Source organism: Sphingomonas sp., assembly GCF_030145815.1.
GTDB lineage: Bacteria > Pseudomonadota > Alphaproteobacteria > Sphingomonadales > Sphingomonadaceae > Sphingomonas.
On sequence record NZ_JAIXHL010000006.1, the window covers coordinates 55,384 to 111,638 of the forward strand.

Annotated in this window: 54 protein-coding genes, 4 tRNA genes and 1 pseudogene (2 of these 59 only partly in view); 40 read left to right on the forward strand and 19 right to left on the reverse strand. The window is 65.4% G+C overall.

Annotated features, from left to right (window positions below; translation table 11 throughout):
* From cydB to KYX69_RS06880, 5 genes are all read left to right on the forward strand, one after another.
* Window positions 1-941 carry the 3' portion of a cytochrome d ubiquinol oxidase subunit II gene (cydB, locus tag KYX69_RS06860; RefSeq protein ID WP_300495346.1) on the forward strand. It extends 208 nt beyond the left edge of the window, so 941 of the gene's 1,149 nt are visible here — the last part of the coding sequence; the start codon falls outside the window, past its left edge; the stop codon is at window positions 939-941.
* 16 nt (window positions 942-957) lie between these two features.
* Window positions 958-1,074: a cytochrome bd-I oxidase subunit CydX gene (cydX, locus tag KYX69_RS06865; RefSeq protein WP_294016637.1), complete on the forward strand. Its 117-nt coding sequence runs from the start codon at window positions 958-960 to the stop codon at window positions 1,072-1,074.
* Window positions 1,075-1,080: 6 nt separating this feature from the next.
* Window positions 1,081-2,427: an oxygen-independent coproporphyrinogen III oxidase gene (hemN, locus tag KYX69_RS06870; RefSeq protein ID WP_300495350.1), complete on the forward strand. Its 1,347-nt coding sequence runs from the start codon at window positions 1,081-1,083 to the stop codon at window positions 2,425-2,427.
* A 78-nt stretch (window positions 2,428-2,505) separates the two neighbouring features.
* Window positions 2,506-3,309 carry a universal stress protein gene (locus tag KYX69_RS06875; protein ID WP_300495352.1) on the forward strand — a complete coding sequence of 268 codons (804 nt, stop codon included), beginning with the start codon at window positions 2,506-2,508 and terminating at the stop codon, window positions 3,307-3,309.
* Window positions 3,310-3,322: 13 nt separating this feature from the next.
* A complete protein-coding gene (locus KYX69_RS06880; protein ID WP_300495355.1) occupies window positions 3,323-3,988 on the forward strand; it encodes an NAD(P)H-dependent oxidoreductase in 666 nt (221 codons plus the stop codon).
* A gap of 59 nt (window positions 3,989-4,047) precedes the next feature.
* On the opposite strand, the gene KYX69_RS06885 is transcribed toward KYX69_RS06880, so the two are convergent.
* Window positions 4,048-4,701 carry an OmpW family protein gene (locus KYX69_RS06885; RefSeq protein WP_300495357.1) on the reverse strand — a complete coding sequence of 218 codons (654 nt, stop codon included), beginning with the start codon at window positions 4,699-4,701 and terminating at the stop codon, window positions 4,048-4,050.
* A gap of 131 nt (window positions 4,702-4,832) precedes the next feature.
* On the opposite strand from KYX69_RS06885, the gene KYX69_RS06890 reads away from it, so the two are divergent.
* From KYX69_RS06890 to tig, 5 genes are all read left to right on the forward strand, one after another.
* Complete coding sequence (locus tag KYX69_RS06890; protein ID WP_300495359.1) at window positions 4,833-6,329, forward strand: PAS domain S-box protein; 1,497 nt, start codon at window positions 4,833-4,835, stop codon at window positions 6,327-6,329.
* The gene (gene fixJ, locus KYX69_RS06895; protein ID WP_300495362.1) at window positions 6,326-6,946 is read left to right on the forward strand and encodes a response regulator FixJ; all 621 of its coding nucleotides are present in this window, start codon (window positions 6,326-6,328) and stop codon (window positions 6,944-6,946) included. The genes KYX69_RS06890 and fixJ overlap by 4 nt, the downstream gene beginning before the upstream one ends.
* 50 nt (window positions 6,947-6,996) lie before the next feature.
* Window positions 6,997-7,389 (forward strand): hypothetical protein, encoded by a 393-nt coding sequence (locus KYX69_RS06900; protein ID WP_300495364.1) that lies wholly within the window; start codon window positions 6,997-6,999, stop codon window positions 7,387-7,389.
* A gap of 111 nt (window positions 7,390-7,500) precedes the next feature.
* Window positions 7,501-7,585, forward strand: a tRNA-Leu gene (locus KYX69_RS06905).
* A gap of 66 nt (window positions 7,586-7,651) precedes the next feature.
* A complete protein-coding gene (gene tig, locus KYX69_RS06910; RefSeq protein WP_300495366.1) occupies window positions 7,652-9,250 on the forward strand; it encodes a trigger factor in 1,599 nt (532 codons plus the stop codon).
* A gap of 60 nt (window positions 9,251-9,310) precedes the next feature.
* Here tig and KYX69_RS06915 read toward each other — a convergent pair whose 3' ends face one another.
* Window positions 9,311-9,904, reverse strand: coding sequence for a DUF4328 domain-containing protein (locus KYX69_RS06915; RefSeq protein ID WP_300495369.1), 594 nt, complete (start codon window positions 9,902-9,904; stop codon window positions 9,311-9,313).
* Window positions 9,905-9,999: 95 nt separating this feature from the next.
* On the opposite strand from KYX69_RS06915, the gene KYX69_RS06920 reads away from it, so the two are divergent.
* Window positions 10,000-10,926, forward strand: coding sequence for a glycosyltransferase family 2 protein (locus tag KYX69_RS06920; protein WP_300495372.1), 927 nt, complete (start codon window positions 10,000-10,002; stop codon window positions 10,924-10,926).
* 7 nt (window positions 10,927-10,933) lie between these two features.
* Here KYX69_RS06920 and KYX69_RS06925 read toward each other — a convergent pair whose 3' ends face one another.
* Window positions 10,934-11,482 carry a hypothetical protein gene (locus KYX69_RS06925; protein ID WP_300495374.1) on the reverse strand — a complete coding sequence of 183 codons (549 nt, stop codon included), beginning with the start codon at window positions 11,480-11,482 and terminating at the stop codon, window positions 10,934-10,936.
* A gap of 177 nt (window positions 11,483-11,659) precedes the next feature.
* On the opposite strand from KYX69_RS06925, the gene clpP reads away from it, so the two are divergent.
* From clpP to KYX69_RS06940, 3 genes are all read left to right on the forward strand, one after another.
* A complete protein-coding gene (gene clpP, locus KYX69_RS06930) occupies window positions 11,660-12,331 on the forward strand; it encodes an ATP-dependent Clp endopeptidase proteolytic subunit ClpP (protein ID WP_300495375.1) in 672 nt (223 codons plus the stop codon).
* A 107-nt stretch (window positions 12,332-12,438) separates the two neighbouring features.
* Window positions 12,439-13,707, forward strand: coding sequence for an ATP-dependent Clp protease ATP-binding subunit ClpX (clpX, locus tag KYX69_RS06935; protein WP_300495377.1), 1,269 nt, complete (start codon window positions 12,439-12,441; stop codon window positions 13,705-13,707).
* A 179-nt stretch (window positions 13,708-13,886) separates the two neighbouring features.
* The gene (locus KYX69_RS06940) at window positions 13,887-14,738 is read left to right on the forward strand and encodes a GGDEF domain-containing protein (RefSeq protein WP_300495378.1); all 852 of its coding nucleotides are present in this window, start codon (window positions 13,887-13,889) and stop codon (window positions 14,736-14,738) included.
* A 4-nt stretch (window positions 14,739-14,742) separates the two neighbouring features.
* On the opposite strand, the gene KYX69_RS06945 is transcribed toward KYX69_RS06940, so the two are convergent.
* The gene (locus tag KYX69_RS06945; protein ID WP_300495381.1) at window positions 14,743-16,407 is read right to left on the reverse strand and encodes a M1 family metallopeptidase; all 1,665 of its coding nucleotides are present in this window, start codon (window positions 16,405-16,407) and stop codon (window positions 14,743-14,745) included.
* Window positions 16,408-16,492: 85 nt separating this feature from the next.
* Here KYX69_RS06945 and lon point away from each other — a divergent pair, with 85 nt between their 5' ends.
* From lon to KYX69_RS06970, 5 genes are all read left to right on the forward strand, one after another.
* Window positions 16,493-18,880 (forward strand): endopeptidase La, encoded by a 2,388-nt coding sequence (gene lon / locus KYX69_RS06950; RefSeq protein ID WP_300495384.1) that lies wholly within the window; start codon window positions 16,493-16,495, stop codon window positions 18,878-18,880.
* Between the two features lie 161 nt (window positions 18,881-19,041).
* Window positions 19,042-19,314, forward strand: a complete 273-nt coding sequence (locus tag KYX69_RS06955) for an HU family DNA-binding protein (protein ID WP_066656000.1) — start codon at window positions 19,042-19,044, stop codon at window positions 19,312-19,314.
* A gap of 142 nt (window positions 19,315-19,456) precedes the next feature.
* A tRNA-Val gene (locus tag KYX69_RS06960) sits at window positions 19,457-19,531 on the forward strand.
* Window positions 19,532-19,914: 383 nt separating this feature from the next.
* Window positions 19,915-21,507, forward strand: a complete 1,593-nt coding sequence (locus KYX69_RS06965; protein ID WP_300495391.1) for a hypothetical protein — start codon at window positions 19,915-19,917, stop codon at window positions 21,505-21,507.
* 126 nt (window positions 21,508-21,633) lie between these two features.
* Window positions 21,634-24,300: a TonB-dependent receptor gene (locus KYX69_RS06970; protein WP_300495393.1), complete on the forward strand. Its 2,667-nt coding sequence runs from the start codon at window positions 21,634-21,636 to the stop codon at window positions 24,298-24,300.
* Window positions 24,301-24,360: 60 nt separating this feature from the next.
* Here KYX69_RS06970 and KYX69_RS06975 read toward each other — a convergent pair whose 3' ends face one another.
* On the reverse strand, window positions 24,361-25,014 hold the full coding sequence (locus tag KYX69_RS06975) for a 2OG-Fe(II) oxygenase (protein WP_300495395.1): 654 nt from the start codon (window positions 25,012-25,014) through the stop codon (window positions 24,361-24,363).
* A gap of 107 nt (window positions 25,015-25,121) precedes the next feature.
* Between KYX69_RS06975 and KYX69_RS06980 the strand changes: the two genes are divergently transcribed.
* The 6 genes from KYX69_RS06980 to KYX69_RS07005 all read left to right on the forward strand — a co-directional run bounded on the left by KYX69_RS06980 (window position 25,122) and on the right by KYX69_RS07005 (window position 29,652).
* Complete coding sequence (locus KYX69_RS06980; RefSeq protein WP_300495397.1) at window positions 25,122-26,150, forward strand: hypothetical protein; 1,029 nt, start codon at window positions 25,122-25,124, stop codon at window positions 26,148-26,150.
* A 51-nt stretch (window positions 26,151-26,201) separates the two neighbouring features.
* Window positions 26,202-26,278 (forward strand) — tRNA-His (locus tag KYX69_RS06985).
* A gap of 89 nt (window positions 26,279-26,367) precedes the next feature.
* A complete protein-coding gene (locus KYX69_RS06990) occupies window positions 26,368-27,420 on the forward strand; it encodes a Glu/Leu/Phe/Val dehydrogenase dimerization domain-containing protein (protein WP_300495400.1) in 1,053 nt (350 codons plus the stop codon).
* A 487-nt stretch (window positions 27,421-27,907) separates the two neighbouring features.
* A complete protein-coding gene (locus tag KYX69_RS06995; protein WP_300495403.1) occupies window positions 27,908-28,468 on the forward strand; it encodes a phage tail protein in 561 nt (186 codons plus the stop codon).
* Window positions 28,469-28,498: 30 nt separating this feature from the next.
* Window positions 28,499-29,038 (forward strand): phage tail protein, encoded by a 540-nt coding sequence (locus tag KYX69_RS07000; RefSeq protein WP_300495405.1) that lies wholly within the window; start codon window positions 28,499-28,501, stop codon window positions 29,036-29,038.
* Between the two features lie 20 nt (window positions 29,039-29,058).
* Window positions 29,059-29,652 carry a phage tail protein gene (locus tag KYX69_RS07005; RefSeq protein ID WP_300495407.1) on the forward strand — a complete coding sequence of 198 codons (594 nt, stop codon included), beginning with the start codon at window positions 29,059-29,061 and terminating at the stop codon, window positions 29,650-29,652.
* 86 nt (window positions 29,653-29,738) lie between these two features.
* Here the strand turns inward: KYX69_RS07005 and KYX69_RS23180 are convergent.
* The 5 genes and pseudogenes from KYX69_RS23180 to KYX69_RS07030 form a co-directional block, all read right to left on the reverse strand.
* Window positions 29,739-29,972 (reverse strand): annotated as a pseudogene (locus tag KYX69_RS23180) (methionine synthase); the annotation flags it as partial.
* 129 nt (window positions 29,973-30,101) lie between these two features.
* Window positions 30,102-30,539 carry a response regulator gene (locus KYX69_RS07015; RefSeq protein WP_300495413.1) on the reverse strand — a complete coding sequence of 146 codons (438 nt, stop codon included), beginning with the start codon at window positions 30,537-30,539 and terminating at the stop codon, window positions 30,102-30,104.
* A gap of 53 nt (window positions 30,540-30,592) precedes the next feature.
* A complete protein-coding gene (locus KYX69_RS07020) occupies window positions 30,593-32,506 on the reverse strand; it encodes an ATP-binding protein (protein ID WP_300495415.1) in 1,914 nt (637 codons plus the stop codon).
* Between the two features lie 6 nt (window positions 32,507-32,512).
* On the reverse strand, window positions 32,513-33,157 hold the full coding sequence (locus tag KYX69_RS07025; RefSeq protein WP_300495417.1) for a response regulator transcription factor: 645 nt from the start codon (window positions 33,155-33,157) through the stop codon (window positions 32,513-32,515).
* Window positions 33,158-33,159: 2 nt separating this feature from the next.
* A complete protein-coding gene (locus KYX69_RS07030) occupies window positions 33,160-34,170 on the reverse strand; it encodes an ATP-binding protein (protein ID WP_300495419.1) in 1,011 nt (336 codons plus the stop codon).
* A 277-nt stretch (window positions 34,171-34,447) separates the two neighbouring features.
* Between KYX69_RS07030 and KYX69_RS07035 the strand changes: the two genes are divergently transcribed.
* The 4 genes from KYX69_RS07035 (at window position 34,448) to KYX69_RS07050 (ending at window position 37,661) form a co-directional block, all read left to right on the forward strand.
* Window positions 34,448-35,050: a hypothetical protein gene (locus tag KYX69_RS07035; RefSeq protein WP_300495422.1), complete on the forward strand. Its 603-nt coding sequence runs from the start codon at window positions 34,448-34,450 to the stop codon at window positions 35,048-35,050.
* A 139-nt stretch (window positions 35,051-35,189) separates the two neighbouring features.
* The gene (locus KYX69_RS07040) at window positions 35,190-35,864 is read left to right on the forward strand and encodes an OmpW family outer membrane protein (protein ID WP_300495425.1); all 675 of its coding nucleotides are present in this window, start codon (window positions 35,190-35,192) and stop codon (window positions 35,862-35,864) included.
* A 105-nt stretch (window positions 35,865-35,969) separates the two neighbouring features.
* Window positions 35,970-36,968, forward strand: coding sequence for a calcium/sodium antiporter (locus KYX69_RS07045; RefSeq protein ID WP_300495427.1), 999 nt, complete (start codon window positions 35,970-35,972; stop codon window positions 36,966-36,968).
* A gap of 33 nt (window positions 36,969-37,001) precedes the next feature.
* Window positions 37,002-37,661: a DUF2490 domain-containing protein gene (locus KYX69_RS07050; RefSeq protein WP_300495430.1), complete on the forward strand. Its 660-nt coding sequence runs from the start codon at window positions 37,002-37,004 to the stop codon at window positions 37,659-37,661.
* A 201-nt stretch (window positions 37,662-37,862) separates the two neighbouring features.
* Here the strand turns inward: KYX69_RS07050 and KYX69_RS07055 are convergent.
* A tRNA-Ser gene (locus tag KYX69_RS07055) sits at window positions 37,863-37,952 on the reverse strand.
* A gap of 105 nt (window positions 37,953-38,057) precedes the next feature.
* Between KYX69_RS07055 and KYX69_RS07060 the strand changes: the two genes are divergently transcribed.
* From KYX69_RS07060 to mazG, 10 genes are read left to right on the forward strand one after another with little or no spacing between them, the layout of a single operon-like run.
* A complete protein-coding gene (locus KYX69_RS07060) occupies window positions 38,058-39,107 on the forward strand; it encodes a lytic transglycosylase domain-containing protein (protein ID WP_300495433.1) in 1,050 nt (349 codons plus the stop codon).
* Window positions 39,091-39,933 carry an SPOR domain-containing protein gene (locus KYX69_RS07065; protein WP_300495436.1) on the forward strand — a complete coding sequence of 281 codons (843 nt, stop codon included), beginning with the start codon at window positions 39,091-39,093 and terminating at the stop codon, window positions 39,931-39,933. The genes KYX69_RS07060 and KYX69_RS07065 overlap by 17 nt, the downstream gene beginning before the upstream one ends.
* A gap of 30 nt (window positions 39,934-39,963) precedes the next feature.
* The gene (locus KYX69_RS07070) at window positions 39,964-41,130 is read left to right on the forward strand and encodes a D-alanyl-D-alanine carboxypeptidase family protein (protein WP_300495679.1); all 1,167 of its coding nucleotides are present in this window, start codon (window positions 39,964-39,966) and stop codon (window positions 41,128-41,130) included.
* A complete protein-coding gene (tmk, locus tag KYX69_RS07075) occupies window positions 41,127-41,750 on the forward strand; it encodes a dTMP kinase (protein ID WP_300495438.1) in 624 nt (207 codons plus the stop codon). The genes KYX69_RS07070 and tmk overlap by 4 nt, the downstream gene beginning before the upstream one ends.
* Complete coding sequence (locus KYX69_RS07080) at window positions 41,747-42,730, forward strand: AAA family ATPase (protein WP_300495440.1); 984 nt, start codon at window positions 41,747-41,749, stop codon at window positions 42,728-42,730. The genes tmk and KYX69_RS07080 overlap by 4 nt, the downstream gene beginning before the upstream one ends.
* A gap of 39 nt (window positions 42,731-42,769) precedes the next feature.
* The gene (metG, locus tag KYX69_RS07085; protein WP_300495441.1) at window positions 42,770-44,326 is read left to right on the forward strand and encodes a methionine--tRNA ligase; all 1,557 of its coding nucleotides are present in this window, start codon (window positions 42,770-42,772) and stop codon (window positions 44,324-44,326) included.
* Entirely contained in the window at window positions 44,323-45,108 is a 786-nt protein-coding gene (locus tag KYX69_RS07090) for a TatD family hydrolase (protein WP_300495444.1), read from the forward strand. The genes metG and KYX69_RS07090 overlap by 4 nt, the downstream gene beginning before the upstream one ends.
* Window positions 45,105-45,869, forward strand: coding sequence for an MBL fold metallo-hydrolase (locus tag KYX69_RS07095; protein WP_300495447.1), 765 nt, complete (start codon window positions 45,105-45,107; stop codon window positions 45,867-45,869). The genes KYX69_RS07090 and KYX69_RS07095 overlap by 4 nt, the downstream gene beginning before the upstream one ends.
* A gap of 5 nt (window positions 45,870-45,874) precedes the next feature.
* Window positions 45,875-46,486: a TIGR02281 family clan AA aspartic protease gene (locus KYX69_RS07100; protein WP_300495682.1), complete on the forward strand. Its 612-nt coding sequence runs from the start codon at window positions 45,875-45,877 to the stop codon at window positions 46,484-46,486.
* 22 nt (window positions 46,487-46,508) lie between these two features.
* Window positions 46,509-47,303: a nucleoside triphosphate pyrophosphohydrolase gene (gene mazG, locus KYX69_RS07105; RefSeq protein ID WP_300495450.1), complete on the forward strand. Its 795-nt coding sequence runs from the start codon at window positions 46,509-46,511 to the stop codon at window positions 47,301-47,303.
* A gap of 3 nt (window positions 47,304-47,306) precedes the next feature.
* Here the strand turns inward: mazG and KYX69_RS07110 are convergent, their stop codons facing one another.
* The 4 genes from KYX69_RS07110 to hfq all read right to left on the reverse strand — a co-directional run bounded on the left by KYX69_RS07110 (window position 47,307) and on the right by hfq (window position 50,191).
* A complete protein-coding gene (locus KYX69_RS07110; RefSeq protein WP_300495452.1) occupies window positions 47,307-47,654 on the reverse strand; it encodes a hypothetical protein in 348 nt (115 codons plus the stop codon).
* A gap of 77 nt (window positions 47,655-47,731) precedes the next feature.
* Window positions 47,732-48,388 carry a peptidylprolyl isomerase gene (locus KYX69_RS07115; RefSeq protein WP_300495454.1) on the reverse strand — a complete coding sequence of 219 codons (657 nt, stop codon included), beginning with the start codon at window positions 48,386-48,388 and terminating at the stop codon, window positions 47,732-47,734.
* Window positions 48,385-49,677 carry a GTPase HflX gene (hflX, locus tag KYX69_RS07120; RefSeq protein WP_300495456.1) on the reverse strand — a complete coding sequence of 431 codons (1,293 nt, stop codon included), beginning with the start codon at window positions 49,675-49,677 and terminating at the stop codon, window positions 48,385-48,387. The genes KYX69_RS07115 and hflX overlap by 4 nt, the downstream gene beginning before the upstream one ends.
* Before the next feature lie 19 nt (window positions 49,678-49,696).
* On the reverse strand, window positions 49,697-50,191 hold the full coding sequence (hfq, locus tag KYX69_RS07125) for an RNA chaperone Hfq (RefSeq protein ID WP_300495458.1): 495 nt from the start codon (window positions 50,189-50,191) through the stop codon (window positions 49,697-49,699).
* A gap of 226 nt (window positions 50,192-50,417) precedes the next feature.
* Between hfq and KYX69_RS07130 the strand changes: the two genes are divergently transcribed.
* Window positions 50,418-50,732, forward strand: a complete 315-nt coding sequence (locus KYX69_RS07130) for a multidrug efflux SMR transporter (protein WP_300495460.1) — start codon at window positions 50,418-50,420, stop codon at window positions 50,730-50,732.
* Between the two features lie 50 nt (window positions 50,733-50,782).
* Here the strand turns inward: KYX69_RS07130 and KYX69_RS07135 are convergent, their stop codons facing one another.
* From KYX69_RS07135 to KYX69_RS07150, 4 genes are all read right to left on the reverse strand, one after another.
* Window positions 50,783-52,153, reverse strand: coding sequence for a sigma-54 dependent transcriptional regulator (locus KYX69_RS07135; RefSeq protein WP_300495463.1), 1,371 nt, complete (start codon window positions 52,151-52,153; stop codon window positions 50,783-50,785).
* Window positions 52,150-54,411, reverse strand: a complete 2,262-nt coding sequence (locus tag KYX69_RS07140; protein ID WP_300495466.1) for an ATP-binding protein — start codon at window positions 54,409-54,411, stop codon at window positions 52,150-52,152. The genes KYX69_RS07135 and KYX69_RS07140 overlap by 4 nt, the downstream gene beginning before the upstream one ends.
* Window positions 54,412-54,491: 80 nt before the next feature.
* Window positions 54,492-55,928: a nitrogen regulation protein NR(I) gene (gene ntrC, locus KYX69_RS07145; RefSeq protein WP_300495469.1), complete on the reverse strand. Its 1,437-nt coding sequence runs from the start codon at window positions 55,926-55,928 to the stop codon at window positions 54,492-54,494.
* Window positions 55,925-56,255: the 3' portion of an ATP-binding protein gene (locus KYX69_RS07150; protein ID WP_300495472.1), read on the reverse strand. The gene runs 773 nt beyond the window's last position; 331 of the gene's 1,104 nt are visible here — the last part of the coding sequence; the start codon falls outside the window, past its right edge; the stop codon is at window positions 55,925-55,927. Before KYX69_RS07150 ends, ntrC begins: the two co-directional genes overlap by 4 nt.

A 56,255-nucleotide genomic window follows, 5' to 3' on the forward strand; every position in this document is an offset into this window, starting at 1 on the left:
GCGGCGGTGCGATCTTTGCCGCTTGGCCCTTCGTCTATGCGGTTAGCTTCTCCGGTTTCTACCTTGCGATGTTCCTGGTCCTCGCCGCGCTGATCCTGCGGCCGGTCGGGTTCAAATATCGCTCGAAGCGGCCCGACCCGAAGTGGCGCGCGCGCTGGGACTGGGCGCTGTTCGTCGGCGGGTTCGTGCCGGCGCTCGTGTTCGGCGTCGCGGTCGGCAACGTCCTGCTGGGCCTGCCCTTCCGCCTCGATAGCGATCTGCGCTCCTTCTATGACGGGACGCTGCTCGGTCTGTTCACCCCGTTCAGCCTGCTCGCCGGGTTGCTCTCGGTCGCGATGCTGGTGCTGCATGGCGCAGGCTGGCTGTCGCTGAAGGCGGAGCAGGGGCCGGTGCTGGACCGGGCGCGGACCATCGGTCAGTTTGCCGCGATTGCCGCAGTCGTCCTGTTCGTTGCTGGCGGACTCTATGTCGCCTGGGGCGGGCTTGGCTTCCGGGTCGAGGGCGTGATCGACACCGCCGGCCCGTCAAACCCCCGGCTTGCCGGGGCGGTCGCGGCACCGGGCGCCTGGCTCGACAATTATGCCGCCTATCCGTGGATGATCGCTGCGCCGGTGATCGGTTTGGTCGGGCCGCTGCTGGCGCTGGCCGGGATCCGTGCGCGCCGCGACGTGCTGGTATTCACCGGCTCCTCGCTCGCCAATATCGGCATCATCGGGACGGTCGGCCTGTCGATGTTCCCGTTCATCCTGCCGAGTGCGATCGATCCGGCGTCGAGCCTGACGGTGTGGAACGCATCGTCGAGCCACACCACGCTGTTCATCATGCTGGGCGTCACGCTCGTCTTCCTGCCGATCGTGCTGCTCTACACCGCATGGGTCTATCGCGTGCTGTTCGGTCGGGTGACGGTCGAGCAGGTCCGCACCAACCCCGATTACTATTGATCGAAAGGAAGCCGCCATGTGGTATTTCGCCTGGATCCTCGGCGTCACGCTGGCCGTCGCCGTCGCCGTGCTCAACGGCATCTGGCACGAGTTCCATTCGCCACCGTCTGAAGACCAAACGGTCGAGGGCTGACGGTCGGTGACCCACCGCTACCTCCCCGTGCTCGCCGCCCGAGCGGTGCCCCGCTACACCAGCTACCCCACCGCCGCCGAGTTCGGGCCGATGGTGGGGGCGGAGGATCAGGCCGCCGCGCTCGACGCCATCGCACCGGGCGCGCCGGTCTCGCTCTACCTCCACATCCCCTATTGCGAGCAGATCTGCTGGTATTGCGGGTGCAATACGGGGGCGGTCGGGCGACCGCAGCGGTTGGACGTGTATCGCGCTGCGATCGAGGCGGAGATCGCCACCGTGTCGGCGCGGATGCGCGGGCAGGTGACCGCGGTGCATTTCGGTGGGGGCAGCCCCAACGCGCTCTCCCCGGAAGCCTTTGCCGAGATCTGCGGCACGCTGCGTCAGCGGTTCGACATCGCGCCCGATGCGCAATGGGCAGCTGAGATCGACCCGCGCTTTTTCGGTCGAGCGCATGCCTATGCGTTCGCGCGGTCGGGGATCGGACGGATCAGCGTCGGTGCGCAGAGTTTTGCGCCGCTGGTGCAGGCGGCAATCGGGCGCATCCAGCCATTTGCCAAGGTAGCGTCTGCCATCGCCGAGGCACGCAACGCCGGGATCGGACAGATCAACCTGGACCTGATGTATGGCCTGCCCGGCCAGACGCTCGACGACATCGCCGCGACGGTGGCGGCGGCGCGGCGGCTCGCGCCCGATCGAGTCGCGATGTTCGGCTATGCCCATCTCCCCGCGATGCTCCCGCGGCAGCGCCAGATCGATGCGTCAAAACTGCCGGGAGCAGAGGCGCGCTTCTGGCAGCGCGCGCTCGCGCATGATCTGTGGATCGAAGCAGGCTATGACGCGATCGGTTTCGACCATTTCGCGCGGCCCGACGACAGCCTCGCGGTCGCTGTACAGGCCGGGGCGCTACGCCGCAATTTTCAGGGCTTCACCGATGACCGCGCGCCCACCCTGATCGGTCTCGGCGCGTCCGCGATCAGCCAGTTCGGCGGTGTGATCGTGCAGAATGAAAAGCATGTCGGACGCTATCGCATGGCTGTCCTGGGCGGTGAGCTGGCCGGCGTCCGCGGCGTGCGGCGTGCTGCCCATGATGTCGCGGCGGGCGACGTGATCGAGCGGTTGTTGTGCGATGGCCATGTCGACGTTGCCGCGATCGCCGCGGCACATGGCATGACCGCCGAGCAGCTCTGCCACGATGCCGCGCTGCTGGACGAATTGGCCGGGCAGGGGGTGATCGGGCGGGACGGCTGGTCGATCGGCGTGACCGCGGCGGGCGCGCCTTATGCCCGGATCGCCGCCGCCGCATTCGACCGGTATCGCGTGGTCAGCCGCGGCCAGTTCAGCGCCGCAGTCTGAACCGGACTACGTATCACTCCTCATATTGAGCAGGTCCGCCGCTGCTTACGCTCTCCCCGATAAATTGGGAGACGAGCCGTGAAAAATGTTGCCGTGCTGATCCACGCCGATGCCGGACAGGAATCGCGGCTTCAGGCCGCGCTGGATCTGGTCCGCGCGCTCCACGGCCACCTGATCGCGATTGACGTCACCGCGATGCCGCCGATTGCCGAGGATCCGATGATCGGCCCGGGCACGCTGGCGGCGCACATTGCCGAAGAGCTCGACGTGCAGGACGCGAACCGCGAGCGGGTCAAGGCCCGCCTGACGATGGAGGATGCGCCCTGGACATTGGCCGAATGCATGGGCGATGTCGCATCCTGCCTCGCTTCGCACACCGCGCTCACCGACCTCGTCGTCATCAATACCGTGTTCGACGGTTTCCCCGGCGGCGAAATGGACGGGGTCGTCGCGTCGATGCTTCGCCTCAACCGACCGGTCCTCGCGGTCCCCCGCGCCACGCGCGGGGTTGCGATGAACGGGACCGCGCTGGTTGCCTGGGACGGCTCCGACGAGGCCGACGCCGCGCTCCGCGCCGCGGTCCCCTTGCTCGGGTTGGCGCGGGAGGTGCGCATCCTCAGCATCGATCGCGGATCGCTCAAGCACCCGCCGGAGCTGGCGGCAAGCTATCTCTCGCGCCACGGCGTCCGCCCCGAGATCATGGTGGTGCCGGCCGAGCCGGGCCGCATCGGGCAACAGATCCTTGCACAGGCGCTCAAGATCGAACCTTCGATGATCGTGATGGGTGGCTATGGCCAGTCGCGCCTGATCGAAACGCTGTTCGGCGGGGTCACGCGCGATCTGCTGCATCACAGCCCCTATCCGGTGTTCCTCGCCCAGTGAAGGAGTCCACGCGATGACCCAGCCCCGCGATCCTGCCTCCCTGCGCCATCTGGTTGTGTTGGGGCATCCCGGCCTCGACAGCTTCAACCACGCCATCGTCCGCGCCTATCGCGAGGAGGTCGAGAGTCTCCACCAGATTGTCGAGGTCGATGATCTCTATGCCCGGAACTTCGATCCGCTGCTGCGGCGCGACGAGCTGCCCGGGCCGGGGTTCAAACCGCGCCCCGATGTCGCGACCTCGCTCGCACAGATCGAGGGCGCGAGCGCAATCGTGCTGGTCTACCCGATCTGGTTCGGCATGCCGCCGGCGATGATCAAGGGCTATGTCGATCGCGTGCTCGGCGCCGATTTCTCGCCCGAGGAGCTGAAGGCGCAGCTGCCCAGCCCGGCGCTGAGGGGCAAGCGGCTCATCATCTTTTCGACCTCGGCGGCGACCCGGCCCTGGCTGGAGGAGCGGGGGCAATGGCTCGCGCTCAAACAGGCGTTCGATATCTATCTGACTCGCGCCTTTGGCCTTGCCGACTGCCACCATGTCCATTTCGACGCTGTCGTGCCGGGATTGGATGGGCGGTTTGTTGCCGAGCATCTCGCGACGGTGCGACAGACCGCGCGCGAACGGGCGACGGTGCTGCGCTATGGCGACCTGCCACCGAAATTGCTGCTCGAACCGAACGTCTGAGGCTGTAAAGCGCGCGCAAAAAAGGGCGGCGATCCAATCGGATCGCCGCCCTTTCTCGTTCAGAAGCGGAAGCCGATGCCGACGCCGGCCACGATCGGATCGATGCTGATCCGCGCCGTGTTGGTGGCAGCGCCGGTGCGCAGCCGCGCCGTCGTGTCCATGTCGATATACTTGACGTCGAGGTTCAGGAACATCTTCTCATTGAGGTCGATGTCCACACCCGCCTGCAGCGTATAGCCGAAGCTGTCGTCCATCTTGACATCGGTCGCGCCGATCGCGGTCACCAGCGCGTCGCTCGCCTTGGTCGAATAGAAGATCGTGTAGTTGACGCCCGCGCCGACATAGGGGCGAACCTTGCCCTCGGGCGCGAAATGATATTGCAGCGTCAGCGTCGGCGGCAGCACCCAGGTGCTGGCGAGCTCGTCAAAGCCCGACAGCGTGCCGCGGCCCTGCGCGTCGTGCTTGGTCGTGGCCAGGATCAGCTCCGCGCCCACATTGTCGGTGAGCATATAGGTGAAATCGACTTCCGGCATCACGCTGTTGCTGACGCCGACCTCGCTGCCGGGAAAGCCGGGCGTGACCGGACCGGAGCTCTCGGTCGGCGCGACCAGGATCGCGCGACCGCGCACCAGGAAATCGCCTTCCTTGGCGATGGCAGGTTGGACGCCGGCCGCACAGGCCAGGACGCCGATGACGACATGGGTGGTTTTCATGGGTTGTTCCCCGCTACAGTCTTGCGCGAAGGATGCGCGGCGGCGGCATCGGATATTGCAGCGCGCAGCTGCATTGGTAGTTTTCCCAATGGGTTTTGCCCGGATGCTGCGGGCATAGGCAGGACATGGATATGGGCGGCGACATCGTCGAAAAACTTGCCGCGCGCTTCATCGCCAGCGACCTCGACCGTGCGCAATTCCTCATGGACCCGGATGGCACGATCCGCAGCTGGAACCCCGGCGCACAGATTCTGCTTGGCTATGAATCCGGCGCTGCGGTCGGGCAGCCTATGGCGATGCTCTATTCGGCGGCCGACTCCGCCGCCGGCAAGCCGCGCGACGATCTCGACCGCGCCGTAACCTATGGTCGCTATGCCGAAGAGGGGTGGCGGCGGCGGCAGGACTCGACGGAATTCGCCGCCGACGCCCGCATCATCGCGCTGCGAGACGAGGGCGGAGCGCTGCTCGGCTTTGGCGGGACGATCGAGGACATTACCGATCGCAAGGCGGCTGCGGGCGCGGTGGCGCGCAGCGAACTGCATCTGCGCTCGATCCTGGCCACAGTGCCCGATGCGATGATCGTCATCGACGATCGCGGTCAGATCCTGTCATTCAGCGCGGCGGCAGAACGCCTCTTCGGTTATCTGGAATCTGAGGTCGTCGGCAAGAATATCGCGATGATGATGCCCGATGGCGACCGGCTGCGGCACGACGACTATATCGACCATTATTGCCGCACCGGGGAGCGCCGCATCATCGGTATCGGCCGCATCGTCGTCGGCAAGCGGCGCGATGGCAGCGAGTTTCCGATGGAGCTGGCCGTGGGCGAGGCCCGCAGCGCCGGGCACCGCATCTTCACCGGCTTCATCCGCGACCTGTCCGAACGCCAGCGCGCCGAGCTGCGTATGAAGGAGCTCCAGTCCGAACTGGTGCATGTCTCGCGCGTGTCGGCGATGGGCACTATGGCGTCGACACTGGCCCATGAGTTGAACCAGCCGCTGACCGCAATCGCCAACTATATGGAGGCGGCGCGTGACCTGGTCGCGGCAGGCGAGCCGGACCTCGAGATGCTGGGCGAGGCGGTGACCGAATCCGCGACCGAAGCGTTGCGCGCGGGGAATATCGTCCGACGGCTGCGCGAATTCGTGGCGCGGGGCGAGGTCGAGAAGCGCGTCGAATCGCTGCCGCAGATGGTCGAGGAAGCCACACGGCTCGCGATGACCGGTGCGCGGGAGCGCGGGGTGCGCGGCCTCAAGGATCTCGACCCCGATGCCCGCCTCGCGCTGGTCGACCGGGTGCAGATTCAGCAGGTGCTAGTCAACCTTGTCCGCAATGCGGTCGAGGCGCTGGAAGGCATGCCGGTGCGCGATGTCACCATCGCGACGCGCGTGCAGGGCGACGGCATGATCCGGGTCGAGGTCAGCGACACCGGCCCTGGCATCGATCCGGACATCCGCCCACGCCTGTTCGATGCCTTTAACACCAGCAAGCCAAACGGCCTTGGCCTTGGCCTGTCGATCTGCCGCACGATCATCGAGGCGCATGGCGGTCGAATCGACGCCGATGCGCGGCCCGGCGGCGGCACGACCCTGTGGTTCACCATTCCCAGCGCGGAGACCCAAGAATGAGCGAAAAGCCGCTGATCCACCTGATCGACGACGAGGATGCGGTGCGCCGCTCGGCGAGCTTCCTGCTCAAGACGTCGGGCTATGAGGTACGCGCCTATCCGTCCGGCGTCGCATTCCTGAAGGAGGCGCGGCATCCGGATCCGGGCTGCATTCTGCTCGACATCCGCATGCCCGAAATGGACGGGCTGGAGGTGCAGCGCGAACTGAATGCGCGTGGCATCGCGCTGCCGGTGATCGTGCTGACCGGACATGGCGACGTCGCGACCGCGGTGACGGCGATGAAGCAGGGTGCGCTCGATTTCCTCGAAAAGCCGTTTGAGAAGGCGCTGCTGCTCGCCGCGCTCGATCGCGGGTTCGAGCGGCTGGGCCGGGCGGAAACCGCCGAGGTCGAGGGGCAGGAGGCGGCGGTGCGGATCGCCGCGCTGACGCCGCGCGAGCGCGACGTGCTGCGCGGCCTGGTCGCGGGCCATCCCAACAAGACCATTGCCTATGACCTGGGTATCTCGCCGCGCACGGTCGAGGTGCATCGCGCCAATGTGATGACCAAGCTGGAGGTGCGCAGCCTGTCCGAAGCGCTGCGCATCGCCTTTGCGGCGGGGCTCGACGCATCCGACTAAGGATATTTCCGTAACGCGGTGGCTGCCCGTTTTCGGCACGATGCCGGGCGATGGATCAGCGTACCACCATTCCCCCTGCCACCGATGCGGACGATCCGGCGCTGTCCATCGCGCTGGTCGATCCCGACGATGCGTCGCGTCGCGCCTTGCACATGGTGCTGTCGGGGCAGCGGCATCGCGTGCGGTCCTATGACAGCACCCATGCCTTGGCGGACGATGCCAAGGCGATCGACGCCGACTGGCTGGTCATCTCGGTCCGGACCGATGGCGGCAGCCTTGCCGCAGTGGAGCGGCTACGTGCGCGCGGCTGGCGGGGTCGGGTGGCAGTGATTGCTGAGCCCGGTGCATTGCCCGAACGCGACGGCGCGCTGATCGGCGCACGCGACCTCATTTTCGCGCATCCGGTGGCGCCGCATGCCTGGCGGATTGGGTTGAGCGCCTGAAAGGCGGGTGCTTCGGGCTCGCTTTTTCGCGATTCTGCACGATAAGCGGCATCGCCCTTGCCCCCGGCACCCGCATTGCTATAGACGCGCCCGACCTGCGGTGTCCTGAATGCGGGCGTGGCGGAACTGGTAGACGCGCTGGTTTTAGGTACCAGTATCGCAAGATGTGGGGGTTCGAGTCCCTTCGCCCGCACCAGTTTCCGCCCGGCGTGAGGGGACGCCGCGACTCCGATTCCACTTCCAGAGCAGGAAGCCCGTTAGAATGCAGACCGTCGAGACGTTGAACGAAGGCCTCAAGCGCGCCTACACCCTCAAGATCACCGCCAAGGACATCGACAGCCGCGTCGATGCCGAAGTGAAGCGCGTTGCCCCGCAGATCCGCATGCCCGGCTTCCGCCCCGGCAAGGTGCCGACCAACCTGGTCCGCAAGATGCACGGAGAGGCGCTGACCCAGGACGCGCTCAACACGACGATCCAGGAAGGCGTGCAGAAGCTGATCGCCGACCACAAGCTGCGCCCCGCGATGCAGCCTTCGGTCAGCCTTGAGGGCGAGTTCGCCCCCGGCAGCGATGCTGAGGTGAAGGTCGAGCTGGAAGTCCTGCCCGACGTCCCGACCCCGTCGATCGAGGGCCTGAAGCTCGAGCGTCTGATCGTCCCGGTCAGCGACGAGGCGGTCGACGCACAGATCCTGCAGATCGCCGGCCAGCAGAAGGCGTGGGAAGACGCCAAGCCGAGCTACAAGGCCAAGCAGGGTGACCAGGTCACGATGGACTTCGTCGGCAAGGTTGACGGCGTCGCATTCGACGGCGGCACCGGTGAGGGCATGGCCATCGAAATCGGCTCGGGCCGTCTGATCCCGGGCTTTGAGGACCAGATCGTCGGCGTGAAGGCTGGCGACGAAAAGCAGATCGAAGTCACCTTCCCCGAGGATTACGGCGTCGACACGCTGGCCGGGAAGCCAGCGACGTTCGACCTCAAGATCACCGCGGTGAAGACCGCCGGTGAGGTGAAGGTCGATGAAGACCTCGCCAAGAATCTCGGCCTTGAAAGCCTCGATCAGCTGCGCGGCATCCTGCGTGGCCAGATGGAGAATGAGACCGGTGGCCTGACCCGCACCTATATGAAGCGCAAGCTGCTCGACCAGCTCGCCGCCGGCCACGACTTCCCGGTCCCGCCGTCGATGGTCGAGGCCGAGTTCCAGCAGATCTGGGCGCAGCTTCAGCACGAAGCCGGCCATGAGGAAGATCCCGAGGCGGCCAAGGCCGAACTGGAGAAGGAAAAGGACGATTACCGGGCGATCGCCGAGCGTCGCGTGCGCCTTGGCCTGCTGCTGTCGGAAATTGGCCAGGCGAACGGCGTCGAAGTGACCCAGGCGGAGATGAACCGCCTGATCGCCCAGGCCGCGCAGCAGTATCGCCCGGAAGACCAGCAGCGCTTCTTCCAGTACATCCAGCAGGAGCCGATGGCGGCCGCCCAGCTGCGTGCACCGCTCTATGAGGACAAGGTCGTCGACTTCCTGTTCGAGAAGGCGGAGATCAGCGAACGCGAAGTGACCCGCGAAGAGCTGGAAGCCGCGATCGAGAGCGAGGAAGGCGCGGTGCCGCACGTCCATGGCCCGGACTGCAACCACGACCATGATCACGACCACAAGCCGGCCAAGAAGGCCAAGGCAAAGAAGGCCGAAGAGCCTGCTGCCGAGGACGTGAAGCCGGCAAAGAAGGCGAAGGCCAAGGCCGAAGAGGCACCCGCCGAGGAAGCCGCTCCGGCCAAGAAGGCTCCCGCGAAGAAGGCCGCCAAGGCTGACGACGCTGAAGCCGAAGCGCCGAAGAAGAAGGCTCCGGCGAAGAAGAAGGCGGGCTAACGTCTGCACCTTCGATAACGAACAAGCCCCGCCGGTCCAGTGACCGGCGGGGCTTCTCGTTTATGCAAATATCTCGGCTAACGCGGGGCTATGTGGAAGCCGCATTTGTGCGTGGCTGATCCGAAGTACCAACGTGATCGCAACGCCGGCCAGCATCAGTCCGAGGGCGCATTCCACAGCATAGAAAATGATGCTGTGCTCATTCTGCGCAAAGCGGCCAACGAGGTAGACAGCGATTGCGTTGAAAATCCACAGGATCCACCAGCAGGTGACGATCAGGTTGTTCTGGGCATATTCGGCGTTGCCATGACTGGCGTTCCAAAGCTCGCGGATTCCCTCAACTGGCTTGATCAAGTTGGCGAACGGAACGAAGAACCACCAAATTCGCGATGCCGGAGTGAATTGGAGCCCTGTCACGCCCAACTGAACCAGATTGCGTCCCGTAACGTAGGTCCATCGGCCAAAAACAATGAGTGTCGCAAGGTAGATCCCGAGAGCTCCGAAGCGCATCGGCTGCTCGGCGGCGACAATCGCCCGCTCGTACGAATATGGATCTGATTGTGACCAGATCAGGAGCGCCGGGCGTATAAGGGCCTCGATCAATACGAAGATTGGTACGACCCGCGCCAAAACCCGCAGCTCACCATTTTTCATGCCATTCCCCCCTTCCCGCCGGATGGAAGCGAACGCGGCAAGCGTCAAATCACAAATTGGTCGAATCGCGGTGATGATCGCCCTATGGCTGGGCGATGGAACCCAAAGTCGCCGTCATTCTGCCCTGCTATAACGAGGAAGCCGCGATCGCGCAGACGGTCGCCAGTTTCCGGGCTGCGCTCCCGCACGCCTCGATCTACGTTTACGACAATAATAGCGCCGACCGGACGGTCGAGGTCGCGCGCGAAGCTGGCGCGATTGTCCGTACCGAGCGAATGCAGGGCAAGGGCAATGTCGTCCGCCGCATGTTCGCCGATGTCGATGCCGATATTTATGTCATGGCCGATGGCGACGCGACCTACGACGCCGCCGCCGCCCCCGCGATGATCGCCAAGATGCGCGACGAGGGGCTCGACATGGTCGTCGGCACCCGCATCCACGAAGCCGCCGACGCCTATCGCCGCGGCCATGTGCTGGGCAATCGTGCGATGACCGGGCTGCTCGCCCGGCTGTTCGGGCGCAGCTTTACCGACATTTTCTCGGGCTATCGCGTGTTTTCGCGGCGCTTCGTGAAGAGCTTTCCGGTGCTGTCGGCCGGGTTCGAGATCGAGACCGAGATCAGCGTCCATGCGCTCGAGCTCAAGATGCCGGTGGGGGAGGTGGAGACGCGCTATCTGGCCCGGCCGGAGGGGTCGGCATCGAAGCTGTCCACCTATCGCGACGGCGCACGGATCGCGCGGACGATTATGACGCTCTACCGGATCGAAAAGCCGATGCTGTTCTTCGGCATCATCGCACTGGCGCTGGCGATACTGGCGGTGATCCTCGCGGTGCCGCTGGTGACGACCTATATGGCAACAGGGCTGGTCCCACGCTTCCCGACGGCGATTCTCGCCACCGGGCTGGTCATCCTGGCGGCGTTGAGCAGCTTTGCCGGACTGATTCTCGACACGGTCGTGCGGGGTCGGCGCGAAGTGCGGCGGCTGGCCTATCTGGCGCAACCTGCGCCTGCGAACCTTTAAGCTCGGTTCAGGCCGCGATCTTTTCGAGCCGGATGCCGAGTTCGTCGATCAGGAACTCCTCGACCGCCGCCTCGATCATCGCACGCGTCTCGCGATCCTGCGCCTCGACCCAACCGGCGATCCGCAGCGCTCCGGCGACCGGAGCCACATGCCAGCACACATTGTCCTCAACGACACTGATCTGACCATCGACATAGCGGTGGGCGATCTCGAGCGCGTGGAGGCGGCGCGACAGCCGGGCAACCGCTTCAGTCGATTCGATCCCGTTCCATGCGGCAAAGGCGAAGTCGAATTGGTCCCGGATCGGCGCAGGCTCGGCGGCGCGGCGCGCGGCGACCGGCAGACTTGCTGCGACAGATGGCGCGGGCAGCAGCAGATGGGCAAACATCGTCAGCACGATCGCGGTGACCGGGAACAGCGCGATGGCAATGACCATGCCGATCCCAAAGGTCGCGTCGTTGAACCCGCCCGCACCGAACAACGGCCCCAGCGCCACCCCGGCAAAGACCGCGTAGAGCAGAGCGAAGACGATCATCGTTCGTGTGTGCTGGCGCATCGGCGCCCCTTTCGACTCCCTGACTGGATCGCTATCGCAGACAAATCTTCAAAAATGGTTGCAGCGCCCTTCGGCGGAAGCGGGCAGCGCCATTCACCTTCTTCCCCCCTTGCGCCGCGTCGTCCGAGCGCCGATGTAGTCGCTTGGGCAAAAACAGATTTGACGAGAACATCCCACATGCACCCCCTTGCCGGTCTCATGACCCCCGAAGGCTTTACGCGCGATCCCATCACCAACGCGCTCGTTCCCATCGTCATCGAACAGTCGAGCCGCGGCGAGCGCAGCTTCGACATCTATTCGCGCCTGCTGCGTGAGCGGATCATTTTCCTGACCGGGCCGGTCGAGGATCACATGGCCTCGGTCATCACCGCCCAGTTGCTCTTCCTTGAGTCCGAGAACCCGAAGAAGGACATCTGGATGTACATCAACTCGCCGGGCGGCGTGGTCACCGCCGGCATGGCGATCCACGACACGATGCAATATATCCGTCCGCGCGTCGGCACGGTGTGCATCGGTCAGGCGGCTTCGATGGGCAGCTTCCTGCTCGCCGCCGGTGAGCCGGGGCTGCGCGTCGCGCTGACCAACGCCCGCATCATGATCCACCAGCCCTCGGGCGGTGCACAGGGTATGGCGTCGGACATTGAGATCCAGGCCAAGGAAATCCTGCGCATCAAGCGCCGGATGAACGACCTGTACGTCAAATACACCGGCAAGCCGCTCGAGGAGATCGAGCGCGCGATGGATCGCGACACGTTCCTTGAGGCCGATGAGGCCAAGGCGTTCGGTCTGGTCGATGAAGTGTATGAAAAGCGGCCCCAGCCTGCTGACAGCGAAGGGTCGGCGTCTTAATCTGACGCTCACCTTCCCCTGCTATGGGGCGAATTTGAGTTGCCGGGCGTTGTCCCGGCTGTAGGATGCCGGGCTGCGATGCGGCCCGGCACGCAAAGGAAGACTGAATGACGAAGCTAAGCGGCGGCGATTCGAAAAGCACGCTTTACTGCTCGTTCTGCGGCAAGTCGCAGCACGAGGTGCGCAAGCTGATCGCCGGACCGACCGTGTTCATCTGCGACGAGTGCGTCGAACTCTGCAACGACATCATCCGCGAAGAGACCAAGTCGGCACTCGTCAGCAAGAAAGACGGTGGCGTGCCCACGCCGCAGGAAATCTGCGACGTGCTGGACGATTATGTCATCGGCCAGAGCCGTGCGAAGCGCGTGCTGTCGGTGGCGGTGCACAACCATTACAAGCGCCTGAATCATGGCGCGAAGGGCGCCGATGTCGAACTGAGCAAGTCCAACATCCTGCTCGTCGGCCCGACCGGCTGCGGCAAGACGCTGCTGGCCCAGACGCTCGCCCGCATCCTCGACGTGCCCTTCACCATGGCCGATGCGACGACGCTGACCGAAGCCGGCTATGTCGGTGAGGATGTCGAGAACATCATCCTCAAGCTGCTCCAGGCATCCGACTATAATGTCGAGCGGGCACAGCGCGGCATCGTCTATATCGACGAGATCGACAAGATCAGCCGCAAGGCCGAGAACCCCTCGATCACGCGCGACGTGTCGGGTGAGGGCGTGCAGCAGGCCCTGCTCAAGCTGATGGAAGGCACCACCGCGAGTGTTCCGCCGCAGGGTGGGCGCAAGCATCCGCAGCAGGAATTCCTGCAGGTCGACACGACCAATATCCTGTTCATCTGCGGCGGCGCGTTCTCGGGCCTTGAAAAGATCATCGGCGACCGCCTGCAGGGCAAGTCGATCGGCTTCGGCGCCTATGTTGCCGCGCCCGAGGAACGCCGCACCGGTGAGACGTTGCGCCAGACCGAACCGGAGGATCTGCTCAAATTCGGCCTGATCCCCGAATTTGTCGGTCGTCTGCCGGTCGTCGCGACCTTGGAGGACCTCGACATTCCGGCGCTGGTCAAGATCCTGACCGAGCCGAAAAATGCGCTGGTGAAACAGTATCAGAAGCTGTTCGACATGGAGAATGTGAAGCTCAGCTTCACCGACGACGCGTTGGTGTCGGTCGCCAAAAAGGCGATCGAGCGCAAGACCGGTGCGCGTGGCCTGCGTTCGATCCTGGAGGGTATCCTGCTCGACACCATGTTCGACCTCCCCGGCATGGACGGGGTGGACGAAGTGATGATCGACAAGGATGTCGTCGCCGGATCGAAGGAACCGGTCCGCGTCTATTCGGCCGAGAAGAAAAAGGCCGGCGACGCGGCTTGATCCGCGCCGATCCTGGCCAATCAAGCGGGCGTCGGGTGACCGGCGCCCGTTTTGCGTTTGGCCTTTGCGGCCGTCGCGCCAGCCGGCTCATCCACAGGTTTAACCAACTTCGTTCGTCCCTGCTTAACGCCTCCTAACGCTTTGTTGCCGCCGCGGGTGGGGATGTTACGGAGGCTAACTTGCGGTTTTATAAGGCAACTCGGTTCCTGTTCCCGTCGAGCCTGCGGCTGCGGATGTTCACCATCTGCTTTATTGGGACGCACATCCCGTTGCTCGCCTTTGCCGCGTGGCAATTCTCAACCGGCAAGACCGACTGGCCTGATCTCGGCATCGTGCTGGCGGCGACGCTGATCGGCACGGTGTTCACGCTCTTCGGTATCGACGGTCTGCTCGCCCCGGTCCGCGCGGCCACCCAAGCAGTCCAGTCGCTCGAACGCGAACAGGCCGAGGCGCTGGAAGCGGTCAGCGATGGCGACATGCTCACCGAACTGCTCGCCGGGGTGACGCGCGCAAGCGAGGCGACCAAGGTCCGCGTTGCCGCGCTCGACATGGCCGCACATCGCGATCCGCTGACCGGCCTGCTCAACCGACGCGGCTTCCTCGCCCGCGTCGAAAGCGCTGGCGACGGCACGATCGCCCTGATCGACCTCGACAAGTTCAAATCGGTCAATGACAGCTTCGGCCATGAGGTGGGCGACGCGATCCTTCAGGATTTCGCGGCGTTCCTGGCCCGCGGCGTGCGCAAGGCGGACTGTGTCGGGCGCTGGGGCGGCGAGGAGTTCGCCGTGTTCTTTCCCGCGACAGAGGAAGGCGAGGCCGCCGGAATCCTCCAGCGCCTGTGCCGACGCCTCGGCAACGGGCTGATCGAACGGCCCGACGGCGCGCCCATGACCTGCTCCGGCGGCATTGTCGCGCTCGACGGCGAACCGCTCCAGCTTGCCATGGCGCGCGCCGACGCCGCGCTCTACGCCGCGAAACGCTCGGGCCGGAACCAGCTGCGCGTGGGTGACCGCCACATACTCGCCGACTGAGCGGCTAGCGCCGCGCCTGCATCGCCTCGATCGCTTGCGACCGGCGCAGCACCCGGGCCATCGGGTCGATCACGACATGCGCGCCCGCCGGCACCGTGATGGTGGCACGCCCGCCCTCCATCGCGACCCGTTGCAAGACGCCATCGACCTGCACCTCGACCGGGAGCGGGAAGGGGGTGTTGCGTGGCGTTTGCCATTCCAGCGTCAGTTGATCGCCGGCGCGCGTCTCGATCAGCTCGGGCAGCGCTGCGGAGCGCAGATAGACATCGTAGAACCAGCTGAGGTCGCGTCCGGCAGCGTCGCTCATCAGCCGCTCGAACTCCGGCGTACTGGCAAAGCGCGGCTTGAAATTGCCCGGCTTCGGATCGGGGCGGCCATAGACCAGCCGTCGCGTCGCATCGAAAAATGCCTTGTCGCCGATCAGGTAGCGCAGGGTGTGCAGCACCCACGCGCCCTTGTAGTAGATGTCCTGTCCCGGCCCGCCCTTTTCGAGCTGATACACCTCGTCGGACGTCCGCGACCGGCCTGACACCAAAGGCTGGCGGTTGAGGATATTCTTGCGCTGCTCCGCCATCATCGCGGCGTAGCGCGCCTCGCCCTCGCGCCACTGGCCGTAGAGCGGCTGCATATATTGGCCATAACCCTCGTGGAGCCAGAAATCGTCCCAATCGGCGGCGGTCATCTGGTTGCCGAACCACTCGTGCGCCAGTTCGTGGTGGAACAGCCAATCGAACCCGGTCGCATCCTTGCGATAGTCGTTGCCATAGGCGTTGACCGTCTGGTGCTCCATGCCCAGATGCGGCGTCTCGACCACGCCCAGTTTCTCATCCGCAAACGGGAAGGGGCCGATCATCGTCTCGTAAAAGTCGAGCGTCGGCGCGAATTCGGCGAACAGGCCCGCCGCCTGTTGGTCCTTGCCGGTCAGGTGCCACAGGTGCAGCGGCACCTTGTTACCAAACTTGCTGGCATAGCTGCCCGTGATCTCGCGATATGGCCCGATGTTGATCGCGACCAGATAAGGGTTGATGTTCTTCGCTTCCCACGTCCAGCGCGTCCGCCCTCCCGCCAGCTTGTCGGCTGACACCAGCTTGCCATTGCCGATCGCCGCCCCGCCCCCGGTGGTGATCGCCATGCGGATCGACTTCACCTCACCTGCCGGAAAGTCCAGGCACGGCCAGAACAGATCGCAGCCATAGCCCTGCGCCGTCGTCGCCACCCAAGGCTTGCCCTGCCAGCTCGACCAGACGATGCCATCGTCCCACGGCGCATTGACGGCCTCATGCGGCCGCCCGGCATAGGCGAGGCGGGCCACCACCTTGCCGCCCGCCATGACCGGGGCGGGCAGGTCGATGGTCAGCCGCCCCTCGGGATTGCGCCATGTTCCATTGGCAAGCGGCTTTCCGTTGATCGTCACCGCCGAGACATGAAAGTTCTTATCGAGATCAATCAGCAGCCGCGTTTGCCGCGCGCTGGTGCGCAGCGTCAGTGTCGCGGTCCCCGCCAAGTATTTGCGCGCCGCATCCACCTCCAGGTCCAGATCGACATGCTCGAGCCGCAGCGCGGCGCGTTCGGGCTCGATCTCTCCACCGGAGCGTTCGGTCAGCGCGGTGATCGGCGGCTCGCCCTTCTGCGCCCACGCGGCGGGGGTCAGCGCGGTCAGCGCCAGCATCGCGGCAAACACTGCATTGATGCCGCGTGTGCGATCCCCATATAGTTGACTGATTCTGCCCCCTGTGGGCAGCACCGGAGTGTTCATGAAGTCTTCCTATCCAGTCCTGCCGCTGCGCGACATCGTCGTCTTTCCGCACATGATCGTGCCGCTGTTCGTCGGGCGCGACAAGTCGGTCGCCGCCCTTGAGGCCGCGATGGCCGCCGACAAGGAGATTTTCCTCGTCGCCCAGCTCGATCCCGCCAATGACGATCCGGGTCGCGACGACCTGTACGATACCGGCGTCTCGGCCGAGGTGATGCAGCTGCTCAAGCTGCCCGACGGCACCGTGCGCGTGCTGGTCGCCGGCAAGGAGCGCGGCAAGCTCGAGTCGATCGAGGATGCGGGCGGGTATCTGACTGCCGGGGTGTCCCCGGTCGCGGACAAGGTGGCCGAGGGCAAGGAAGTCCAGGCGCTGATGCGCTCGGTCGTCGAGCAGTTTGAGAATTACGCTAAGCTCAACCGCAAGCTGCCTGCCGAAACCGCAGTCCAGCTGGGCGAGATCGAGGAAGCCTCGCGCCTTGCCGATGCGGTTGCGGGCAATATCGCGGTCAAGGTCGCCGACAAGCAGAGTCTGCTGGTCGAGGACGATCCCCAGAAGCGTCTCGAAATGGTGTTCGCCTTCATGGAGGGCGAGCTCGGCGTGCTGCAGGTCGAAAAGAAGATCCGCTCGCGCGTCAAGCGCCAGATGGAGAAGACCCAGCGCGAATATTATCTCAACGAGCAGCTGAAGGCGATCCAGCGCGAACTGGGCAATGAGGGTGAGGAAGGCGAGGGCGACGAGGTCGCCGAGCTGACTCAGAAGATCGCCACGCTGAAGCTCAGCAAGGAAGCGCGCGGCAAGGCGCAGGCGGAGCTCAAGAAGCTCAAGACCATGGCGCCGATGAGTGCCGAGGCAACCGTTGTGCGCAACTATCTCGACGTGCTGCTGGGCCTGCCCTGGGGCAAGAAGTCGAAGCTGAAAAAGGATCTGGTCGAGGCCGAAGCGGTCTTGGACGCGGATCACTACGGCCTTGAGAAGGTCAAGGACCGCATCATCGAATATCTCGCGGTGCAGGCGCGCACGAATAAGCTGAAGGGGCCGATCCTGTGCCTCGTCGGCCCTCCCGGCGTCGGCAAGACCAGCCTCGGCAAGTCGATCGCCAAGGCAACCGGGCGCGAGTTCATCCGTCAGTCGCTCGGCGGCGTGCGCGACGAAGCCGAGATTCGCGGCCACCGCCGAACCTATATCGGCTCGCTGCCGGGCAAGATCGTCACTAACCTGAAAAAGGCCGGGACCAGCAATCCGCTGTTCCTGCTCGACGAGATCGACAAGCTCGGCCAGGATTTCCGCGGCGATCCGGCATCGGCGCTGCTCGAGGTGCTCGACCCGGAACAGAACAGCAAGTTCAACGACCATTATCTGGAGATCGACGTCGATCTGTCGGACATCATGTTCGTGACAACGGCCAACTCGCTGAACCTGCCCCAGCCCTTGCTCGACCGCATGGAGATCATTCGGCTCGAGGGTTATACCGAGGACGAGAAGGTCGAGATCGCCAAGGGCCATCTGATCGCCAAGCAGATCGACGCGCATGGCCTGAAGGACGGCGAGTTCGAGCTGACCGAGGCCGGCCTGCGCGATCTCATCCGCTATTACACCCGCGAAGCCGGGGTCCGCACGCTCGAGCGGGAGATCGCCAAGCTCGCGCGCAAGGCGCTGCGTCGCATCCTTGAAGGCAAGGCGGTGCAGGTCAGCGCGACGCCGGAGAACCTCCACGAGTTCGCAGGCGTACGGAAGTATCGCTTCGGGATCGGCGAGGAGGAGCATCAGATCGGCGCGGTCACGGGCCTGGCCTGGACCGAGGTCGGCGGCGAGCTGCTGACGATCGAGAGCGTCACCGTGCCCGGCAAGGGTGCGATCAAGACCACCGGCAAGATCGGCGACGTGATGAAGGAGAGCGTCGAAGCAGCGTTCAGCTTCATCCGCGCGCGTAGCCCGAGCTATGGCATCAAGCCGAGCATCTTTGCGCGCAAGGACATTCACGTCCATCTGCCTGAAGGCGCAGTGCCCAAGGACGGACCGTCGGCGGGCATCGGCCTCGTCACATCGATCGTCTCGACGCTGACCGGCGTGCCGGTGCGCAAAGACGTGGCGATGACCGGCGAGGTCACGCTGCGTGGGCGCGTGCTGCCGATCGGCGGGCTCAAGGAAAAGCTGCTCGCGGCGCTGCGCGGCGGGATCACCACAGTGCTGATCCCGCAGGAGAATGAGAAGGATCTGGCGGAAATCCCGGCAAATATCCGTGAGGGGTTGAAGATCATCCCCGTGGCGCATGTCGATGAGGTGCTGAAGCTGGCGCTGACCGGCCCACTGACGGCGATCGACTGGACCGAGGCGGACGAGCTGGCGGTCGTGCCGCCCGCAGCGACACCGGATGGGCTGCGCCATTGATGGTTGAGTGCGGATAAAGGCTCTTTTTCCGTCCTTTCCCCGTATTTATACCGCTTTCCGCTTTACACGGGCGCGCGGACTCGTTTTCCTGTCCCACCGGCGTTACGGCGCCGAGCGGGTTTCATTACACGCCTATCAAAAAAAGCAGGGGTTCAACGGGCATGAACAAACAGGAACTGATCGCCACGGTCGCAGATACCGCCGGTCTCGGAAAGGGTGACGCCAGCAAGGCGGTCGAGGCCGTATTCGACGCGGTGACCGCGGCGCTCAAGAAAGGCGACGAAGTTCGCCTGGTCGGCTTTGGCACCTTCTCGGTCTCGAAGCGCAAGGCATCGACCGGCCGCAACCCGCGCACCGGCGAGCCGATGACGATCAAGGCGTCGTCGCAGCCGAAGTTCAAGGCCGGCAAGGGCCTGAAGGACGCGGTCAACTAAACACATCATTCGATGCCGCGAACGGGGCGGGGAAGGGGCTGGACAAGCCTCCACCGCTTCTCTAGAGGCATCGCTCCGCCGGGCGGTCCTTTTGGATCTAGCCCGGCGCCGAGCTTCGCCGGATCCATTCCGGCCCCGGTTCGGGCGCGTAGCTCAGTGGTAGAGCACTGTGTTCACACCGCAGGGGTCGCTGGTTCAATCCCAGCCGCGCCCACCATTCTAAAGGCCCGTCGGCAGTGCCGGCGGGCTTTTTGCGTTTCGGATCAGTGCGGTGTGGCGGTGCGGCAACACTCGGCTTGGATCGCGCGACCGTCGGGGGCAGATCGGACCGTTGACGCCAGATGCCGATGCGATCGACGTACAGCAAAACACTATTTATCAACGGTGTAGCAGGGTGCGCACCGGCTGAATGTCATATCTTCGTAACCCACTTCACAAATCTGTCACCGCAAAGTCACCGAAGCTTCTCGTAAATCCCATCCCCCCGTCATGCACGCGGCCTAGCGCGGCCCGTGTGATCGGCAGGGGGAATGTTCCGAGTCGATCCAGGGCGCTCGCCCATCATCCTGCAAACCGGGATCGACCGGAACGGAGAAATTCATGGCCGACTTCAAGCGTATCAGCCTCATCCTGATGACCAGCGTCGCGGGCGCCACGCTCGCCGCTTGCGACGGCGCATCCAGCGTTGCTTCGCCCGGCGAAGGCGTGATCGTCGTCCCGGCGCCGGCGCCTGCCCCGGCTCCGACGCCGACGCCGTCGCCGACCCCTGCACCGGGTACCCCGGCTGCCAGCTGCCCGTCGGGCTTCACCGATGCCGGCGTCGTCGGCAGCTTCCGCGGTTGCCGCATCCCCTCGCTCATCACCACCGCCGTTACGCTCCAGAAGCTGCCGGGCGTGGCCTATGAGATCAACGGGCGCGTCGACGTCGGCGTCGATCGTGGTGGCTCGGGCACCGGCGGAACCGCCGCAACCCTGACCGTTCAGCCGGGCGTGATCGTGTACGCGAACACCACCAACTCGGATAACGACTTCCTGGTCGTGAACCGTGGCTCGACCATCAACGCCGATGGCACCACGGCTCAGCCGATCATCTTCACCGCACAGCAGAACCTGACCGGCAGCGTGACCGACGAGTCGCAGGGTCTGTGGGGCGGCATCATCCTGGCCGGTCGCGCGCCGATCTCGAACTGCAACCTCGCTGGCGTGACCGGCGGCACCGTCAACTGCGAAAACGTGGTCGAAGGCACCGGTAACGCGCTCTATGGTGGCGCGACCCCGGGCGATAACTCGGGCGTGCTGCGTTATGTCCAGGTTCGCTATTCGGGCACCGTCATCAGCCCGAACAACGAGCTTCAGGGCATCACCACCGGCGGCGTCGGCAGCGGCACCCGCATCGAATATATCCAGATCCACAACAGCTCGGACGACGGCATCGAAATCTTCGGCGGGACGCACAACGGCCGTTACTGGGTCGTGACCGGCGCCGATGACGACAGCATCGACAGTGATGTGGGTTGGAAGGGCTTCATCCAGTTCGCGATTGCGATCCAGAAGCCGTCGAACACCACCAGCGATAACTATGTCATGGAGATCGACTCCAACAACAGCGAAGACGCGCTGCCGCGCCAGAATGGCCGCATCGCCAACTTCACCTTCGTGCACACGTCGAGCGCAACCAACGCCGGTCTGCGTCTGCGCGGTGGTGCGGACTTCAGCTTCGTCAACGGTATCATCGTGTCGGGTCGTCCGTGCCTCAACATCGTGGCCGGTACCGCCGACAAGTCGACGATCCGCGCAGCCGACGCGACGCTGGACGAGCAGGGCCCGCCGGTGTTCCGTTCGAACTACTTCGCCTGCACGGGTGCCCTGAGCGCCGAAACGGCGGTCAACGGCTTCACCGTGACCAACGCCGAGCAGGAAGCCGTGGTCGACGCGGGCACCAACAACGTCAAGAACGGCACCGCCGCCAACGCACTGACCTCGGGCTATCTGCCCGGCACCGGCGCGACTGCGGTCACTGCCTACAACGCCGCGCTGCTCAACCCGTCGGGTTCGTCGTTCCTGGTGACCACCAGCTATATCGGCGCGGTCAGCGGCCCGACCGACACCTGGTACCAGGGCTGGACCTGCAACTCGAACCGCGCGAACTTCGGCGCGGCCGGCAGCGCCTGCACCACCGTTCCGGTCACCTGATCGAAGCGTGATCGACTACCGGAGCCGGCGGGAAAGGGGCCGCCGGTTCCGGTTTTCCTTGGCGGGACCAGGCATTTGAAGGCGTCAGCCTCTGCAAACGCCAGCCTCTGAAAACGGACGTCAAAGATGAAAAAGAGCACCGCATTCGGAAGTCTGCTGCTTCTGACCTCGCAACTCGTCGCGCCGCACGCGCTCGCCCAGGCTGCGCAGGATGCGACCGCCGAAGCCGCGCCGCAGGAAGCAGAGGCCGCCCAAGAGGAAGAGGTCGAAATCTCCGCCCCGGGTGCCGGCGACTCGAGCGAAGAGATCGTCGTCATCGGCCGCAACATCCCCAATGTCATCAAGACGACCCCACAGGTCGTGTCGGTGCTCTCGGCCGCCGATATCGCGCGGTCGGGTGAAGGCGACATCGCTGGCGCGCTGACCCGCGTCACCGGCCTCAGCGTCGTCGGCAACGGCTTTGTGTACGTGCGCGGCCTTGGCGACCGCTATTCCTCGTCGCTGCTTAACGGCCTGCCGCTGCCCAGCCCCGAGCCGCTGCGCCGCGTGGTGCCGCTCGACCTGTTCCCGACCAACATCGTCGGGTCGGCGCTGGTGCAGAAGAGCTATTCCCCGAATTACCCCGGCGAGTTCGGCGGCGGTGCGATCAACATCACTACGCGCGCTGCACCGCGCGAGGGCTTTTTCGAGATCGGCGGATCGGTCGGTTTCGACACCGCGACGACCAGTGAACTCGGCTACACCTATGACGGCGGCAGCTACGATGTCTTCGGCTATGACGATGGCGAGCGCAGCATCCCGAGCTTCATCCTCGCGGCTGGTGCCAATGGCACGTCGGTGACCGATGCTGGGCAGCTGATGCAGCTGTCGAACGCACCGACCACGGTCGTGTTCGAGAACAACCATATCCCGGCCAACTGGTCGGCCAGCACCAGCTTCGCCAAGACCTTCGACACCGGCGGTCTGCGCATCGGCGTGATCGGTGCCGGCGGTCTGTCGAACAGCTGGAGCACGCGCGCGCAGCGGCAGCAGGTGGCGGTCGACGCCAATGGTGGCCTTGCCAGCGACGGCAACCAGGTGACCACCGACAACCGCATCATCGCCAACGGCCTGCTCGGTGTCGGCCTCGAATTCGGCGAGCATCTGATCCGCTTCACCAATGTCTATATCCACGACACGCTGAAGCAGGCGATTATCGGCCAGTTCGACGAAGAAAACTTCGGCATCCCGGGTTCGTTCGGCGTGCCGACCTTCGCGACGCAGAACACCAACTGGTTCGAGCGTCAGCTGTTCACCAGCCAGATCGTCGCGGAACTCGATTTCGGTGCGGTCGATGTCGACCTGCGCGGTGCCTATGCCAACACCAAGCGCAAGGCACCCTATGAGCGCGCGTTCCGCTACATCTACAGCAACACGTTCAACGATTACATCAACACGTTGAACAGCCCAAGCGGCGCGACGATCGCGTTCAGCGACCTCAATGAGGATCTGTGGACCGGTGCGATCGATCTGGCGTACGAGTTCAACACCGATCGCCCGCTGACCGTTTCGGCCGGCTATGCGTACACCGATACCGAGCGCCAGTCGTACCGCTATTTCTTCCGCTTCATCGGCCCGAACAATGGCGGTGTGAACCAGACGGTGGCGCAGCAGCGTCCCGACTATCTGCTGTCGGACTATAATATCCAGACCTACGGCATCACGCTGCGCAACGAATCGACCGGCACCGGTGCGGCGGCCTATGACGCCTCGCTGGTGGTCCATGCCGGCTATCTGCAGGGCGAGGCCGAACTGGCCGACGGCCTGCGCGTGTCGGGCGGTGTGCGCTACGAAACCGCCAAGCAGCAGGTGCTGCCGACCGGCGCGGTTGCCGGGACCAACCTCGACAACGACTATTGGCTGCCCGCAGCCACGGTGACGTGGAACTTCGCCCCGGACATGCAGCTGCGCGTCCACGGGTCGAAGACGATCGCCCGCCCGCAGTTCCGCGAGCTGGCACCGCAGCTGTATCAGGATTTCGAAAGCAGCCGACAGTTCCTCGGCAACCCGCTCCTGGTCGACTCACAGCTGTATAACGCCGAAGCCCGCGTCGAATGGTTCTTCGCGCGGGATCAGCGCATCACGGCTGCCGGCTTCTTCAAGAAGATCGACAATCCGATCGAGGCGGTGGCGTTCGTGGCGGCTGGATCGACCTCGCTGCAGACCGGCTTCTCGAACGCACCCAGCGCCAAGCTGTGGGGCGGGGAGATCGAGGCGCAGAAGCATATCGCACTCGACACGCTCGGCGGCGGTTTCTTCGATACCAAGCGGCTCGTGCTGATCGCGAACTACACCTACACCAAGTCGGAGATCGAAGCCAGTAACGAGCTGGTTTCTAGCCCGATCCTGGGTGCCGCTCCGGTGCAGGCCTCGCTGCTGTTCAACGACGGCGGCCCGCTGGTCGGTCAGTCGGATCATCTGGTCAACTTCCAGATCGGGTTCGAGGATACCGCCTCGCTCTCGCAGCTGACCGTGCTGCTCAACTATGCGAGCGAGCGCGTCACCAACCGCGGTCCGGTGGTCGAGGGCGTTCGCTTGCCCGACATCATCGAAAAGCCGGGCCTGACCGTTGACCTGGTCGCGCGCCAGGGCTTCGAGCTGGCAGGCGCGGAGTTCGAGCTGAAGCTCGAAGCCCGCAACCTGACCAAGACGCGCTATCAGGAATTTCAGACGTTCGCGAACGGTGTGCGCGCCGACACCAACACCTATGATGTGGGTCGGAAGTTCTCGCTGGGCATCAGCGCGAAGTTCTGAACGACGCCGATCGACTGAGGAAAGGGCCGCCCCCCCCCCCCCGGGGCGGCCCTTTTCCGTTCAGCCCCAAGGGCGTTCGCGAAACCATTTGGTGATGACGTATTTGGTCCCCGCGCGCACCTTCATCGCATGGTGCAGCGTCGACGGGTTGGGCGTGCCATTGGGCCGCAAATTACTCCACGCGAGGAGCTTGCCCGGTTCGGGCTGAACCAGCTTGTCGATCGCCTTGAACCGCGTCGCGCCGCCGGCCTCGACGGCGTTGAGGTAGATCATCACCGTCCAGGTGCGCTGGCCCGACACCGCGCAGAATTTCTCGAAATCGACGCCGGTCGGCTCGAAATAATCGGTGTGTGCCTTGAACTCCTGCCCAACGGCATAGCGCTGTCCCTGCAGCGGCTCGCCATGCGCCGGATCGAGACCGATAAAGTCGCAGATCATCGCATCGAGCCGAACCGACGCGTCGCTCGCGACCGGCAGGTCACAGGTTTCGCTCGTGCGGAACACGGCATCGCCATTATAGTCCGAAACCAGCGACGGGCGGCGGTCGCGGTCGATCATCGCCATCAACTCGGCACAGAATCCCGCGTCGAGAAACCCCTTGCGGATGAACAGCGTCAGCTTGGGCGTCGGCACCCGCTGCACACCCGGCCGGGCGGTCAGGCGCTCGATCACGGGCTCGATCGGAAATCCGGCGGCGGGGGAGGGGGCGATCATCCGGCGTATCTGCCAGAAGCGGTTGCGCGCATCCAGAGCCTGCCACCGACTTAAAAAATTCGCCGAAGCGCAGGCAAACCGTCACAATTGCGCAATAGCGCAGCAACATGGGCGACGCCGATACTCTCGACCAACTTGTTCAAGCCGCGATCGCCGCCGGCATCCCGGCGGTGCATCTGGTGCATGACGGCGAGCGCGTTCGCATTCTGGTCCGCGCCGTGTCCGGTCTTGCCCCGGTGCACAGCCTTGTCGCCACCCCCGAATGGCTCGAAGCCGCGCAGGCGCTGCCCAATGCAACCCGGCGCGGCGCGCGGGTCGTCATCGATCTGTCCAACCGCGATTCGGGTGCGGGCGGCTTTGCCGAACTCGGCATGCCCGGATCGATGCGCTCCGCGATCGAGCGCGAGCTGCTAGCGCCGGGCGGCGTGATCGTCATTGCCTCGGAGGATCCCGTCGCGATGGCGCGCGCGATGGCCGCAGCCGCATCCGCGCCGGGCGAGCGGCACGTCCTCGACATCGCCGCCGACCGCGGCGACCTCGACGCCGCTGCACGGATGGATTGCGACGCGATTTTGCTCCGACCGAGCGATGACCGGGGGTTGCTGGCAGCGGCCTTCGATCACGCCCAGCGCGGTGTGCGTATCGTGCTCGGGATCGAAGCGCCCGATGCGATGGCGGCGATCGCACGGCTGCGCGCAGCGCGGGTCGAGCGGCATCTGCTCGCCTTTGCGCTGCGGGTCGCGATTGCAGCGCGCACCGAAATGCGTCTCTGCCCGGCCTGCCGCCGCCCGGCTCAGGCGAAAGGGTCCGAATCGGCGTTGCTCGGGGTCGATCCCGGCACGGTGATCTATCGCGCCATGGGGTGTGCGGCGTGCGACCATGACGGCTTTTCCGGAACCGTGATGCTGTTCGAGTCGGTCGTCATCGATCCCGGCCTGCGCCGATTGCTGGCCGAAGGGGGCGATGTCGCCATCCTCGCGCGGCACGCCTTTGTCCGCGCGCCGACGCTGGCGGCTTCGGCACGCGCGCTGGCGCGGGAAGGCCGGATTACCGTGGATGCGGCGATCCGGATCGCGCGGGCCGCAGCGGCCGGATCGGTCACGGCCACTCCGCACCCACATCTGCTGATGGCATGACGACAGGTGCTTGACGCTGATCAGGCGCACGGCTAAGCGCGCCACTCCACGGCGATCGTAGTTCAATTGGTTAGAGCACCGGCTTGTGATGCCGGGGGTTGCGGGTTCAAGTCCCGTCGATCGCCCCATTTCCCCTACCGGTGATTTAAGGCTGGCGCAAAGCGGCGCGGAAGAATATGTCGCGCCCTCGAAATATTGTTAGCCGACTGGAAGTGCCATGACTGCCGTGTGGGACCTGCCCGATTTCGATGCGCATGAGGGGGTTCACCTCATCACCGATCCTGCCAGCGGCCTGCGCGCGGTGATCGCCGTGCATTCGACCAATCTCGGCCCGGCGGCGGGCGGCGTGCGCTTCTGGCATTATGCCGATGGCAATGCCGCGATCACCGATGCGCTGCGCCTGTCGCGGGGCATGAGCTTCAAGAACGCCATGGCCAGCCTGCCATTGGGTGGCGGCAAGGGCGTGGTGCTTGCACCCGAACCCGGCGCGACGATCAGCGAGGCGCAGCTGATCGCATTCGGCGAAGCGGTCGAATCGCTCGGCGGTCGTTACGTCACGGCGGAGGATGTCGGCATGTCCGAAGCGCGGATGAAGGTCATCGCGACCCGCACCCGTCATGTCTCCGGCCTGCCCGTCGCAGGCGGCAATGCGGGCGGCGATCCCGGCCCGTTCACCGCGCTCGGCATCTATCTCGGCGTCAAGGCGGCGGCGAAGCGTGCGCTGGGCGCCGACTCGATGGCCGGCGTGCATGTTGCGGTGCAGGGCGTGGGCAGCGTCGGTGGCGGCCTCGCCCGCCGCCTCGCCGCCGATGGCGCAAAGCTGACACTGGCCGATGTCAACGCCGACAAGGCGCAGGCGCTCGCCGCCGAACTGGGCGCCGACGTCGTTGCGGCCGATGCGATCGCCACGGTCGAAGCCGAGATCTTCAGCCCCAACGCGCTCGGCGCGATCCTGACGGAAGCCAGCATCGCTGCCCTCCAGTGCAAGGTCGTCGCAGGCGGCGCGAACAACCAGCTGGCGAAGCAGGGCGACGGCGCCCGCATCCACGCGCGCGGGATCCTCTACGCGCCGGATTACGTCATCAACGCCGGCGGCATCATCAATGTCGGCCTGGAATATCTCGGACAAGGCGACCGCGCCGAGGTCGAAGCACGCATCGCGCGCATCCCCGATCGGTTGAACGAAGTCTGGGACGAAAGCGACCGCACCGGCGATCCGGCGAGCGCGGTGGCAGACCGGATCGCGATGCGGTTGATCGGGCGGGGCTGAGGCCCCGCGCGCATTTTTGCGGGTCCATACTGCGCCATACAGCGCTATTTCGCATCCAAATCGAAGCTATCCCTCAGCGACCGCTGCATGCGCGTCGCTTAACTTTGTACGGCCCGTCTATGGGCAAACAGCCGAACGACTGGTCGGCACTATTGCGCTGTGCGTAGTAAATCGGTCGCCTAGCAAGATCAGGTCAGGCACGGATCAATTCATGCCCGTGAAAGCGCTTGGCAAAAACTGAGCTGCATGCTCATACTCGCACCGAGCTCGCGTTCACATCAAACCTGTGTCCGGAACTTTTCGAAGATTCTGGTCAATCGGCGTCCGAGTAAAGTCAAACGAACGCGGCGATTCCGCTCGGGCTGATGCAATGTCAGCTATTTTGAACTGAACATATTAAAGCACATCAACCGCTTACCTGAACAGGCCTGTAATACGCCTCGTTTATCCGGAACATGTCGAACCCCATCGGTCGGAGGAGAGTGTAATGACAGATAACTTCTTGGGTGAGTTGCGGGTTTTTGCGTTCGGAGGCGTTCCGCGGGGCTGGCTGCCTTGCAATGGCCAGCTGCTGACGGCTCAGCAATATCAGGCGCTATTCGCGTTGATCCGCAACACCTTCGGCGGGGATGGGAAGGTCAATTTCGCACTGCCCGATCTGCGCGGACGCGTGGCCATTGGCACCGGGCAAGCTGATCCGGGCGCAACCATGTTCCAGCTCGGCAAAACCGGAGGGGCTGAAACGGTCACCCTGACCGCGGCGCAAACACCGCCGCACATCCACGCGATCGTCGCGTCACGGTCGACCACGACAACGGCTCAGGCACCAGCGGGCAACTATATCGGAGTCGCAACGGCAACCGCGGCGGCACAGCCGTTCAGCCTGTTTGCGCCCGCGCCCACATCACCCACCGACGCCAACTGGGTGCCGCTGCATAGTTCGACGATCACGCAATCGGGCGGCGGCGGTCCGCATGAAAATCGCCAGCCGGTTCTGGGCCTGCAGATCTGCATCGCGACCCAAGGCCTGTGGCCATCGCGCAACTGACGTCGTCTCCCCTCATCCGTGGAGGAACCCATGGCAGAATATTTTGTCGGCGAGATTCGCCTGTTCGCTTTCAACCAATATGCACCCGCCAATTTCATGCCGTGCGACGGCCGTTCGTTGCGCGTGTCAGAGTATCAGGCGTTGTTCGCGCTGATCGGCACCACCTATGGCGGTGACGGCGTCAACACCTTCAACCTTCCCGATCTGCGCGGTCGCACGCCGGTACACTATGGCACGCTGCCGGGCGGATCGACCTATGCGCTGGGGACCAAGGCGGGGGTCGAACAGGTGCAGCTGACATCCGCGACCGTGCCGCCGCATTCCCATACCGTGTCCGTGACCAAGACAAGCGCGTCCAGCCTGACGCCGGGCGCCAACTTGGCCCCCGGTGACGTCAACGGGAATTATTATTATTGCAACCAGACGCAAGCCGGCACCGTTCTGCAAACGAACGCCGAAACGGTCATGGTCGCCGGCGGCGGGAACCAACCGCATCCCAACGTCCAGCCGAGCCTGGTGCTGTCCTACGCGATCGCCGTCCAGGGGCTGTACCCAGATTACGCCAATTAACTGAGCTTCGGGAGGCCGTCATGGCAGACGCATTTATTGGTGAAATTCGCATGTTTCCCTATGGCTATGCGCCGATCGGGTGGTTGGCATGCAATGGTCAGCAAGTGACCATCCGTGGTAACGAGCCGCTGTACGCGCTGTTGAGCAACCGGTTTGGTGGCGATGGCCGGAATTACTTCAATCTCCCCAATTTGAACGGACGTATACCGGTGAACGCCGGCGCGTCCTCCCCGACAAGCCAGCCATTCGTGTTTGCCGCAAAGGTGGGGCAGGAAACGGTGACCCTGACCAGCGCACAGGCCCCGTCGCACAACCACCAATTCAATGCCAAGCTGTCCGGGGCATCGATAACGGGCATGACGAGCGTCGCGGGCGCAACCAACGGGGTTGGGGCTTCACTGTTGAGCCGGGCGATGACCAGCGCGGCCAAGACCATTGCCGCGTTTGATACGCCGCCGTTGAGCGCGAGCGACAAGACCCAATTGGGGATGAATGTTTCGGTCGCTTACGGCACGGCCGCACAATCCGTCGAACCGCACCCCAATCTTCAGCCCTATCTGGTGATGGGCTATTATATTTGCAGCGAGGGCGAATATCCGGTCAATCCGGACTAGGATGCCGGTTTGTAAGGTTGGTGGGGCCGGAAAGGCTCCGCCGATCTGCGGGCTCGGTCCGAAGCGGCCAGCTGGCGGAAGGGGTGGGCTACCTCCTCCGGCATCTCGACCATGTCGGTTGCCACGTCGATCGCCCCGACCATCACCTTCTTGCCGCGAATGAGCTCGATCAGGTCCATCGGCACGCCCGAGCACTGAGACTCCAGGCTGACGATATCGATCTTCGACTTCTGAAGATTGGGAAAGGTCTTCTCATACTGCCGCCATTCGGAGCCGAGCGTCTTCTTCCAATCGGTGTTGGCTTTGATGCCATAGCCGTAGAAGCGGGCGGAAGACGGTCGTGTTGTTCAGAACGGAGTTCTGGCGCGATCGGCTGTCCTGCGTCGGCTTTCCCCACTGCCGCTCCCAAAAGCGGAAAGGCTGGTGACGGCCCAACTCCGGACAACCCTTCATTGACCTTTAATCCGCTCATACAGAATCCGCGTTTCGAGCAAGTTGCTGATTCTCAGCGCCACCTCGATGACGTCGAACGGCTTCGAGACGAAGTCCTTCGCGCCTAGCGCCAAAGCCCTCCGGCGCGCATGAAGGGTGGTGTCGGCGGTTAGCACCAGGATCGGGCGATACTCGTCAGCCCGGTCGTGACGCGCAAAGGCCTCAAGCAACTGGAAGCCGTCAACCTGAGGCATCATCAGGTCAAGCAGGACGATGTCTGGTGCCAGATCGGAATAGGCCGCGGCCGCCGCGGTCGGGTCGGTCAGGGTGTGGATGTCGCGATAGCCCTCCCGCTCGAGCACGCTGCGCAGCAACAGCACATTTGCCTCTTCGTCATCGATCGCGAGAATGCGCCGCGACAGGATTTCAGCGGTTTCGATTAGGCGAGAGGGCATGATCTTGGCCTTTTCATTAGCGCGTCAGCGTCGATGACATTGGGGGCAATCGTTCAGGATTTGGCTGGAAGCGTGAACCAGAAACGCGATCCCCGGGGCAGCGCCTGGTAGCCGATCTTGCCACCCATCGATTCGACAAGACTTTTCGACAGCGCCAGCCCCAGGCCGGTGCCCTCGATCCTGCTGCGATCCTGCTGCCCCAGGCGATCGAATGCCGTAAAGAGACGCGACGTTTCTCCCGGACGGATACCCGGCCCGTCGTCCTCCACCTGGATCCGTATCCACCCATGTTCGGCGCTGCAGGCAAGGCTCACAAAATTCCCCGATGCCGCATATTTGGCGGCATTGGCGATGAGGTTCAGCATGACCTGAACCACGCGTCGCCGGTCGGCGCTGGCCGTCATCGCCGCTGCGGGTTGCTCGAGCCGGAATTCCAGCCCGGCATTCGCGACGAGCGGTGCGGCGAGTTGGTGCACCTCGGCCAGCAGATCGGCGATGACCACGGGTTCGATCTGCAATTCCGTGCTGCCGGCCTCGATGCTGGAAATGTCGAGCAGATCGTTGATCAGCGACAGCAGATGACGCCCGGCCTTGGTGATCTGGGTGATCGCCGCCTTGTGTCGCTCGGGAAATTCATCGGCGTCGATCTCCAGCAACTGCCCGAAGCCGAGAATTGCGTTCATCGGCGTGCGCAGCTCGTGGCTGGTTCGTGAGAGGAACTCGCTCTTGGCCAGGCTCGCCGCAATCGCTTCCTCGCGCGCGCGGCGCAGCGCATCCTCGACCGCGCGACGTTCTGTCATGTCGCGGGTGACTTTGGCAAAGCCCCGCAGCGTGCCGGTGGCATCGCGCAGCGCGGTGATGACGACATTCGCCCAGAAGCGCGAACCATCCTTGCGAACCCGCCAGCCTTCGTCCTCTGCCGATCCTTCGCGCCGCGCCCGTTCAAGCATGTGTGCCGGCAGGAACGCGCGGGTTTCGGACGGATAGAAGCGGCTGAAATGCTGGCCCAGTATCTCCTTGGCGCTCCAGCCCTTGATGCGCTCGGCCCCCAGGTTCCAGCTGGCCACCACGCCATCGGGATCGAGCGCGAAGATGCCATAGTCGCGGACCCGCTCGACCACGAGGCGGAACCGTTCCTCGCTCTCGACCAGATCCTGTTCGCGCGCGCGCAACAGGGCGCTGGCGCGGACCAGGCGTTCGGCCAGACGGCCGACTTCGTCGGTTTCCTCTGGCAGGGCAGTGAGCGGTTCGCCCCGCGCGAGGCTCTCGGCATTGTCCTCAAGCGCGCGGACCCGGCGGACAATGCCCGTGGAGAAAAGGTATACGGCCGCAAGACTGCCAAGCAACCCCACCAGCGCGCTGATCGCGGTAAGCGTCAGGAACTGTCGGCGCACCAGTTCGACGCGCTTCTGGCGCTGTTCGAGCAGGACCGCCTCGCGCCGCTGAATGGCGTCGATCGCTTCACGCATCCTGTCCAACACGGACTTGTTGGACCCGAGCGCATCGGTCAACGCTGCAGCGCCGGGGCCGGTGCGCGCCGGACCGGTCAAAGCGACGATCTGCCGCAGGCCGTCGCGTTTGCGCGCGGTCAGGTCGCTGAGATTCTGGAAATCGCGCCGCACGATCGGGTCGCGGATCGCCGCATCGAGCCGCTCCATCGTGACCGGAATCTCCGCCTCTGCCTTGCGGTACGGCGCCAGGAAGCGTTCCTCTCGCGTCAGCGCAAAGCCGCGTACGCCGGCCGCCGCTTCGGCCAGCAGGGCGTGAACCTGATAGGTGTCGCGCTGAATGGCGAACGCGCGGCGGACATCGTCCTCGGCGCGCTTTTCGGCGTTGCTGGCAAGATAGAGCGAAATCAGCGCAACGAGCAGGATGGCCAGCGGCAGCGCGACCACCACCAGCCCCTTCAGCGCGAGCGGACGGTTGCTCCAGAAGCGCAGTAACGGCTTGGCCGGGGCTGGTGCCATTGCGCTCTACAGCCCTGCCGGGCGCATCTGCGCCGCCAGCACGGCGGCTTGTGTGCGGTCGGCGACGCCAAGCTTGCCGATGACACGCTCGACATGCGCCTTGACCGTCGCCGGGCTGATCGCCAGCTCCCGCGCAATCTCCTTGTTGGTGAGCCCGCGGGCCACCAATGCCACCACCTCCTGTTCGCGTGACGTGAGCACGCGCGAGATGTCGGCATCGCGCTGCGGTAGCGCAGGCGCCCGCATCGCGGCATTGACCAGAGCCAGTGGGACCGCAGAGTTGCCCGCCATCACCTGATCGATCGCGGCGATCAGGTCGCCGATCGCGGTGTCCTTGAGCACATAGCCGGCCGCACCCGCCGCGAGCGCCTCGCGCACATAGGCCGGCATGTCGTGCAAGGTGAGCATCAGGATCCGAGTCGCGGTGTCGAGCGCGGCGATCCGGCGGGTCGCTTCCAGCCCGTCGATCCCGCTGCCAAGACGCACATCCATCAGGACGACGTCGGGATGAAGCAAACGCACCTGATCGATCGCCTCCTCCCCGCTGGACGCGACGCCGACGACGTCGACACCGCTCTGGGCCAGCACGGCGCGCAGCCCCTCACGCGCCAACTGGTGGTCGTCGACGATCAGGATTCGCGGACCGGCCACGGTCAGGCGGATTCCGGCAGATGCGCGGTAACGGTCACGCCACCGTCGGCGCCTGCCGACCATTCGAGGTGCCCACCGATTGCGCTCATTCGTTCATGCATGACGTCGATGCCGACATGGCGACCGGTCGGCCTGGCTCCTGCGCCAGCGTCCAGGCGATCGCTCGGCCCACGGCCGCTGTCGCGGATCTGCAAGCGCAGGTGCCCGGTCTCGATCCGAAGCGCGATGGCGACGGCACAGGGACCGCCGGCATGCTTGCGGACATTGGCAATCGCTTCCTGAGCAACCCGGAACAGGGCGATCTCGACGGTCGGAGACAGCCGCGACGCATCGTCGGTCATGCAGAAGGAAACCTGATACCCGTCCTCTTCAAGGCCGTCCGCCAGAGAACGTAGCGCAGCCTGCAGACCGAGATCGTCCAGCAGGGTCGGGCGCAAGCCGCCGATGACCGCGCGCAGTTCGCGCACGAGCGCGCGCGCGATCCCCGCGAGCCGATCCCGCTCCGCAGCGGGAAGCGCTTCGGTTTGGCCTTCGCCGACGCCTTCCAGAATCCGCGCCAATGCCGTGGCGGTCTGTGCAACCCCGTCGTGCAGCTCCTGCGAGACCCGACGGCGCTCTTCTTCCTGTGCCGAGAACATCCGGCCGACCATGTGCTCGAGCCGCTGCTCGCGCTCCCGCAGGGTAGCCAGCAGGGCGCCACGTTCACGCTCGCGCTGGATGCGGTCGATGGTCGCGCCCAGCAGTTCGAGATGCATCGCCACTGCTTCCCGGTCTTCGATATCCTCAATCGCGTCGAGGCTTGCGATTCCGTCGACGCGGAATCGTGCCACGGGTTTGCGCGCCGGACCGGGGGCGACAATGGCAATGCCCTCTGCGCCATCGCCCTCGATCACCTGGGCATCGCGGCTGCCGAGAAAAAAGGCGAGGCGGTCGGCAGATCGGACCAGACGCTCGGCGATGTTGGTGGGGTCGGCGTCGGCCAGTTCCTGCCCACTCACGGTGAGCAGGCGCATCCGTGCCGCGCGCGCTTCGGCGGCGCGATAGAGATCGCGCATCTCCGCAACGGTGCCGATCTGGATCGGCAAGGGCGAGGAACGACTGTGCACCCCGTCCAGATACATCCCCCTCCGAAAAACGCATAGGCCATCCGGCCTAGGCCGGAAGGCCCGCCATGCGGCGGATTTGGGCGGACCGGCGTCGGGCTATTTCACGGATACGGACCAACCGCAGGGCTGAATATCTCGCCTTGCGGATCGGCCCTCGCGACGATGATCCGAAAGGAACCCGATGATGAAGACCTTCAACCTCAAGACTCTGGCGTTCGCTGCGGCCCTTCCGGCTGCCCTGATCGGCACCCCGGCGCTCGCCAATGAACCGGCCGCAAAGGGCGCATCGTCCATGACCGCCGCAGCGCAGGCTCCGATTACCGAAGCTGAAGTCCGCGCCGCCCAGCAGGCATGGGGCAATGCGCTCGTCGCCATTGCCACCGAATATGACACCAAGGGCTTTGCCGCCGCCAAGCAACTGGCCGAGCAGGTCGTCGACAGCGCCTATGGCTACCAGATGGGCCCGGTCCTGTTCAAACCAACGCTGGCCGCCGCGCCCCAGACCTTCCGGACGGAACGTGAAGGAGCGATCGCCTATTTCGTCGGCGGGAACCCGCGGTTCAAGGGCGACAGCGGCTTCGCGATCAAGGGCTGGCGCTCCTTCGAGATCGACAATGCCGCCATCCTGCTCAAGGGCAATACCGCGATCTCGATGGGCAATGTCACGGTGATCGATGCCAAGGGCAACCGCACCACGGTCGACAAGACCTGGGGTTATAGCCGCGGCAACGACGGCAAGCTGCGCATCGTCCTGCACCATTCGTCGCTGCCCTATCAGGCGAACTGAGCCCCCCCGGTCCGGCTCGCTCGCGCTGCAGCCTTCCCCTGTCTTGGGTTGCCGCGCAACGGGCCGGACCACCCCCATTACTGACACGCCCGCGCTGAATCGAACGCCGGTGGCGTGCATTCCGGAAGGATTTGTATCCATGTTGAAGCGTATCCTGCCGCTGGCCGGTGCTGCACTCGCGGTCGCGGCAGTGGCCCCGGCATCCGCCCAGGAAGCGGGCGATATCCAGATCAAGGGCTTCCTGACCGCCGTTCTGCCCGACGGTGCCATCACGCGAGTCGTCAGCGACGGGATTGGCCTGCCCGCCGGGTCGCAGACCGAGGCGTCCGATTCGGTGATCCCGACCGTGGCGATCGAGTATTTCGTCACGCCGAACGTCTCGATCGAGACGATCTGCTGCGTGACTCCGCATGATGTGCGCGGTGCCGGGGCGCTTGCAGGTGCCGATCTGATCGACGACGCGATCATCCTGCCCGCCAGCCTTACGGCCAAATATCATGTCGGCCTGGGTGGCGGTATCAAGCCGTATGTCGGTGCGGGCGTAACCCATTTCTTCATCTTCAGCGAAGGCGTGGGTGCCGACGCGGCCACGCTTGGCGCGACCGACGTGGACCTGTCGGACGAATTCGGGTTCCTGGTCCAGGGCGGGGTGGACATCGCGCTCAACGACCGCGGGCTTGGCCTGTCGCTCGACGCGAAACGCTATTTCGTTGGAACCACCGCGACCTTTCGGGCCGGCAACGCGGTCGCGCTGCAGAGCGAGCATGACCTCAACCCCTGGGTGATCAGTGCCGGCCTTTCCTACCGCTTCTGATCCATCGGCAGGCCGCGCGGCAGTGGGTCCGGTCGGGACGGGGGCGATCTCGCGCCACATTGGTGCCCTCTCGCTGCGCGCGACCCTGTCGGTGAAACCACGCCCATGACCGAAACCATCGCCCTGCTTGTCGGCGGCCTGGTCGCGCTGCTCCTGGGCGGCGAGCTGTTGGTGCGCGGTGCCGTCCGGCTCGCCGAGAAGGCAGGCGTGACCCCATTGATCGTCGGCTTGGTCATCGTCGGCTTCGGGACGTCGACGCCCGAACTCATGACCAGTGTCGAGGCCGCGCTGGCAGGGTCGCCGTCGATCGCATGGGGCAACATCGTCGGATCGAACATCGTCAACACGCTGGTCATTCTCGGCCTCGCGGCGCTGATCACGCCGGTCGTCCTGCGTGGCGGAAGTCTGCTGCGCGATACCGGCGTTTGTCTTGCCGCCACAGGGCTGCTCGTCGCGCTCGGCTGGTCCGGATGGCACGGCGCCTGGATCGGTGTTGCCATGCTGGCGGCGCTAATCGCGTACATTGCGCGCTGTTATCGCGACGAGCGCGTGGTGGTGCCCGAAGCGGTCCATACGGCAGCCTATGACCGTCAGCAGGCGCTGGAGATGACCGACCGCCAGCTGCACCGGACCGAAGGCGGCTGGTGGCGGGCGGTCGCCTTGCTCATCGTCGGACTGGCAATGCTGATGGCCGGTGCACGCTTCCTCGTCACCGGCGCGATCGACGTCGCCACGATCGCCGGACTGAGCGAAACGATCATCGGGCTGACCATCGTGGCGATCGGCACCTCGCTACCCGAACTCGTCACATCGGTCGTTGCGGCGCGACGGGGCGAGGGCGAGATCGCCTTTGGCAACGTCGTCGGTTCCAACATCTACAATATTCTCGGCATCGGGGGCGCGACGATGCTGTTGAGCCCGGCTGGCGTGCCGCCCGACCTGTTTCCGCTCGACCTGGGCGTCGCGCTTGCGACCGCGTTCATCATTCTGGTCGTCGCGATCGCATGGCGACGCTTCGGGCGCCTCGCCGGGGCGCTGCTGGTGACCGCCTATGCGGCCTATGTCGCGACATTGCTGGCGATGCCTTCCCCGGTCGCGGTCTGACCTGCCCACCCTCATTCGGACATGGAGTTACGCGTGCCACGATTTATTGCCTTCCTTGTCGCCGGTGCGATCGCCGCACTCCCCGCGCCCGCGCTGGCGCAGAATGATGACGGGTTCGAGTTCTGGCTCAATCCGTCGGTCAGCGTCGACCTTGACGACAATACCGGCCTGGAGATCGAAACGGCGCAGCGATTGCGCGACGCCGGGGACGGTCGCGTCGACACCTATTTCGGCCGGCTGTGGCTCAATCAGAAGGTGGCCGGCAACGTCACGTTGAGCGCCGCGTTCGAACGCCGCATCAACGACGGTGGGCGAGATGAAACCCGGCTGATCCAGCAGCTATCGACCAGCCATGGCATTCTGCGCACCCGCCTGAGGGTCGAGCAGCGCTTCGTCGATAATGCCGACCGGATGGGCTTGCGGCTCCGTCCACGGCTGGGCGTGTCCGTGCCTTTGGACGACGCCGCAAAATGGGCATTGAAGAGCGACGCGGAGCTGTTTGTCACACTGCGGAGCACGAGCATTGATGGAGACGAAGGGGTGACCGGACTCCGGTCGCAGTTGGGCGTTGCCTATCGCATTAGCGATCGCCTGTCGGTCAGCGCGGCCTATCTGCGCCAGCAGGATTTCGAGAAGGGGGGCACCGACACGGTCGGCCACGCCCCACTGATCGGTCTCGAATTTTCCTTCTAAAGCCGACCGCAAAGCTCGCTGGGCGCGAGCGACCATGGTTGGCGTCTATGAGCCGTCCGTCGGATTGCGGCCCATGAGCCGAAACATGCGAGACATCTCGCCGAAACCAAATTTCAGCCAGAATGAAAATGGGACCGACAGTGGGACCGAAATCTCTGCGAAAGATATTTCCCCGCAATATCAGTCGCTTAATGTGGAAATTGGCGGAAGGGGTGGGATTCGAACCCACGGTAGGCTTGCACCTACGGCGGTTTTCAAGACCGCTGCCTTAAACCACTCGGCCACCCTTCCGCGCGGCTTGCGCCTTAGGCTGTTCGGCGTGTTTTCCGCAAGAGGGCGCAAATTCCGCTGCCAAGGGGGTTCATGCCCGCCGCGCCCTGTGGCAGAGAATGGCCCATGCGGAATTTCACAGGCCATGTACGGCGCTTCATCTTGGTCGGAACGGCGGTTCTGGCGCTCGGCGTCGGCGGCGCGCCTGCGGTGGCGCAGGATGAGGCGGGGTTTCAGGCCTATATCAACGGCCCGCTGCGCGAACAGGCGCTGCGCGAGGGCGTGAGCGCGCGGACGCTCGATGCGGTGCTGCCTTCGCTGACCTATAATCCGCGCGTGGTCGAACTCGACCGCGACCAGCCGGGTGGCACCTCGACCGGCCCGATCCCCAATTTCGCGCCGTACAAGGCGCGCCATGTCGACGCCGCGCGGATCAATCGCGGGCGCGAAACCTATCGCCGCCTGCGATCGAAGCTGGAGCGGGTCGAGCGCGAGACCGGCGTTCCCGAATCGATCATGGTCGCGATCTTCGGCCATGAGACCAATTACGGCGCCTATACTGGCGGGTTCGACCTTCCGCCCAGCCTCGCCACGCTCGCCTATGAAGGGCGCCGCCGCAACCTGTTCGCGGGCGAGTTCATCGCGACGATGAAGATGGTCAATCGCGGCGTCCCGCGCGAACAGCTCAAGGGCAGTTGGGCCGGCGCGTTCGGTTATCCGCAGTTCCTCCCGTCGGTTTATCTGCGTCTGGCCCGCGACGGTGACGGCGACGGAGTCGCGAACATCTGGTCGAACGAGGCGGATACGCTGGCGTCGATTGCCAATTACTTCGTCGCGGCGGGCTGGCGCCCAGGCCAGCCCTGGGGCGTCGCGGTCAATGTGCCCGCTAGCCTTGATCGCGCGTCGCTGGTCAACCGCACCGTCCCGACGCGCTGCACGCGGGTGTTCGAGCGGCATTCGCAATGGCGCAGCATGGCCGAATGGCGCGCGCTCGGCATCGTGCCGCAATCGGGCAGCTGGCCGGCCGACCATATTCAGGCGACGCTGCTGGAGCCGGACGGGCCGGGCAAGACCGCCTATCTGCTCACCGGCAATTACCGCGTGATCCTCGATTATAATTGCTCGAATTTCTATGCGCTTTCGGTGGGGCTGCTGGCCGATGAAGTCGAACATTAGGGTCATCGCCATGGCCGCGTTGCTTGGCGGGTGCGGATTTGGCGGGGGCGATGATCTGGAGGAACTGCCGCCGGCACCCGCCGCGCCGCAGGTTGAGGCTCCGGCTGGCCCCGGCGCAGGCTATGGCGCGCCCGAAGGTAGCCCCGCGACCGGCGAGGGCCCGCAAGGCAGCTCGCGCCTGCGCCCCGGCGAGGAACGCTATGACCGCGTCGGCTATGCCGGCTATGCGGGCGCAGGGGAGGGCGTGTTCGCGCTCAGCGGTGTACTGCCGCAGGGCAGCCATGCCGAGGTGACAGCGCTCGACAGCGGCAAGACGATCCTGATCCTGATCCGTGGGCAGGGGAATGGCCTCATCGAGCTGTCGGGCGGGGCGGCGCGTCAGCTGGGCGTCAGCGGCAATCCGCCCGTCCGCGTCCGCCGCGTTACCGTGACCGGTCAGGATGCGACCCTGCTCGCCGCCGGCCAGGCTGCGCCGATGCGCGCCGATGCCCCGCCAGCGTTGCTTGCGGGATTGCGCCGCCGCCTTGGCGATACCCCGCGCGAACCCCTCGCAACCCCGGCGGAACGCCCGACTCGCCCGGCGACACGCCCAACCCCGCGCCCCACACAGGCCGCAACGCGCGGCCTGTTCGTGCAGGTCGCCGCACTCTCCAGCGCTGCCCGCGCCCGCGCGCTCGCCGATGAACTGGGCGGCATTGTCCGACCCGGTGGCGGCGTCTACCGCGTGCAGATCGGCCCCTATTCCAACACCAGCGCTGCCGAACGCGCGCGTGCGGATGTCGCGCGGCGCGGTTATGGCGATGCGCGTATCGTCTCGATTCCCTGAACCCTCAAACCTGCGGACCCCATGATCCCCATGAAGAAGCTGATCCTCGCCGCCACTGCCGTCTCCCTCGCGCTCGCGCCCGCCACGGCGCAGACGCCCCCGTTCGAGACGGCCGCCCCGGTTGCCTATCTTGAGGATCTGTCGTCGGGCGCGGTGCTCTATGCCAAGGACGCCGACCGCCCGATGCCGCCGGCGTCGATGGCCAAGATGATGACCGCCTATGTCGCGTTCGACCTGATCAAGCAGGGCAAGCTCAAACTGTCCGACATGGCCGATGTCCGTCCGGAGACATGGCGTAAATGGCATGGCCCTTCAGCGGGTTCGACCATGTTCCTGTCGCCGGGTTCGAAGGTCAGCGTCGAAAACCTGCTCAACGGTATCGTCGTGGTGTCGGGCAATGACGCCTGCGTCGTGCTCGCCGAGCATATCGCCGGGACCGAAGAAGCCTTCGTCAATCTGATGAACCAGAAGGCCAGGGAGATCGGCCTCAACGCCAGCCGTTTCGGCACCTCGAACGGCTGGCCCGATGAGGGCCGCACCGTGGTGACCGCCCGCGACCTGGCAAAGCTCGCCAAGCTGACGATCACCAACCACGCCGATCTCTACAAGCGCTTCTATTCCAAGGAGAGCTTCACCTACGGCACCACGCTGGGCGGTGCGCCGATCACGCAGGCAAACCGCGACCCGCTACTGGGTCGCGTGCGCGGGGCGGATGGCCTGAAGACCGGCCATACCGAAGAGGCCGGTTACGGCTTCACCGGTTCGGCCGAGCAGAATGGCCGCCGTCTCGTCATGGTCGTTGCCGGGCTGAACAGTTTCAATGCGCGGATCGAGGAATCGGTCAAGTTCATGGACTGGGGCTTCCGCGCCTGGTCCTCGCGCAAGCTGGTGAGCAAGGGTCGCACGGTCGAGCAGGCCGATGTCCAGCTGGGCGATGCGTCGCAGGTCGGCCTCGTTGCCCCGCGCGATCTCGCCATCGCGATCCCGTCGGGAGCCAACCCCAATTTGCGCGCGACCGTGGTCTATCAGGGGCCGATCAAGGCGCCGATCAAGGCGGGCCAGCATATCGCCGACCTCGTCGTCACTTCGCCGGGCTTGCCCGAACAGCGCCTGCCGCTGGTCGCCGCCGCCGATGTCGGTGAGGCCGGCTTCTTCGGCCGCATCTGGGCCGGCCTGCTGTCGCTGTTCGGCGCGTGAGGGGCGTCTTCCTCAGCCTCGAAGGCGGGGAGGGCGCGGGCAAGTCGACCCAGGCCAAGCGGCTCGCCGCCGCGCTTGAGGCGCGCGGCATCCATGTCGTGCTCACCCGCGAACCCGGCGGGACCGAGGGGGCAGAGGCGATCCGCGGCCTGTTGATGCAGGGCGCGGTCACCCGTTGGAGCGCACACACCGAAACTCTGCTGTTCGCCGCCGCGCGCGCCGACCATGTCGAAAAGCTGATCCGCCCGGCGGTCGAGGCGGGCAGCTGGGTCGTGTGCGATCGTTATGTCGATTCCACCCGCGCTTATCAGGGCGCGCAGGACATCGACGACGCCGCGATCCTGGCGCTGCACGGCTTCGGGTCGCGCGGGCTGTTGCCTGACCGCACGCTTGTGCTCGACCTGCCCGATGGCGCGGGCCATGCCCGATCGCTGGAGCGCGACGGCGGGGCCGCCGACCGCTTCGGCGCGCGCGGGCCGGACTTCCACGCCGCCGTCGCCGCACAGTTCCGCCGCATCGCCGCGGCCGAGCCGGATCGGGTGCGGCTGGTCGATGCCTCGGGCAGCATGGATGACGTCACGGCGTCACTGATGGACGCGCTGGCCGACCTGCTACCATGACGTCAACCGGCCCCAATGCCGCGGCAAAGGCCGCGTTTCGCGCCGCCATGTCGAGCGGGCAGCTGCATCACGCTTGGCTCATCGCGGGTGCCGAAGGGCTGGGCAAAGCGACCTTCGCCCGCGCCGCCGCCGCGCGGCTGCTGGCTGAGGGGGCGGGGCAGATTGCGCCCTCGGACGGCTTCGACCTTCCCGAAGACAACCCGACCCGCAAGCTGATCGAGTCCGGCGCGCACCCCGATTATCGCGCGCTGGTGCGCCTGCCCAAGGACCCCGACAAGCCCGGCGAGAATATCGCGCGGTCGATCAACATCGCCCAGATCCGTGCGCTGAACCCGATGTTCGCGACCAAGCCGAGCATGTCGAGCCGCCGCGTCATCGTGATCGACGCGATTGACGATGTCGAACGCCCGGGGGCCGCCAACGCGCTGCTCAAGAATCTCGAAGAGCCACCTGCGGGAACGATCTTCCTCCTGGTCAGCCATTCGCCGGGACGGCTCCTCCCGACGATCCGCTCGCGCTGCCGCGTGCTCCGCTTCGACCCGCTGCCCGACAGCGAAGTTGCCGCCGCCGTTCGCGCAGCGCTGCCCGAGGCAAGCGCGGCGGAGGTTGAAGCGCTGGTCCGCGCGGGGCAGGGGTCGCCCGGTCGTGCACTCAGCTTCGCCGGGCTCGACCTCGCTTCGATCGACAGCGAAATGGCGGCGATCGCGGCGCGCGGCGACCCCGACAACGCCATCCGCGCCCGCCTCGCCCGCACGCTCGGGTCCAAGGCGGCACAGCCTCGCTACGAAGCCTTCCTCGCCCGCGTCCCCGCCTTCGCGCTCGCCGAAGCACGTGGACGGCATGGCGCAGCGCTGGCAGAGGCAATTGCGGTGTATGAAGCCGCGTCGCAACTCGGCCCGGTGGCGCTCGCACAGTCGCTTGATGCGCAGGCGACGGTGTTCGAAATGGGCGGCATTCTCGCGCGTCTGGCGAAGCGCTGACTGCTTTCGCCGCAACGCAGAAGCCGCTAGAGCGCCCCCATGTCCGAACCTTACTACATCACCACCGCGATCCACTACCCCAATGGCAAGCCGCATATCGGCCACGCCTATGAGATGATCGCCGCCGACGCGATTGCGCGGTTCCAGCGTCAGGCCGGGCGCGACGTGCGCTTTCAGACCGGCACCGACGAACATGGCCTGAAGATCGCCCAGACCGCACGCGCGCGCGACCTCACGCCGCGTCAACTCGCGGACGAAATGTCAGCCTATTTCAGCGACATGGCGCGCGATCTGAATATTTCATATGATCGCTTCATCCGCACCGTCGATCCCGATCACTATGCCGCGAGCCAAGCCATCTGGGCCGCGATGGAGGCCAAGGGCGACCTGTATCTCGATCGCTACGAGGGCTGGTATTCGGTCCGGGACGAAGCCTTTTACGAAGAGAAGGAGCTGACCGAAGGGGAGGGCGGCGTCAAGCTGTCGCCGCAGGGGACGCCCGTCGAATGGACCGCCGAGGAAACCTGGTTCTTCCGCCTGTCCAAATATCAGCAGCCGTTGCTCGACCTCTACGCCGCCAATCCCGACTTCATCCGCCCCGAGCGCTCGCGCAACGAGGTCGTCAAGTTCGTCGAGGGCGGGCTGGTCGACCTGTCGGTATCGCGCACCAGCTTCGACTGGGGCGTGCCGGTGCCGAACTCGCCCGGCCATGTCATGTATGTCTGGGTCGACGCGCTGACCAACTATCTTACCGGCACCGGCTATCCCGATGCTGGGAGCGATCTGGCGCGCTACTGGCCGGCGAACCTGCACCTGATCGGCAAGGACATCACGCGCTTCCACGCGGTCTACTGGCCCGCCTTCCTGATGTCGGCCGATCTGCCGCTGCCCCAACAGGTTTTCGCGCACGGCTTCATCCTCAACCGGGGTGAGAAGATGTCGAAATCGACCGGCAATGTCGCCGATCCGATGGAGCTGACGCGGCTCTATGGCGTCGACGCGTTGCGCTATTTCCTGTTGCGCGAGGTGGCCTTCGGCAATGACGGCAGCTTCAGCGATGAGGCGATCGTGACCCGCGCGAATGCCGATCTGGCGAACAGCTTCGGCAATCTCGCCCAGCGGACGCTGTCGTTCATCGCCAAGAACCTCGAAGGCGCGCTGCCTGAATCGGGCCGTAGCGATCCCGCCGATGCCGAATTGCTCACGACGATCGACGAGGCCGGCCGCGAGTTCCGCACCGCCTTCGACAGCCTCGCGCTCAACCAGGGGCTGGAGGCGTGGATGCGCGCGGTGTTCGCCTGCAACCAGTATATCGACGTCCAGGCCCCTTGGACGCTGCGCAAGACCGATCCGGAACGGATGCACGCTGTGCTCGGCACGCTGGTCCGCGCGATCCGCGATCTGGCGATCCTGGTCCTGCCGGTAATCCCCGAAAGCGCCGGCAAGATCCTCGACCAGCTCGGGCAAAGCGCACGCGACCATGCGGCGCTCGACAACAAGGGCTGGTATGAAGACGCCGTGGCGTCAGGCTTCCGCCTCGATCCGCCGACCGGCGTATTCCCGCGCCTCGTGCTGGCGGAGGAACCCACCGCATGAAGCTCGCCGACAGCCATTGCCACCTCAACTATAAGGGACTGGCCGAGCAGCAGCCCGAAGTGCTCGCCCGCGCCCGTGACAGCGGCGTCGTGGCAATGCTCAACATCGCGACGCGCGAGCGCGAATGGGATGAGGTGCTGGCCACCGCCGAGCGTGAAGCCGACGTCTGGGCCACCGTCGGCATCCACCCGCATGAGGCGGACGAGCACCCGCATATTGATACCGCCAAGCTGCTCGCCCGCGCCACGCACCCGCGCGTCGTCGGCATCGGTGAGACCGGGCTCGACTATTATTACGACCATAGCGACCGCGCCCAGCAGCAGACCAGCTTCCGTGCGCACATCGCCGCGAGCCGCGAAACCGGCCTGCCACTGATCGTTCACACTCGCGATGCCGAGGCGGACACAGCCGCGATCCTGGCCGAGGAAATGGGGAAGGGCGCCTATCCCGGCGTCATCCACTGCTTCACAGCGAGTGGAGAATTCGCCGACAAGGCACTGGAATTGGGCTTTTATATCTCCATATCGGGGATCGTGACGTTCAAGAACGCCCGTGACCTTCAGGAAACCGCCGCGCGCCTCCCGCTCGATCGGCTGCTGATCGAAACCGACGCCCCGTTCCTCTCCCCCGTCCCGCACCGCGGCAAGACCGGCGAGCCGGCCTTCGTCGCCGACACGTGCCGCTTTCTCGCCCAGCTGCGCGGCATGGATGCCGAGGAGCTAGCCGAGTCGACCCGCGAAAACTTCCATCGGCTGTTCGCAAAGACCGCAGCGGCCCCGTGAAGGTCCGCATCCTCGGCTCAGGCACGTCTTCGGGCGTCCCCCGCATCGGCAACGACTGGGGCAGCTGCGACCCGACCGATCCGCGCAATCGTCGCACCCGCGCGTCGATCCTGGTCGAGGCGGGAGCGACCCGGATTCTGGTCGATACCAGCCCCGACCTGCGCGAACAGCTGATCGCCGCCGATGTCGCAGATCTCGACGCGGTGATCTGGACCCACGACCATGCCGATCACTGCCACGGCATCGACGATCTGCGCCAGCTGATGCACCTGCGCGGCGCTCCCGTGCGCGGCCTCGCCGACTGGAAGACGCAGGAGCGGCTGCGCGAGCGCTTCCGCTACGTCTTCGAAGGGGGAGGGCCCTACCGCCCAACCGCCACGATCGAGCCGTTACGCGACGGCATGGTGATCGGCGATATCGTCGTGCGCACCGTCGATCAGCCCCATGGCGGCATCACCAGCGCCGGCCTGCGCTTCGAATATGCTGGCAAGTCAGTCGGCTATGCAACTGATTTCAATATATTCACCGACGAAATGGCGTCACTTTATAGCGATCTCGACCTGTGGGTCGCCGACGCGTTACGCCGCGAGCCGCATCCGACCCATCCGCATCTCGCGCAAACGCTAGCCTGGGCGCAGCAATGTCGTGCGCGCAGCACGGTTCTGGTGCACATGGATCACTCGATGGACTATATGACCCTGAAGGCCGAGCTGCCCGCCGGGGTCGAGCCGGGCCATGACGGCATGGAGTTGCGCGTTTGACCGAAATGCAGATCATCCAACTGGTCTCACTGGTCGGGTTCCTGGCCTTGGTGCTGGGCTCGCTCAGCGTGCGGAACATGCAATTCGGCTTCATCGTCAAGACGGTGATCGGCTGGGCGGCAATCGCTGCGCTGATCTATGTCGTCGTGATCAATAAGGATCGCATCGGCGACCAGCTGGAAGCGATCACGACCAGCGTCGGTCTGTCCGAACCGGCGCAGGTCACGTCGGGCGAAACCGTCCGCATCCGTTTGTCGCCCGACGGCCATTTCTGGGCGCGCGCAACGATCAACGGCATCGAACGTCGCATGCTGATCGATAGCGGCGCGACCGTCAGTGCGATCAGCGAAAGCACGGCGCAGGCTGCTGGTATCGAATATGTGCGCGGCCTGCCGGTGCAGGTGTCAACCGCCAACGGAACCGTGGATGCCCGCCGCGCGCAGGCGGAGCGGGTCGCGGTGGGATCGCTCGCGACAAAGGACCTGACCGTGTTCGTCGCGCCGAGTTTTGGGGATCTCGACGTGCTGGGGATGAATTTCCTGACCCGGCTCAAATCGTGGCGGGTGGAGGGGAACGTCCTGATCCTCGAGCCACATAGCGACGCCAATTTAACATAATGTATATTATCGGACTTAAGCGATGAGCGAGCAGGCGGTCTCCCCCGCGCAGGATCACTGCGAAATCACGCCCCCCGGTATCGAGCGCTTGATGGCGATCATGGCGCGGCTGCGCGATCCGGTGTCCGGATGCGAATGGGATACCGTCCAGACCTTCGCGACCATCGCGCCCTATACGATCGAGGAAGCCTATGAGGTCGCCGACGCGATCGCGCGCGACGACCTGACCGATCTCAAGGACGAACTCGGTGACCTGCTGCTCCAGGTGATCTTCCACAGCCGCATGGCGCAGGAACTCGGCGCGTTCGACCTGTCCGACGTCATCGCCGGCATCTGCGACAAGATGGAGCGCCGCCACCCGCATATCTTCCGTGGCGCCGAAAGCGGCGGCCATCACCTGTGGGAACAAATCAAGGCCGAAGAGCGGGGGAGCAAGGGGACGAGCGGCGCGCTCGACGGGGTCGCGATCGGCCTCCCCGCCCTCACCCGCGCCGAAAAACTGCAGAAACGCGCCGCTCGCACCGGCTTCGACTGGACCGACCCGGCGGATGCCCGGGCCAAGATCGACGAGGAACTGGCCGAGGTCGAGAGTGCGACCAGCGACGATCACCGCGCCGAGGAAATCGGCGATCTGCTCTTCGCCACCGTCAACTGGTCACGCAAGCTCGGCATCGACCCCGAAGCCGCCCTGCGCGCCGCCAACGCCAAATTCGAACGCCGCTTCCGCGCGATGGAGGCCAAGGCGGGCGACACGTTCGTCGGATTGTCGCTGGATGAAAAGGAAGACCTGTGGGTCACGGTCAAATCGGCCGAGTAAGGCTCAGATCGACGCGCCCGGCGGCTCGACCGCCATCAACGTCGTCCCGGCATATTTCTCGGACTCAGACAGATACAGCCGACTGATCGCAAAATCGCGTTCGGTCAGCGCCAGGCTCTTGAGCCCGTCCACCTTGAACGTCCCGAACTTCTCTTCGCGCGGGATCACGAAGTCGCGCGACACCACCTGCGCGTCGACATAGAGCGACCCGCCGCGCGTGTAGAGAATGTGCGGCGCCAGCACCATGCGCGTGCGGTTATAGATCGCGTTCATGCATTTCTGCCTGACGATCCCCTCCAGCACGATCGGCGTTGGGTTGGGCGCTGTCTCCGCCCCCTTCTCGGTATCCATCGCAACAATATGGCGACTGTGCTGCATCGCAGCAAGTCATGACGCATCGCTTAGGTGAAATTACGGACGCTTCGTCCCTAATCGCGCCGCCACGGCAGGTCGATCAGCCACGGCTTGGGCCGCCCGGTCGGCTTGGCCGTCCCGTCGAGCCGCTCGGCGCGCAGGATCCTGACCCGCTTCAGGATCATCTGGCCGCGCATCTCTTCGCGCCCGCCGCCAGTCGGCATGGCCAGGATGCGGCCGACGACGTCCATCCCACCGATCACCCGCCCGAAGGCGGCATAGCCAAGCTTGCCCGGCCGCGCGTCGAGCGTCGGATTGTCGCCGACCATGATCGAGAAATTGCCATGCGCCGAATTGGGATTGACCGAACGCGCCATCGAAATCGTGCCGCTCAGGTGCTTGATCCCGGTTTTGCTGGTCGGCTCCAGCGGCACGGACGGCAGGATGCGGCGCGCATCGGTGCCGATGCCACCCTGGATGAAGCCCTTGGTCGGATCGCCCTTGCGCCGCGCTGCGCGATAGAAATGCGTGCCTTCGAGCCGTCCATCATCGACATAGCGCAGGAAGTTCGCGGTCGTCAGCGGCGCCCGCCGCGCGTCCAGCGCCAGCGTGATGTTTCCGGCGCTGGTCACCAGCCGCACGCGGACCGTCGCCGGCTCACGCGCCGCAGGACCAGCCGCGACCAGCAGTAGCGCGCCCAGCCCCAGCATTACCGCACGCCGTGCCGTCATCCGTTGCGCACCGCGAACCGTTCATGATCCTTCGGCGCCATTCGCACGTCGTAGATCGCGGTCTCGCCGTCGATCCAGTGGTCGATCACCTCACCATGCTGGTGCAGCCACGCCGCCCCCGCCCCGTCCGCCGCAGGAAGCGTCACGCGATAGCGGCGATGGCCCAACGTCAGTCGCGCAGCGACGCGGTCGATCAGCGTATCGACCCCCTCCCCGCTCAGCGCCGAAACCGCCAGCACATCGTCGCGCTTGGCGGCCTCGGCCAGCACGTCGTCGCGCCGCTCCGCATCGAGCAGGTCGAGCTTGTTCCACGCCTCAAACCGGGGCGTCTCCTCGGCTACGCCGATATCCTTCAGCACCGACTCGACATCGTCCCGCTGCGCCTCACTGTCCGGGTGCGCAATGTCGCGGACATGGATCAGCAGATCCGCCGATACCACTTCCTCCAGCGTCGCCTTGAACGCCGCGACCAACTGCGTCGGCAGCTCGGAGACGAACCCCACCGTGTCCGACAGGATCGCCTTGTCGATCCCGGGCAGCGAAATCTGCCGCAAGGTCGGGTCGAGCGTCGCGAAGAGCAGGTTCTCCGCCATGACGTCAGCGCCGGTCAAGCGATTGAACAGCGTGGATTTTCCGGCATTGGTGTAGCCGACCAGCGCGATCACCGGCCACGGCGCACGCTGCCGCCGCTCACGATGCAGCCCGCGCGTCCGGCTGACCGAATCGAGTTCACGCCGCAACCGCGCCATGCGGTCGCGGATCAGGCGGCGGTCGGCCTCGATCTGCGTTTCGCCCGGACCGCCCAGAAAGCCGAAGCCGCCGCGCTGCCGCTCAAGGTGGGTCCAGCTGCGCACCAGCCGCCCCGCCTGATAGTCGAGATGCGCCAGCTCGACCTGCAACCGCCCCTCGGCAGTGCGCGCGCGTTCGCCGAAAATCTCGAGGATCAGGCCGGTGCGGTCGATCACCTTGCAGCCGAGGCTGGTTTCAAGGTTCCGCTGCTGCACCGGGGTCAGCGCGGCGTCGAACACCGCCAGCCCCAGTTCGCGGTCGCGCACCGTCTCGGCCAGCGCCTCGACCTGCCCCGATCCGATCAGCGTTCCGGGCTTGGCCGCACGGATGCGCAGCGCGACGCGCTCGACCACCTCGACACCGATCGCGACCGCGAGCCCGGCCGTTTCCTCCAGCCGGGCCTCTGCATCGCGGCTCGACCCACCCAGGTCGGGATAAACGACAACTGCGCGCGCGCCCCGCGTGAATTCATCGGGGTCGCGATCGAATCCGGTACTCATAACCATGCTTTCAAGGCGATCAGGCTTCCTCGCCCTGATCGGTCAGGTCCAGCGGATGCGCCGGCTGGATCGTCGACACGGCATGCTTGTAGACCAGCTGATACACGCCATCGCGCTGCAACAGCATGCAGAACAGGTCGAACGCCGCGATCCCGCCCTGCAGCATCACGCCATTGACCAGGAACATCGTCACATTTTCCTGCTGACGCTTCACCGCGCCCAGGAAGATTTCCTGCAGAACCGGGTTCTTCGACGGGGTGTCGGGGATGGCGTCCACGATCGACGCCACATCCACCGAACCCGACGGCATGATCGTCGAAATCGCGTGCTTGTAGATCAGCTGCGACTGACCGTCGCGGCGCAGCAGCACGGAAAAATTGTCGAACCAGGTCACGATTCCCTGCAGCTTCACGCCCTTGACCAGGAACATGGTCACCGGGGTCTTGGATTTGCGCAGCGCGTTGAGGAACAGGTCCTGAAGGGATGTCTGCTTGTCGGCCATGATGCAGCTCACTGTTTTTGGCGGGGATTTCCCGCAGTCGCGCCGTTTCCCGGCGTCGGATGCGCGCCACGAAGCGGCGCGATCTGCGCAATGTAGGTATTGCCTCCGCCAACGTCCATAGCGCCCCTTGCCGACGCGGCGCCGCTGTCCCATATCCGGCGCGCGAGGCCACGCCCTCCCCCGCAGCACGCGGGTCCAAGCCCGGGACGGCCCGGCTCTCTTGTCAAAGGAGGGCTATATGGCCTGGATCTTGTTGTTGATCGCCGGATTGCTCGAAATCGTGTGGGCCAGCACAATGAAGCTGTCGGACGGCTTCAGCCGCCCGCTTCCCGCCGCCATCACCATCGTTGCGCTGATCGCCAGCTTCGCGCTGCTCGCCGCCGCGATGCGTGAGCTGCCGCTGGGCACGGCCTATACGATCTGGACCGGCATCGGCGCGATCGGCGCGTTCGTCGTCGGCATCGTGTTTCTGGGCGAGGCGATCACCCCTGCCCGCTTGCTGGCGGCCGCGCTGATCGTCAGCGGGATCGGGTTGATGAAGCTATCGTCATAGCGTCAAAGCGGACGATCCTCCCCCGCCAAGGGAAGGATTGAGTCGGAGACCTACTCCTCCCGCCCCTCATGAATGCCAAGCAGCTTCAACTTGCGGTGCAACGCCGACCGCTCCATGCCGATGAAATGCGCGGTGCGGGAGATATTGCCTGAGAAGCGCTTGATCTGAACCCGCAGATATTCGCGCTCGAAACTCTCGCGCGCTTCCTTCAGCGGCGCGCCCATGATCGTCGCAGCGCCCATCCCGCCATCGTCGCGGCGGCCCAGCACATCGGTCGGCAGCATGTCGATGTCGATCCGCCCGATCCGGTCGCCCGGCGCCAGGATCACCGTCGCCTCAACCACGTTGCGCAACTGGCGGACATTGCCCGGCCATTCATAACTTTGCAGCGCGACCATCGCCTCGCCCGCCACTTCCGGGGTCGGCACGCGGCGTTCGGTCGCGTAATGCGCCACGAAATGCTCCACCAGCGCCGGAATATCCTCGCGCCGCTCGGTCAGCGGCGGGATCGTCACTGGCACGACGTTCAGGCGATAGAACAGGTCCTCGCGGAACCGTCCCTCGGCGATCTCGGTGGTCAGGTCGCGACCGGTAGCAGAGACCACGCGCACATCGACCTTCACCTGCCGCTGCCCGCCGACGCGGTTGAACTTCTGTTCGGTCAGCACGCGCAGGATCCGCCCTTGCGTCGTCAGCGGCATGTCGGCGATCTCGTCCAGGAACAAGGTTCCGCCATGCGCCTGTTCGAGCAGGCCGGGATGGACCAGATCGCCGTCCTCGACCCCGAACAGCTCCTCCTCCATCCGCTCCGGCGTCATCCGCGCCGCACTGACGATCACGAACGGCCCGTTCGCGCGATTGCTCCACTCGTGCAGCAGCCGCGCGGCCACCTCCTTGCCCGTGCCGGGTCCGCCGGTGATCATCACCCGGCTTCCCGTCGCCGCCACGCGCTTCAGCGTCGCGCGCACCGTGTTGATCGCACCGGACGTGCCGTGCAGGTCGGTCCCCCGCCCCACGCTCGCACGCAGCGACGCGACTTCGCGCCGCAACCGCTCGGTCTCGGTCGCGCGCTCGACCAGCAGCATCAGCCGCTCGGCCTCGAACGGCTTTTCGATAAAGTCCGATGCCCCACGCCGGATCGCTGCGACCGCAGTGTCGAGATTACCATGCCCCGAAAACACCAGCACCGGGATTGACGGATCACGCCGCTTGATCTCGTCCAGCAGGTCCAGCCCGTCGAGCCGCGATCCCTGCAGCCACACGTCGAGCAGGACCAGGCTCGGCCGCCGCTCGGCAATCGCCTCCAGCGCGGCATCGCTGTCGGCGGCGCTGCGCGTCTCATAGCCCTCGTCCTCCAGCACGCCCGCGACCAGCTCGCGGATATCGGCTTCGTCATCGACGACCAGGATATCGAGTTTCATTGTGCATTTCCGTTCTTGGTCGGGGTCAACGCGGTCAGCCCGGCTGCACCCTGTTCCGTCTCGTCACTACCCCCGGTTCCCACCAGTCGCTCCAGCGTCGCCGTGTCGAAACACAGCGTCACCACCGTCCCCCCGCCGTCGCGATCGGCAAAGGCCATCGTGCCGAAATGCTCCTCGACGATCTTCTTGACGATCGCGAGGCCCAGACCCGTCCCGCGTGCGCGCGTCGTCATATACGGCTCGACGATCCGCTCGCGCTCGGCGGGCAGGCCGATGCCATTGTCGGTGATTTCGATGATCAGCTGCGCATCGTCGGCCTCACGCACCGCCATGCTGATCGCGCCCGGCGCATCGGCGTCGGTGCGCGCTTCGATCGCCTCGACCGCATTTTTGACGAGGTTGGTCAGCGCCTGCCCCAGCTGGCGGCGGTCGCACACCAGTGGCGGCAAGCCATCGGACGCTTCGAAAGTGAAGCGGATTTCGGGCTTGGCGACCTCGTGCAGGAACAAAGTCTGGCGCGCGACATCGATGATCGATTCCTCGCGGAAGATCGGCTTAGGCATCCGCGCGAAGGACGAGAATTCGTCTACCATCCGCCGCAAATCGCCGACCTGCCGCACGATCGTGTCGGTCAGCTTGGCAAAGGTGCCGTCGTCGCTCTCGATCTTCTTGCCGTAGCGCCGCTGCAACCGCTCGGCGGCAAGCTGGATCGGGGTCAGCGGGTTCTTGATCTCATGCGCGATCCGCCGCGCAACGTCGGACCATGCCGCGCGCCGCTGATCGAGCAGTTGTTGGGTGATGTCGTCGAACGTGAGCACCTGCCCCGCTTCGTCGCGGGTGATCTTGACCGCCAGCGTCCGCGCCTCACCCCCGCTGGTCAGCTGCACGATATCCTCGCGCGTCTCCCCGCCCAGCACCGCGTCCAGCTCGGGCGCGACTTCCGCCAGCAACTTGCCCACCGGCGCATCGCCCGGCTGCAGCAACGCCATGGCGGAGCTGTTGATCAACCGGATGCGCCGCTCGGCATCGATCGACAGCACGCCCGCCGTCACGCCCGACATCACCGCCTCGATCAGCGCGCGGCGGCTTTCGGACTCGGCATTGGCGTCGACCAGTGCATTGGTCTGCTCCTGCAACCGGTCGGTCATGCGGTTGAACGCCGTGGCCAGCGTGCCGATCTCGTCATCCGCCCGCGGCGTCGGCACGCGGGTGCCAAGATCGCCCTCCGCGACATCCCGCGCCGCCTTCACCAGATCGCCGACAGGCCGGACGAGGCGATCGGCAATCTCCAGTGCGGCCCAGACGGCGAGGCCGACGATAAGGAGGGACAGCAGCAGCAGCGCGACGTTGAATTGAAGTTGCAACGTGCGCGACCGGTCGGTGAGCGTGCGATAGTCCGAGACTACCGCGTCGGCGCGGGTCTTGCGGTCGAATAGCGCCTGATCCACCACGCGCGCTGCATAGAGGTAGGTGTCGGGCGCGTTTGCAAAGCGCGTGATTGCACGAATCCGACCTCCCGCATCTTCGACGACGACTTTGCGCGCCCCACTCTTCAACTGATTGATCGCGCCCGCGCTGATCTGCTGCTCGATCAGCCGGTCATACGGGTTGAGGATCGCGAGAACGATGATCTCGCCTGTCTCGGTCTGACGCACGATCGCTGCTTCGGACAGTTCGCGCTGCGTCGTCTGCACGAAAAGATAGTTAAAGAAGGTCTGACTATCGATCGGAACGCCTTCGGCCAACGCGCCCGCAAGGTCGGTGGACATCGCCTCGGTATTTGCGCCGACGCGCTGCTGAAGATCGCTCAGCGTCCCTGCCGCCACCGCCGAAGCATTTTCCAGCATTGAGCGTGCCCGGTCGGAAAACCAGAACTCCACACCATACTGGAACAGCAGCGACGCCACGATCGACACAAAGATGGTCGGCACGCTCGCCAAGATCGAGAACACCGCCACCAGCCGCACATGCAACCGCGCACGCCCACCCAGCGGCGAACGCGCCGCGCGCCGCATCGCCACCCGCCGCCCGACCAGCACGATCAGCGCGACCAGCGGAATGAGGTTTCCGACCAGCAACAGCGCGACCAGCGGCGGGGTCAGCAACCGCTGCGACCCCGTATTCCCGCTCACCACGAAATAGCTCGCGACCAGCACCGCCAGCGCCAGCGCCAGGACCAGAAGCTCGACAAAGGGAGTGATGCTCAGCCGCCAGCGGGGCACGCCCGCGTCGATCAGTGGCTTTGCGGCAACATCCATCGTGACCTGGCTACAACAACATTGTTGCCATGAAAACACACTTGTCGCTCAATCTGTCGCTAAACGGGCCAAATCCGCCGCTAGGCCGGGTCGTCCAGCCGCCCCCCAACATCGATACCCAGCGTGTCCAAGCGCTTCCTCAACGTATTCCGGTTGATCCCCAGCGCCCGCGCAGCGCGCAGCTGGTTATGCCCGTGCCGCGCCAGCATCGCCTCGATAAGCGGGCGCTCGACCTCACCGATGATGCGATCGTACAGTGTGCCGTCCTCCAGCACCGCCGGCTCCTCGGCCGCCAGCCGCGTCAGCCGCGCGATCACCGCCGCCTCGATCCCCGCATCGCGCGTTGGCGCAGCAAAGCCCCCCGCTTCGCCCAGCATCGCGCGCACCGCATCGCCATCGATCCACTCGTCGCGATGCAGCGCGGCCATGCGCCGCATGAGGTTCTCCAGCTCGCGGACATTGCCCGGCCAGTCATGCGCCTCCAGCACCGCAATCGCATCATCGCCGACATGCTTGCGCGGCAGCCCGTCCTCGACCGCGCGATCCAGGAAATGCCGCGCCAGCAACCGGATATCCTGCCGCCGCTCACGCAACGCCGGCAGCGCGATCGGTACGACGTTGAGGCGGTAGAACAGGTCCTCGCGGAACTGCCCCGACACGACCTGATTCATCAGATCCTTGTTGGTCGCCGCGACAATGCGGACGTCCGCGCGGATCGCCCGCGCCCCGCCCACGGTAGTGAACTCGCCCGATTGCAACACGCGCAACAGCCGCGTCTGCGCCTCCATCGGCATGTCGCCGATCTCGTCGAGGAACAACGTCCCCCCGCTCGCCTGCTCGAACTTGCCCGCCACCCGCGCCGCCGCGCCCGTGAACGCGCCCTTTTCATGCCCGAACAGCTCGGCTTCGATCAGCTCGCGCGGGATCGCCGCCATGTTGATCGCGACGAACGGCGCGCGCCGCCGAGGTCCCAGATCATGGATCGCCTGCGCCACCAGCTCCTTGCCGGTCCCGCTTTCGCCGGTGATCAGCACGGTCAGCTCGTTCGACACCACCCGCGCGATCACGCGATACACGTCCTGCATCGCCGGAGAGCGCCCGATCAGCGCAACCGCCTGCTCCTCCGCCGCGGGCAGATCGTCGACCAGCCGCCGCCCCCGCGCCAGCGCGCTCGCCACCGTCGCGGTCAGCGCATCCAGGTCGAACGGCTTGGGCAGATAGTCGAACGCCCCCGCCTCGGTCGCGCGCACTGCGGTCGACAGCGTATTCTGCGCCGACAGCACGATCACCGGCACATCGGGCGTCTCGCCGGTAAAGGTCGCGACGAAATCGAGCCCATTGCCGTCGGGCAGCACCACATCGGTCACGAGCACATCGGGCCGCGCCGCCGCCAGCTCGCGCCGCAACTCGCCCAGCGACGCCGCCGCCGTCACGCGATGCCCCGCGCGGCGCAGCGCCTGCGTCACCACCGTGCGGATCGCGGCGTCATCGTCACAGATCAGGATCGATGCCGTCATCCGTCCGCCCTCGGCAAATTCACCCGGAACACCGTCATTTCCGGATCCCCCGCCCGCGCATATTCGACCACGCCCCCCATGTCGCGCACCAGCTTTTCGACCAGCGGCAGGCCCAGCCCCTTGCCCTCGGGTTTGCCGGAGACGAACGGCTCGAACAAATGGCTGGCGATATCCGCCGGCGCGCCCGGACCGTTATCGGTCACCGAAAACTCGATCGGCAGCCAGCGGCGCGGCTGGTCCGGCCCCGGCCGCATCGCGACGCCATGGCGGTATTGCGTGGACAGGATGATCTTCGGCTCGGGCGTATCGCGCAGCGCTTCCGCCGCA

Coding starts and splice junctions, on each gene's coding strand:
- cydX (WP_294016637.1), top strand. CDS start 958: ATGTGGTATTTCGCCTGGATCCTCGGCGTCACGCTGGCCGTCGCCGTC.
- KYX69_RS07020 (WP_300495415.1), bottom strand. CDS start 32,506: ATGGCACCAGCCCCGGCCAAGCCGTTACTGCGCTTCTGGAGCAACCGT.
- lon (WP_300495384.1), top strand. CDS start 16,493: ATGAAGTCTTCCTATCCAGTCCTGCCGCTGCGCGACATCGTCGTCTTT.
- KYX69_RS07030 (WP_300495419.1), bottom strand. CDS start 34,170: ATGCGCCTGCTCACCGTGAGTGGGCAGGAACTGGCCGACGCCGACCCC.
- KYX69_RS07070 (WP_300495679.1), top strand. CDS start 39,964: ATGAAGAAGCTGATCCTCGCCGCCACTGCCGTCTCCCTCGCGCTCGCG.
- KYX69_RS07045 (WP_300495427.1), top strand. CDS start 35,970: ATGACCGAAACCATCGCCCTGCTTGTCGGCGGCCTGGTCGCGCTGCTC.
- KYX69_RS07000 (WP_300495405.1), top strand. CDS start 28,499: ATGGCAGAATATTTTGTCGGCGAGATTCGCCTGTTCGCTTTCAACCAA.
- KYX69_RS07100 (WP_300495682.1), top strand. CDS start 45,875: ATGCAGATCATCCAACTGGTCTCACTGGTCGGGTTCCTGGCCTTGGTG.
- KYX69_RS06915 (WP_300495369.1), bottom strand. CDS start 9,904: ATGAAAAATGGTGAGCTGCGGGTTTTGGCGCGGGTCGTACCAATCTTC.
- KYX69_RS07110 (WP_300495452.1), bottom strand. CDS start 47,654: ATGGATACCGAGAAGGGGGCGGAGACAGCGCCCAACCCAACGCCGATC.
- KYX69_RS06955 (WP_066656000.1), top strand. CDS start 19,042: ATGAACAAACAGGAACTGATCGCCACGGTCGCAGATACCGCCGGTCTC.
- KYX69_RS06900 (WP_300495364.1), top strand. CDS start 6,997: ATGGATCAGCGTACCACCATTCCCCCTGCCACCGATGCGGACGATCCG.
- clpP (WP_300495375.1), top strand. CDS start 11,660: ATGCACCCCCTTGCCGGTCTCATGACCCCCGAAGGCTTTACGCGCGAT.
- KYX69_RS06890 (WP_300495359.1), top strand. CDS start 4,833: ATGGGCGGCGACATCGTCGAAAAACTTGCCGCGCGCTTCATCGCCAGC.
- KYX69_RS07060 (WP_300495433.1), top strand. CDS start 38,058: ATGCGGAATTTCACAGGCCATGTACGGCGCTTCATCTTGGTCGGAACG.
- KYX69_RS07115 (WP_300495454.1), bottom strand. CDS start 48,388: ATGACGGCACGGCGTGCGGTAATGCTGGGGCTGGGCGCGCTACTGCTG.
- KYX69_RS07005 (WP_300495407.1), top strand. CDS start 29,059: ATGGCAGACGCATTTATTGGTGAAATTCGCATGTTTCCCTATGGCTAT.
- metG (WP_300495441.1), top strand. CDS start 42,770: ATGTCCGAACCTTACTACATCACCACCGCGATCCACTACCCCAATGGC.
- tig (WP_300495366.1), top strand. CDS start 7,652: ATGCAGACCGTCGAGACGTTGAACGAAGGCCTCAAGCGCGCCTACACC.
- KYX69_RS07015 (WP_300495413.1), bottom strand. CDS start 30,539: ATGCCCTCTCGCCTAATCGAAACCGCTGAAATCCTGTCGCGGCGCATT.
- KYX69_RS06970 (WP_300495393.1), top strand. CDS start 21,634: ATGAAAAAGAGCACCGCATTCGGAAGTCTGCTGCTTCTGACCTCGCAA.
- KYX69_RS06965 (WP_300495391.1), top strand. CDS start 19,915: ATGGCCGACTTCAAGCGTATCAGCCTCATCCTGATGACCAGCGTCGCG.
- KYX69_RS07135 (WP_300495463.1), bottom strand. CDS start 52,153: ATGAAACTCGATATCCTGGTCGTCGATGACGAAGCCGATATCCGCGAG.
- KYX69_RS07090 (WP_300495444.1), top strand. CDS start 44,323: ATGAAGCTCGCCGACAGCCATTGCCACCTCAACTATAAGGGACTGGCC.
- KYX69_RS07080 (WP_300495440.1), top strand. CDS start 41,747: ATGACGTCAACCGGCCCCAATGCCGCGGCAAAGGCCGCGTTTCGCGCC.
- KYX69_RS06925 (WP_300495374.1), bottom strand. CDS start 11,482: ATGCGCCAGCACACACGAACGATGATCGTCTTCGCTCTGCTCTACGCG.
- hflX (WP_300495456.1), bottom strand. CDS start 49,677: ATGAGTACCGGATTCGATCGCGACCCCGATGAATTCACGCGGGGCGCG.
- KYX69_RS06880 (WP_300495355.1), top strand. CDS start 3,323: ATGACCCAGCCCCGCGATCCTGCCTCCCTGCGCCATCTGGTTGTGTTG.
- KYX69_RS07130 (WP_300495460.1), top strand. CDS start 50,418: ATGGCCTGGATCTTGTTGTTGATCGCCGGATTGCTCGAAATCGTGTGG.
- KYX69_RS06990 (WP_300495400.1), top strand. CDS start 26,368: ATGACTGCCGTGTGGGACCTGCCCGATTTCGATGCGCATGAGGGGGTT.
- KYX69_RS07140 (WP_300495466.1), bottom strand. CDS start 54,411: ATGGATGTTGCCGCAAAGCCACTGATCGACGCGGGCGTGCCCCGCTGG.
- KYX69_RS06995 (WP_300495403.1), top strand. CDS start 27,908: ATGACAGATAACTTCTTGGGTGAGTTGCGGGTTTTTGCGTTCGGAGGC.
- KYX69_RS07035 (WP_300495422.1), top strand. CDS start 34,448: ATGAAGACCTTCAACCTCAAGACTCTGGCGTTCGCTGCGGCCCTTCCG.
- fixJ (WP_300495362.1), top strand. CDS start 6,326: ATGAGCGAAAAGCCGCTGATCCACCTGATCGACGACGAGGATGCGGTG.
- ntrC (WP_300495469.1), bottom strand. CDS start 55,928: ATGACGGCATCGATCCTGATCTGTGACGATGACGCCGCGATCCGCACG.
- mazG (WP_300495450.1), top strand. CDS start 46,509: ATGAGCGAGCAGGCGGTCTCCCCCGCGCAGGATCACTGCGAAATCACG.
- KYX69_RS07065 (WP_300495436.1), top strand. CDS start 39,091: ATGAAGTCGAACATTAGGGTCATCGCCATGGCCGCGTTGCTTGGCGGG.
- KYX69_RS06945 (WP_300495381.1), bottom strand. CDS start 16,407: ATGCTGGCGCTGACCGCGCTGACCCCCGCCGCGTGGGCGCAGAAGGGC.
- KYX69_RS06975 (WP_300495395.1), bottom strand. CDS start 25,014: ATGATCGCCCCCTCCCCCGCCGCCGGATTTCCGATCGAGCCCGTGATC.
- clpX (WP_300495377.1), top strand. CDS start 12,439: ATGACGAAGCTAAGCGGCGGCGATTCGAAAAGCACGCTTTACTGCTCG.
- KYX69_RS07040 (WP_300495425.1), top strand. CDS start 35,190: ATGTTGAAGCGTATCCTGCCGCTGGCCGGTGCTGCACTCGCGGTCGCG.
- KYX69_RS06885 (WP_300495357.1), bottom strand. CDS start 4,701: ATGAAAACCACCCATGTCGTCATCGGCGTCCTGGCCTGTGCGGCCGGC.
- KYX69_RS06980 (WP_300495397.1), top strand. CDS start 25,122: ATGGGCGACGCCGATACTCTCGACCAACTTGTTCAAGCCGCGATCGCC.
- KYX69_RS06920 (WP_300495372.1), top strand. CDS start 10,000: ATGGAACCCAAAGTCGCCGTCATTCTGCCCTGCTATAACGAGGAAGCC.